The following is a 56,907-nucleotide window of genomic DNA, read 5'->3' as shown; positions in this document are numbered from 1 at the left end:
GCTGTCTGGTGACGTTCAAGGAGCCGCTGGCGGCCAGCGACCCGGCGCCCAAGGGCTTGCTCGGCAAGTGGTCGAGCACCAATGCCTGGGGCGAGCCGATGAACCTTGAGCTGACTCGCGTCGGCAATGACCGCTACCAGGCCGTCACGTACTTCAAGGCCAAACCGCGCGAACGCGAAGCCTATCCGTTCACCGTGTCGCGCCATGGCAGCCGCTGGTATCTGTCGGCGAAAGTGCCGGCGCGGTTCGGTGGTCATTTCACCATTGCCGGGTTCGAAATCACCGACAAGCGCGAGCTGGTGATCTACAACCTCGACCTCGAGCAGATCAATCAAGCGATCAAACAGCACGCTCTCGACGGTCAGGCCTTCCAGACCGACGATGGCGACGGCGTGCACGTCGACAGCAATCTCGACAAGGTCTTCGCCTACCTTGATGATCCGGCCAATTCCGATGTCTTCGTTGAAGCCGCGCGCTATCAGCGCCAGGCCAGCGCTCAATAATTTCACACGTCAGGTTTTCTACAGGAGTTTCGGGTGGACGATTACCAGCAGACGATACGCATGTTGTCCGATCGCATTGTGCTGGCGCAGACGCCGATCCGCGTGCTTGACGCGGTCAAGTGGGACGAGAACGTGCGCAAGGGTTTTCTCAAGGCCAAGGGCAAGGAAATGCCCGCCATCGATCGCGACTACTACCTCAATCGGCCACTGTCGTTCGATTCGAGCCAGGTCAAACTGGAGTTCCAGAACATCGAGCGCGACATCACCCGCCAGCTCGGCCAGTTCAACCCGGTCGGGCAGATCATGCGGCGCATGTGCAAGGAATACCGCATGGTCGTGCGTATGCTCGAAGCGCGCGGCACCGAGGATTTCGGCCTGATCTCGCAAGAACTGTACGGCGCCGCGTCCGATGCCTTCCATGCCGGTGACCCGACCCTGGCCGACCTTGGCCTGATGATGTCCGACTACCTGAACAACATCGATGGCCGCGGCGATCTGAAGGACGAACCGAAAATCCTCACCGCCAAGGACGCCGTGCACTTGCTGCAAACCCGTTTGAACAAGGTGTTCGGCGAGGCCGAGGAAACCATTCGGGTGTTCGAGTCCGACGGCATTGTCGCCGATGCGGCGGCCGGCGCCGACTACATCAAGATCCGCACCGACGCGATGTTCAACAACCGTGACGTTCGCGCACTGGAGGTTCATGAAGGGCTGGTGCATGTCGGCACGACGCTCAATGGTTTGAATCAGCCGATCTGCACGTTTCTGTCGAAAGGTCCGCCGTCGTCGACCGTGACCCAGGAAGGTCTGGCAATCCTGATGGAAATCATCACGTTCGCCTCCTACCCGAGTCGCCTGCGCAAACTGACCAATCGCACCCGTGCCATTCACATGGTCGAGGAGGGCGCGGACTTTTTGCAGGTGTTCGAGTTCTTCCGCGAGCAAGGCTTTGAAATGGCGGAAAGCTATGGCAATGCCAGTCGGGTTTTCCGCGGTTCGACGCCGACCGGTCTGCCATTCACCAAAGACTTGTCCTACCTCAAGGGCTTCATCATGGTTTACAACTACATTCAGTTGGCCGTGCGCAAAGGCAAGCTCGAGCAGATTCCGCTGTTGTTCTGCGGCAAAACCACGCTCGAAGACATGCGTACCCTGCGCCAATTGGTGGATGAGGGACTGGTGGTGCCGCCGAAGTATCTGCCGGATCAGTTCCGCGATCTGAACGCGTTGTCGGCGTGGATGTGCTTCTCCAACTTCCTCAACCATTTGAGCCTGGACCGGATCGAAGCGGATTACTCCAATATCCTCTGATCCAAACACAAACCCCTGTGGGAGCTGGCTTGCCAGCGATTGCATTCTGTCAGTCAATTTGATGTTGGCTGACCCACCGCCATCGCTGGCAAGCCAGCTCCCACAGGGTTATTTGTTTGTCTTTTAATCGATTGCTTGCCAATTTCTTGCGAGGTTTCAACGGATGAGAATCCTCGGCATCTTTTGCCTGCTTCTGACCCTGGGCGGTTGCAGTTCGCTGCTGTTCTACCCCGAACCGGGCCAAGTCTTCACCCCGGAAAAAGCCAAACTCGACTACCGCACGGTCACGCTGGTGACCGCTGATGGCCTGAAACTCAACGCCTGGTGGCTGCCGGCCAAACCCGGCGTGGAAGTCAAAGGCACGGTGCTGCATCTGCACGGCAACGGCGGCAACCTGCCGATGCATCTGGGTGGCAGTTGGTGGCTGCCGAAAAACGGCTATCAAGTGCTGCTGGTGGACTATCGCGGGTACGGCTTGTCCGAAGGCAAGCCGAGCTTGCCGGCGATCTATCAGGACATCGACGCCGCGTTCGCCTGGCTGGACAACGCCCCGGACGTCAAAGGCAAACCGTTGGTGCTGCTCGGGCAAAGCCTCGGTGGCGCGATGGCGGTGCATTGGTTGGTGCAGCATCCTGAGCGGCAAAAGCAGCTCAAAGCCCTGGTGCTCGACGGTGTGCCCGCCAGTTACCGCAGCGTCGGCCAGTATGCGCTGAGCACGTCGTGGCTGACCTGGCCGTTGCAGGTGCCACTGTCGTGGCTGGTGCCGGACGGGGACAGCGCGATCAAGTCGATGGCGCAACTCACCGGCGTGCCGAAACTGATCTTCCACAGCATCGACGATCCGCTGGTGCCGATGGTCAACGGCATTCGACTGTATCAAGCGGCGCCGCCACCGCGGGTGCTGCAACTGACGCGCGGCGGCCATGTGCAAACCTTCGGCGATCCGGTGTGGCAGCAGGTGATGCTGCGTTATCTCGACGACCCCGAGCATTTCAACGGCCTGCGCCGCCTCGGCGAAATCCCCAACTATCCAGCGCCCCCGAATTCTGAAGATGAGAACCCGCAATGACTGAAGAACGTAACGCCATCCCGCTGATCATCACCGGTATCTGCAGCATCCTCGGCACCGTCGGGGCACTGTGGTACTACGGCTACCTGCACTTCGCCAAACCCGAGGATGCGCTGCTGCTCAACGAGTTCACCATGCTCAAAACCGTGCCCGGTGAGGACTACAAATTATCGCTGACTCCGGCGCCGCAAGTGGCGCAGTGCATTGACGGCGTGTTGGTGTTGTTTGATACCGAGCAGAAAGGCCTGACCGGGGTGCTGGTCAATGCGCAGAAAAAGGCTGTGCGGTGCATGGGCGAAGAGACGCCGCAGAAGCTGCAGGAGTGATTCTGCAGGCCGCCTAGCCCTCACCCTAACCCTCTCCCAAAGGGAGAGGGGACTGACCGAGGTGTTTGTTTAAGCTACGTCGACCTGATCCATTGCGCTGAACACAAGTTTTGAAAGCGACACAAACCGGCTCCCTCTCCCTCGGGAGAGGGCTGGGCGGGCGGCGTTCCGATGAGCGGCCGCGATCTCAGCCCGCACAAAAAAGCCCCGCCTGAACCGAATCAAGCGGGGCTTTTGCGTTCCAGCGCGAACCTTAGTTCGAACTCACCGAAGAACGCGGTGCAACCGGCTGGTTGTCGTTGGAAATGGTCACTTCGACCCGACGGTTCATCGCACGGCCCGAGACGCTGCCGTTATCCGCGACCGGGTATTCCTTGCCATAACCCTGGGCGACGATACGCGATGGATCGACACCCATTTTGATCAGGGCCATTTGCACCGAAGTCGCACGGCGCTCGGACAGCGACTGGTTGTAGCTGGCGGTACCGGTGCTGTCGGTGTAACCCTCGACGATCACTTTGCGGTCCGGGTTTTCCTGAAGGAATTGCGCCAGTTTGTTGATATTCACCAGACCGCTGGATTTCAGGTCAGCCTTGTTGGTGGCGAACAGCACGTCACCGAACGTCACCAGCGTGCCGCGATCGGTCTGCTTGGCGTTAAGGCTGTCCTGCAGCTGTTTGATCTGCTGATCACGGGCATCCAGACGGGCCTGTGCACGTTGTGCGGCGGCGTTCTTCAGGTTGTTCTCAGCGGTGCGCAGAGCGATGGTTTGCTTCGCCACTTCCACGCGCTGGTTGGTCAGGTAGGCCAGTTGGTCAACCTTGGCCGCGTCTTCTTTATCCAGATAGGCCTTGTCGGCCTTGTCCAGGTAATCACTGGCGTCTTTGGTTTCCAGGGCGGCGACTTTGCTTGCCTGCGGGTTGGCCTGCAGGCCGGCGTAATTGGTGCGCGCCTGTTCCAGGTTCGGGTTAGGCGGGGTAGAGCAGGCAGCCAACGCAACGCTTGCGGCCAGAAGAGCGGGAATCATCAGTTGCTTACGCATAATTTGTCGTCCTTTCTATCGGTAAGAGTTTCAGCTTTGCAATCGGGATGCGCGCTTACTGCACGGTGCGCTGGCTTTCCTGACGCAGTTCCTGAACACCTTTCTGGGAATCCTTCACAGCCTGTTCAGCCTTGGCAGCCTGAGCCTTGCGTTCAGCGACGCGAGCGTCCCACTCAGCCTGTTCGGACAGGCGACGGGCTTCGTCATACTTCTTGTCGTGCATGGCGATTTCGGCTTGTTTGAGCTTGTCCTGCGCTTGCTTCATTTCCACCGCAGCGAACTCGGTACCACCGGCGCTCACCGCGCTGTTGACGGCCGATTGGGTCACGGCGTACTGCTCGGTCGGTGGATTACCGGCGCAACCGGCCAGAACGAAGCTGGTGCCGATGGCCAGAGCGGCCAGTTTCAGACCGCGCAGGTGGGAAAACGTGGATTGGGTTTTCATGGTCTTCAACTCCATTAGGCATCTCCTGAAAATACAACTGAATCCATCCTGGCAGAGGAGCCGAAAGCATCGCTTGTTGACGCGAATTGAAACGCTCGTTCCAGGCGTGGTTACCTGTTCCGACCGGCGGCATTTTTGAAAAGTTCAGAAAAGATGGCCTATCGCCAAAAATTAAATTGACCGTTTGGACAAGGCTCTGGGACGGGAACTTTGGCGGTTTGAAGGGGTACGCGCGGGTGATTTTTAAGGTAAATATCAGGGTTGGCAGGGCCCTGTGGGAGCTGGCTTGCCAGCGATGAGGCCATCATGCTCAGCACATCTTTGACTGAAATGACGCCATCGCGGGCAAGCCCGCTCCCACAGGTTTTTCTGTGTTGGGTCAGTGATTCTGTTTGTTCTCGGCCGAGGCCAGATCATGCAAATGCCGCCGCGACAGCGCCAGAAAACGTGGCGTCGGCCCGACGTCTTCGTACAGCGGATCACCTTCCTCATCGGTCGCGACCACCGTCGAACCTTTCACATACGGCAGGCTCGCCTCGAACTCTTCAAGCGCCGCGCCGATCAGTTCGCCGAGCAATTCTTCGGGATGGCGTTTGGGGTACATCTCGGCAATCGCCGCCAGCCTTGCGGCAGATTCCACGTCCAGATGAATCGTGTAGCCAGTATCGGTCAGGCGACCTTTGGCGTTTTCTTCCCAATGCTGGGCAAGTTCACGGATTTTCATGATGACCTCATTTCGCACCTGCTCATGGCAGGTCTGGGTGAGTGTCCGCCAGGGCCGGCGGCAAGCCGTCGTGCGGCTTACTGTTGAGACTAGCTTTGCCGCTCAAGGTTTAAAGTCCCTTCGTCGGCTGCTTGTAAGAAGCGCCGCAGAGCGGCACTCTCTCGGGCAAAGCATTCGTTTCTGCGCCGTCCCGATTACCGTTGGAGAACTGCTGATGACCGATATTGATGCACGCTTGCGCGAAGATGTTCACCTGCTCGGAGAGCTGTTGGGCAACACCATTCGAGATCAGTACGGCGAGCCGTTCCTCGCCAAGATCGAGCAGATCCGCAAGGGCGCCAAGGCTGACCGGCGCGGTTCGATGGACGCCGAACTGAGCGCCAGCCTCAATCAGCTGAGCGAAGACGAATTGCTCCCGGTGGCGCGCGCATTCAACCAGTTTCTCAACCTGGCGAACATCGCCGAGCAATATCAGTTGATTCATCGGCGCGAAGAGTCGCAGCCGGCGCCGTTCGAATCCCGCGTATTGCCTGAACTGCTGGCGCGTTTGCGCAGCGAAGGCCACAGCGCCGAATCCCTGGCCCGGCAACTGGCGCGGCTGGAAATCGAACTGGTGCTGACCGCGCACCCGACCGAAGTGGCCCGCCGCACCTTGATCCAGAAGTACGACGCGATCGCCGCGCAGCTTGCCGCACAGGACCATCGCGACCTGACCAGCGCCGAGCGCGAACAGATCCACACCACCCTGCAACGATTGATTGCCGAAGCCTGGCACACCGAAGAAATCCGCCGCACGCGGCCGACGCCAGTCGACGAAGCCAAATGGGGCTTTGCGGTGATCGAACATTCACTGTGGCAGGCGATTCCCAACCATATGCGCAAGGCCGACAAGGCGTTGCACGAAGCCACAGGTCTGCGCCTGCCGCTGGAGGCCGCGCCGATACGCTTCGCCTCGTGGATGGGCGGCGACCGTGACGGCAACCCCAACGTCACCGCAGCCGTGACGCGCGAAGTGTTATTGCTGGCGCGCTGGATGGCTGCCGACCTGTACCTTCGCGACGTCGACCACCTCGCCGCCGAACTGTCGATGCAGCAGGCCAGTGACGCGCTCAAGGCGCATGCCGGCGACAGCGCCGAACCGTATCGTGCGGTGCTCAAGCAATTGCGTGAACGTCTGCGTGCGACACGTAATTGGGCTCACGCCGCGCTGACCGCGCCGACGCCTGCGCCTGCCGAAGTGCTGCACAACAATCGCGACCTGCTCGGGCCGCTGGAGTTGTGTTTCAACTCGCTGCATGAATGCGGCATGGGCGTGATCGCCGACGGGCCGTTGCTCGATTGCCTGCGTCGTGCGGTGACTTTCGGCCTGTTCCTGGTGCGTCTGGATGTGCGTCAGGATTCTGCGCGGCACAGCTCGGCGATGACCGAAATCACCGATTACCTCGGCCTCGGGCGTTACGAGGAATGGGACGAAGAACAGCGGATCAAATTTCTCACTCAGGAATTGAGCAACCGCCGCCCGTTGCTCCCGGCGCATTTCAAACCGTCGGCCGACACCGCCGAAGTGCTGAATACCTGCAAGGAAATCGCCGCCGCCCCGGCTGCATCGCTCGGCTCTTACGTGATCTCCATGGCCGGCGCGGCTTCCGATGTGCTCGCCGTGCAACTGCTGCTCAAGGAATCCGGCGTGCTGCGGCCGATGCGCGTGGTGCCGCTGTTCGAAACCCTCGCCGACCTCGACAACGCCGGGCCGGTGATGGAGCGGCTGTTGCTGCTGCCGGGTTATCGCGCGCGCCTGCAAGGCCCGCAGGAAGTGATGATCGGTTACTCCGACTCGGCCAAGGATGCCGGCACCACCGCGGCGGCCTGGGCGCAATACCGCGCGCAGGAGCGTCTGGTGGAAATCTGCCGTGAGCAGCAAGTCGAACTGCTGTTGTTCCATGGTCGCGGCGGCACCGTCGGCCGTGGCGGCGGCCCGGCACACGCGGCGATTCTGTCGCAGCCACCGGGCTCGGTGGCGGGGCGGTTCCGCACCACCGAGCAGGGAGAAATGATTCGTTTCAAATTCGGACTGCCGGACATCGCCGAGCAGAACCTCAATCTCTATCTGGCGGCGGTGCTCGAAGCGACGTTGCTGCCACCGCCGCCGCCGACGCCCGAATGGCGGCACCTGATGGACGAACTGGCGGCGGACGGTGTCAGCGCTTACCGTCAGGTGGTGCGCGAGAATCCGCAGTTCGTCGAATACTTCCGCCAGTCGACTCCGGAGCAGGAATTGGGGCGCCTGCCGCTCGGCAGTCGTCCGGCCAAGCGCCGCGCGGGCGGTATCGAGAGCCTGCGGGCGATCCCGTGGATCTTCGGCTGGACGCAAACCCGACTGATGCTGCCGGCGTGGCTCGGCTGGGAGTCGGCGCTGAGCAAGGCGCTCGAGCGTGGTGAAGGCGAGTTGCTCGGGCAGATGCGGGAACAGTGGCCGTTCTTTCGCACGCGCATCGACATGCTGGAGATGGTGCTGGCCAAGGCAGACGCCGATATCGCGCTGTCCTACGATGAGCGTCTGGTCGAGCCGGAACTACTGCCGCTGGGCGCGCAGTTACGCGACCTATTGTCGCAGGCGTGCACCGTGGTGCTCGGCCTGACCGGTCAGTCGCAGCTGCTCGCGCACAGCCCTGACACCCTCGAATTCATCCGTCTGCGCAACACCTATCTCGACCCGCTGCATCTATTGCAGGCCGAACTGCTGGCACGCTCGCGGCAGCAGGAAGTCGAGCAGGGTAGCCCGGTAGAACAGGCGCTGCTGGTGTCTGTGGCGGGGATCGCCGCCGGTTTGCGAAATACCGGCTAACGTTTGCAACGGGGCATGCGGCATCGAGCAATCGCTGCCGCATGCCGCTGTGCGTGAGCGGGGAAAGTGCCGCCAGGCGACAGTTAACGATGGGGTTGCGACTTGGGTTACCGCGTCGCAAGGTCGCCGCGGGCGTCGGTTTCTCCGACTTTTGGCGTCTTGTGTGGGCGCAGCCTGCTGTGTATCTTGATCAGCCTTTGGCCGTTTGTGCGGCCACGACCCGTATTTTTCAGGATTCGTCCCAAGCGGCGAATCCTTTGTTTTGTAAAAGCTTTTTATAAAAAAATTGAGGAGCACATCTAATGCGCGTCATTCTGCTGGGAGCTCCCGGGGCCGGTAAAGGTACTCAGGCTAAGTTCATCACCGAGAAATTCGGCATTCCACAAATTTCCACCGGCGACATGCTGCGCGCAGCGGTCAAGGCCGGCACACCACTGGGCGTTCAAGCCAAGAGCATCATGGATGCCGGCGGCCTGGTGTCGGATGACCTGATCATCGCTCTGGTCAAGGACCGCATTGCCCAGCCTGACTGCGCCAACGGTTTCCTGTTCGACGGCTTCCCGCGCACCATCCCGCAGGCTGAAGCGCTGGTGACTGCCGGTGTCGAGCTGGACGCCGTGGTCGAAATCGCCGTTGAAGACGAAGAGATCGTCCAGCGCATCGCCGGTCGCCGTGTTCACGAGGCCAGCGGCCGCGTTTACCACATCGTCTACAACCCGCCGAAACTGGCTGGCAAAGACGACATCACCGGTGAAGAACTGGTGCAGCGCAAGGACGACACCGAAGAAACCGTGCGTCATCGCCTGTCGGTCTACCACTCGCAGACCAAGCCGCTGGTGGAGTTCTATCAGAACCTCTCCGCGAAGAATGGCGGCAAGCCGAAGTACAGCCACATTCCGGGCGTCGGTTCGGTCGATGCAATCACCGCAAAGGTCCTCGCGGCGCTGAGCTGAAAAGTCTGAACCGCTACATCATCCACGGCCCGCTTGCGGGCCGTAGTTGTTTATACTGACGCACCTTTTTCCCCACCCCTGTTCTGGAAACATCGATGAGTACCTTGCTGGCCCTGGACACCGCGACTGAAGCTTGCTCCGTTGCCTTGCTGCACGACGGCAAGGTCACGAGCCATTACGAGGTGATCCCGCGTCTGCACGCGCAAAAATTGCTGCCGATGATCCAGCAATTGCTGGCTGATGCCGGCACTACGCTGCAAGCGGTCGACGCCATTGCGTTCGGCCGTGGGCCGGGTGCATTCACCGGTGTGCGGATTGCCATCGGCGTGGTGCAGGGGCTGGCGTTTGCGCTGGATCGTCCGGTGTTGCCGGTATCCAATCTCGCGGTGCTGGCGCAACGTGCGTTGCGCGAACACGGCGTGAGCCAGGTCGCAGCGGCCATCGATGCGCGCATGGACGAAGTCTATTGGGGCTGCTACCGCGAGACGGCAGGTGAAATGCGTCTGGCCGGCGCCGAAGCCGTGCTGCCACCGGAAGTCGCAGCGCTGCCGGCCGACGCCAGTGGCGAGTGGTTCGGTGCTGGCACCGGTTGGGGCTACGGCGAGCGCATTGCGGTCAACCTGACCGGCGCCGATGCCGGCATGCTGCCCCACGCCGAAGACCTGCTGACCCTGGCGCGTTTTGCCTGGGAACGCGGCGAGTCGATCCCGGCGGACGACGCACAGCCGGTCTACCTGCGCGACAAAGTCGCCACTCCCAAAGCCCGCTAAATCACCGCTTTCCCCTGTAGGAGCGAGCCTGCTCGCGAAGCGGTGACTCAGATAAGGAAATTTGTCTGATGCGGCGCACTCGCGAGCAAAGTGAAATAAGTCACACGCAAATATCGCCAATCGTCAGTTTTTTCCCCTCGTTTAAAACCTTTTGCGCTTTATGTGTTCTAGTTATCACTCGGCAGTTTGCTAAGTCGGTCAGGTGCCGCTAAATTGCCATCATTGATACCGAGCATGAAATTATGCGTATAGACGGCGTTTCCTCTCAGTCCTATCCCATCAAGCGCAAGCCTCGCAAAGGCCCTGTGACGTTGGATGAATCCCTCGACGATATCGACGGCGAGCTGGAGTTTCCGACTGAAGAACAACTGGCGGCCCGTGCTGCCGCCAAAGCCACTGCGCAACGTCTGAGCAATCTGCCCGCCCGTCAGCAAGACATGATCTACCACCGCGCCATGAGCAAAAGCGTAGCGATGGCCTTGGCCAGCTACCTGAGCACCGCCGGTTTTGTCGATTGGGATGCCGACGTGCTGGGCCTCGATCTGTATATCTGATGGATCTGCCTTACTACCTTGGATGCCCGTCCTGGAGCGAAAACGCCTGGCGCGAGTATCTGTATCCGGTAGACGCAAAAACCTCCGACTTTCTCGGCCTCTATTCCCAAGTGTTCAACGCCGTCGAAGGCAATACCACCTTCTACGCCAGCCCGTCGCCCGCCACCGTGCAGCGTTGGGCCGAGATCATGCCAGAACACTTTCGCTTCACCGCCAAATTCCCCGGCGACATCAGCCACAGCGGTGACTTGCGCGATCAATTGACCCCCGCCGAAACCTTCCTGCAATTACTCAAGCCGCTCGGCAAACGGGTGTCGCCGTTGTGGTTGCAACTGTCGAAAGGCTTCACCCCGCAGCGGCTGCCGGAACTGGCGGCTTTCATCGATGCGCTGGACTGTCCGTTGGCGGTCGAAGTGCGCAACGAGCAGTTTTTCGTCAAGGGCGAGAGTGAGCGCTTGCTCAACCGTCTGCTGCTGGATCGTGGTGTCGAGCGCATCTGCCTCGATCCGCGCGCGCTATTCAGTTGCCTGTCGACCAAGTCTTCGGTCATCCACGCACAATCGAAAAAGCCGCGAGTGCCGACGCGTCCGGCGGCGTTTACCCAGTTCCCGCAGGTGCGCTTCATCGGTCATCCTGAGCTAGAAGCCAACGACCCGTTTCTGCTGCCGTGGGTGAGCAAGATCGCCGAGTGGATCGAAGAAGGGCGCACGCCCTATATCTTCCTGCACACCGCTGACAATCTGCTCGCGGCGAAGCTGGCGCAACGTTTTCATACGCAATTGATGCAGCGTTTGCCTGGCCTGCCAGCGCTGCCTGAGCTATACAGAGAACCCGCCGCCGAGCAACTTGGCCTGCTCTGAGGCGTCTGTATTTTCCCGCCCGGAGCCTGCCGATGGACGCTTCAGCCCGCAACGAACAAGCCCGTAAAGCCCTTGCCTTCAAAGCCCTGCACGAACAATCGGGGATTTTCGTCATTCCCAATCCGTGGGACGCCGGCTCAGCGAAAATGCTCGCCAGCCTCGGCTATCAAGCCTTGGCGACCACCAGTGCCGGTTATGCGTTTTCGCAAGGCAAGGCCGATGGTGCGTTGAGCCTGGACGAGACCCTGGCCAATGTTCGCGCGATCGTCGCGGCAACGGATTTACCGGTGGCAGTGGACCTCGAAAACGGTTTTGCCGATGACCCGGCCGAGTGTGCCAAGAGCCTGCTGCGCGCCGCCGAAGCCGGCGCCGTGGGCGGTTCGATCGAAGATGCCACTGGCCGCGCGGACGCGCCGATCTACTGTTTCGAACACGCCGTGGCGCGCATCGAGGCCGCTGTCGCGGCGGTGCGCACGCTGGCGTTTCCCTTCGTGCTGACCGCCCGCGCGGAAAACTACTTGCACGGCAATCCTGATATCAACGACACCATCCGCCGCTTGCAGGCGTTCGCCGAGGCGGGCGCTGACGTGTTGTATGCACCGGGGCTGCGCACTGCTGAAGAAGTGCTGGCGGTGGTCCGGGCGGTGGCGCCGAAACCGCTGAATGTGTTGATGTCTGGCGGTTTGCAACTGACGGTGCAGCAATTGCAGGACATCGGCGTGCGGCGCGTCAGCACCGGTTCGGCCTTGGCGCTGGCGGCGTTTGGCGAGTTTTTCCGCGCCGCTGAGGAAATTCAGCAGTCGGGCACCTTTGGCTTCACGTCGCAGTCGATGCCGTACGCCAAGGCCAATCAATTGTTCAAAGGCTGAGCATGGGGCGCTGGATGTTCTGGTTGATCCTGTTGGCGCTGGGGGGAACTGCCGTCAGTGTCTGGCGCGGTTGGCTGGACGTGCCGGCGCAATGGAATCCGTGGGCGCCACTGGACATCAAAGCCACGCCCAATTGGCTCACCGATTACAAACTGATGCGTCTGCGCAGTGATCCTGAACTCTGCGCTCAGGCCTTGCGCAGTTCGGATCTGCGCGTGACCCAGCAATCCGACAGCCCCGGTGCCAAGTGTCCGCTGGTTGGCGCATTGCGCGTGCAGGGCGGCGAGGTTGCGCTGAGCAGCAGTTTCCTCGCCAGTTGCCCGTTGGCGGTGGCTTACGCAATGTTCGAGCATCATTCCCTGCAACCGGCCGCGCAGGCCGTTTATGGGCAGAAGGTCGCACGCCTCGATCACCTTGGCAGCTTCGCCTGCCGCAATGTCTACAACCGCGAGAGCGGGGCGCTAAGCCGTCACGCCAGCGCCGATGCGCTGGATATCGCCGGTTTTCGCCTGGCTGACGGGCGCAGCATCAGTGTGCTCAAGGACTGGCCCAGGGACAATCAGGACGCGCGCTTCCTGCGTCAGGTGCGCGACGGTGCCTGCGAGGCCTTCAGTGTGGTCTTGAGTCCGGAGTACAACGCGGCCCATCGCAATCATTTTCATGTCGATGTCGGACGCTGGAGCGTGTGTCGCTGAGGTTTACGCGGCGAGGCGCAGGTTCTGCAGAACGATCGGGCGTGCCCAGCCGTTATCGAAGTCGAGGGCTTTCTGCTGCTCGGCAATTTCTTCCGGCGGGAATGGCGGGTAAGGCTTTTGCAGCAGATCGAGGTCGAACTCGGCGATCGGCAGGTACAGCGGCTTCTTCTGTGGCGCCGGGCCAGGTTCTGGCATTGGCTGACCATTATTGATAACGATCGGGCGGACCCAGCTGCTGTCGAAATTCTGCTGTTCCTGCTGGGCTTTAAGTTCTTCCGGCGGGAACGGTGGGAACGGCTTGTCGAGCAATTCCATCTCGAACTCGGCGATCGGCAGGAACAACGGCTCCGGCGGACGCACTTGAGTTTCGACCACATCGCACTCGCGCTGGCTGATGATGTGCGCGTGCAGTTCGCTGCCGATGGTGGGTTCTTGCGGGCTGTTCAGGTCAACCGGTGGGAACGTGCCGCAGGCTGGCACCACTTCACTCGACTGTTCAGCCAGCGCCTGGGCAAAGAAATCCTGCCACAGGTGACTGACGCCGCCCAGTGCTTGAGTGTTATGACGGCTGAAATCGCCATGGGGCGAGATGTAGCCAATCGATGTGGGAAGAATGCCTGACATTTTTTTCGGTTGACGCTCAGCTCTGGCAAAATGCGCGTTGAATGGTTTATCGGCGGTTTTTGTCGATCCTTAACTTTTTTGAGCGTTTTTTCATGATCGAGTCACTCGCGGCCTGCCGCATCCATGTCCAGGCCCTCGCCGCGACGTTTCAAGCGCAAGCCGAGCAATGGGCCGAACGTCTCGGCCTGCCGCTCGCCGAGGCTGACGGCGAGTTCGCCTTGCAGGTCGGCGAGCAGGGTTTGCAGCTGCAACAACTCGGCCCGGACGCACCGGGGCCGGTGCGGGTCGACTTTGTCGAGGGCGGCGCGGCGCATCGGCGTTTGTACGGTGGCGGTAGCGGGCAGATGATCGCCAAAGCGGTCGGTATCGCCCAAGGCGTGCGCCCGCGCGTGCTGGATGCCACGGCGGGGCTGGGCAAGGATGCGTTCGTCCTCGCCAGCCTCGGCTGTGAAATGAGCCTGATCGAGCGCCAGCCGTTGATTGGCGCGCTGCTGGAAGACGGTCTGGCGCGGGCGGCGGAGGATTTCGACGTAGCGCCGATCGTGGCGCGGATGAAGCTGCTCAAGGGCAATTCCATCGAGGTCATGCGCCATTGGGAAGGCGAGCCGCCGCAGGTGATCTATCTCGACCCGATGTTTCCGCACCGAGAGAAGACCGCGTTGGTGAAAAAGGAAATGCGCCTGTTCCGGCCCCTGGTCGGCGATGACCCGGATGCACCAGCCTTGCTCGAAGCCGCGCTGGCGTTGGCCACGCACCGGGTCGTGGTCAAGCGCCCGCGCAAAGCGCCTTGCATTGACGGGCCGAAGCCTAGCCATGCGCTGGATGGCAAGTCGAGCCGGTATGACATTTACCCGAAAAAAGCACTGAAGCCTTAAAACCGAGTCGCGCCAATCGCTGGCAAGCCAGCTCCCACAGGGTTTGTTGGTGTGTACACAGTTTGTGATCACACCCAAATCCTTGTGGGAGCTGGCTTGCCAGCGATGGCGTCAGTGCCGACACCGCAGAAATCAGGGTCGATAAGCGCGCATAAACAAAGCCACTACTTCCTGAATATGGCGTTCTGAAGCCTCTTCGCTCAACGGCTCGCCACAGCCATACAACAGCCGAAAATTCCCCGCACCCTTGATCAGGCAAAAGAAATGCTCGGCGGCATTGCGCGGCAGATCGATGTTCAGCGCGCCGGTCTTGTGGATACGCGTCAACAGTCGCTCCATGCCCTGCACCATGCGCTCCGGGCCGGCTTCGAAGAAGATCAGCGACAGGTTCGGGTCCTGACTGCCCAGCGCCATGATCAGCCGGTGCAGGTTCACCGATTCCTCACTGTTGATCAGTTGATGAAAGCCTCGGGCAATGTTCAGCAACACATTTTCCACCGCAATGCCTTCCGGCAATTCGAAGAACAGCGGCGGCAATTGCTCTTCGCATTTGGCCACTACGGCGGCAGAGAACAAGGTCTCCTTGTCGTTGAAATGGCTGTAGACCGTCAGTTTTGACACGCCGGCCTCGCTGGCCACCGCGTCCATGCTGGTGTTGGCGTAACCGTGCGTAAGAAAGAGGATTTTCGCCGCGTCGAGGATGGCCTGGCGCTTGGCCAGATCCTTGGGGCGGCCTGGGCCGTTTGGAGCTGCAGGATTGTTCGACATTCTTCGCTTTTAATACTGGACTGGTGAGTTTGCTATTAATACCATACCGGCCAGTATAAATATTCCAAGCACCATTAGCGAAAGGTCCGTCACCATGTTCCGCCATGCGTTGTCCTTTGCACTGCCAGCGAGTCTGGCGTTTCTGTTGTCGGCGTGCGGTCAGGAAGAGGTGACGCAAGTCACCGTGCGACCGGCCATGGTGGTGCAGCCAGAGCCTTCGGCGCAGGCGATGGAAAGTTATCCCGGTGAAGTCCGTGCGCGTTACGAGCCGGACCTAGCGTTTCGTATTGGCGGCAAGGTCAGCCGACGACTGGTCGATGAAGGCCAGCGCGTGAAAGCTGACCAGCCCTTGGCCGAACTCGATCCGCAGGATGTACGCCTGCAACTGGAAGCCACGCGCGCTCAGGTCGCTGCCGCCGAAGCCAATCTGAATCTGGTGCGCGCCGAGCGGGATCGCTACAAAACCCTGATGGAGCGGCAGATGGTCAGCCGCTCGGCCTACGACAACGCCGAAAATCTATACCGCTCCGGCGAAGCACGCCTTAAACAAATCAAAGCCGAATTCAACGTCTCCACCAACCAGGCCAGCTACGCAGTACTGCGCGCGCCGCAGGATGGCGTGGTGGCCAAACGCTCGGTGGAAGTTGGGCAAGTGGTCGCTGCCGGGCAAACCGTGTTCACCCTCGCTACCGATGGTGAACGTGAAGTCTTGATCAGCCTGCCGGAGCAAAGCTTCGGCCGCTTCAAGGTCGGGCAGCCTGTCACCGTCGAATTGTGGACCCAGCAGAACCAGCGCTTCGCCGGGCAGATCCGCGAATTGTCGCCAGCGGCCGATCCGCGTTCGCGGACTTTCGCCGCACGAATTTCCTTTGCCAGCGGCAAAGTCCCGGCTGAGCTGGGCCAGAGCGCGCGGGTCTTCGTGCAATCCGCCGACAGCGTGTCCTTGTCAGTGCCGCTATCGGCCCTCACCGCCGAAAACGGCGCGACCTACGTGTGGGTCGTGAGCGTCAACAACACTTTGAAGAAAACCCCGGTGCGCGTCGGCCCGTTCGGTGAAAAAAACGTACCGGTGCTCGAAGGCTTGAGCGCCAGCGACTGGGTGGTGGCAGCCGGGGTCCATGTGTTGCTCGAAGGTCAGCAGGTGCGGCCGGTGGATCGCTCCAACCGCGTGGTCAATCTGGCGAACAAGGAGTAAGCCCCGATGCGCTTCAACCTCTCTGAATGGGCGCTGCGTAATCGCCAGATCGTACTGTTCCTGATGCTTTTGCTCGCCGTTGTTGGCGCGTTGTCCTACACCAAACTGGGCCAGAGCGAAGATCCGCCGTTCACCTTCAAGGCCATGGTCATTCAGACCCGCTGGCCCGGCGCGACGGCGCAGGAAGTTTCGCGTCAGGTCACCGAGCGCATAGAAAAGAAGCTGATGGAAACCGGCGAATACGAACGCATCATGTCGTTCTCCCGCCCCGGCGAATCGCAAGTCACTTTTATCGCCCGTGATTCGATGCACTCCAAGGACATTCCCGACCTCTGGTATCAGTTGCGCAAGAAAGTCGGCGATATTCGCCAAACCTTGCCGCCGGGCGTTCAAGGGCCGTTTTTCAACGACGAGTTCGGTACCACGTTCGGCAATATCTATGCGCTGACGGGCGACGGTTTCGATTACGCCGTGCTCAAGGATTACGCCGATCGCATCCAGATCCAGCTGCAACGAGTCAAGGATGTCGGCAAGGTCGAACTGCTCGGGCTGCAGGACGAGAAAATCTGGGTCGAGCTGTCCAACGTCAAACTGGCAACCTTGGGTTTGCCGCTGGCCGCGGTGCAGCAAGCGCTGGAAGAGCAGAACGCGGTCTCCACGGCGGGGTTCTTCGAAACCGGCAGCGAGCGTTTGCAGCTACGGGTCTCGGGAAATTTTCAGACAGTCGATGAGATAAAGAACTTTCCGATTCGTGTCGCTGATCGTACGTTCCGCATCGCCGATATCGCTGACGTGCGTCGCGGTTTCAGCGATCCGCCGGCGCCGCGCATGCGATTCATGGGCGACGATGCGATCGGTCTGGCTGTCGCGATGAAGGACGGTGGCGACATTCTGGTGCTCGGCAAAGCGCTGGAAACCGAGTTCTCGCGATTGCAGAAAAACCTCCCGGCCGGCATGCAACTGCGCAAGGTGTCCGACCAACCGGCAGCGGTGAAAACCGGTGTCGGCGAGTTCGTCCAGGTGTTGGTCGAAGCGTTGGCGATCGTGTTGCTGGTGAGCTTCTTCTCCCTCGGCGTACGCACCGGCATGGTCGTCGCGCTGACCATCCCGCTGGTGTTGGCGATGACCTTCGCCTGCATGTATTACCTGGGCATCGGTTTGCACAAGATTTCCCTCGGTGCGCTGGTGCTGGCGTTGGGGTTGCTGGTCGACGATGCGATCATCGCCGTGGAAATGATGGCGATCAAAATGGAGCAGGGCTTCGATCGCATCCGCGCCGCGAGTTACGCCTGGACCAGCACCGCGTTCCCGATGCTGACCGGCACCTTGATCACCGCTGCCGGGTTTCTGCCGATTGCCACGGCACAGTCCGGCACTGGCGAATACACCCGTTCGATCTTCCAGGTGGTGACTATTGCACTGCTCGCGTCGTGGGTCGCGGCGGTGATGTTCGTGCCGTATCTGGGGGAAAAACTCCTGCCGGATCTGGCGAAGATTCACGCAGCCAAGCATGGCACCGGCGACGGTCAGCCAGACCCGTACGGCACGCCGTTCTATCAGCGGGTCCGGCGCTTGGTTGAATGGTGTGTGGCGCACCGCAAAACCGTGATCGTGCTGACCGTCGGGCTGTTCATCGCCTCGGTGATGCTGTTCCGCTTTGTCCCGCAACAGTTCTTCCCGGCCTCCAATCGACTGGAGCTGATGGTTGATCTGAAACTGGCCGAGGGCGTGTCGTTGGCTAACACGACCAGCGAGGTCAAACGCCTCGAAGCGCTGCTCAAGGAGCACGCGGGTATCGACAATTACGTGGCTTACGTCGGCACCGGTTCGCCGCGCTTTTATCTGCCGCTCGATCAGCAGCTGCCGGCAGCGAGCTTCGCGCAGTTTGTGGTGTTGGCGAAAACCATCGAGGAGCGAGAGACGCTGCGTATGTGGTTGATTGACACCCTCAACGAGCAATTCCCGACGCTGCGCTCGCGGGTCACACGTCTGGAGAACGGTCCGCCGGTCGGCTATCCGGTGCAGTTCCGTGTGACTGGCGAGCATATCGAAGAGGTTCGCGCGCTTGCCCGCAAGGTAGCGGCCAAGGTTCGCGAAAATCCGCATGTGGTCAATGTGCACCTGGATTGGGAGGAGCCGAGCAAAGTCGTTTACCTGAATATCGATCAGGAGCGCGCGCGCGCGCTGGGCGTGAGCACGGCGAATCTGGCGAAATTCCTGCAGAGTTCGTTGACCGGGTCGAGCGTCAGTCAGTACCGCGAAGACAATGAGTTGATCGAAATCCTCCTGCGCGGAACGGTGCATGAACGCACCGAGTTGTCGCTGCTGCCAAGTCTGGCGGTGCCGACGGACAACGGCCGCAGTGTCGCCTTGTCACAGATTGCCACGCTTGAATATGGCTTCGAGGAAGGGATCATCTGGCACCGCAACCGCCTGCCGAACGTGACCGTGCGAGCGGATATCTACGGCAAGGAGCAACCGGCAACGCTGGTGAAGCAGATCATGCCGACGCTGGATTCGATTCGCGCCGAATTGCCGGATGGCTACCTGCTGGATGTCGGCGGCACGGTGGAGGATTCTCAGCGCGGGCAGGCGTCGGTGAATGCCGGGGTGCCGATGTTCATCGTTGTGGTGCTGACGCTGTTGATGTTGCAGTTACGCAGTTTTTCGCGCACGGCGATGGTGTTTCTCACGGCGCCACTGGGGTTGATCGGGGTGACGTTGTTTCTGATGGTGTTCCGCCAGCCATTCGGCTTTGTGGCGATGCTGGGGACAATTGCGTTGTCGGGGATGATCATGCGCAATTCGGTGATTCTGGTGGATCAGATCGAGCAGGATATCGCCTCTGGGCTCAAGCCATGGCAGGCGATTATCGAGGCGACCGTGCGGCGGTTCCGGCCGATTGTGCTGACGGCGCTGGCGGCGGTGCTGGCGATGATTCCGTTGTCGCGCAGTGTGTTCTTCGGGCCGATGGCGGTAGCGATCATGGGCGGGTTGATTGTGGCTACGGCGTTGACGCTGCTGTTTTTGCCGGCGTTGTATGCGGCCTGGTTCAGGGTTCGTCGGGAGGTTTGATTCTTGGCGGCCTTCGGGCCGACCAGGCTCTTGGGGTTTGGGTGAATATCCGGTTTTTTGGGTGTTGCGGCTGGCGGTTTCGCCCTTACGGCGAGTTACCTTTTCCAGACGCCGAAAAGGTAACCGAAAAGGCTTGCTCCTGCGTTCGGCCCTTCGCGGGCTTGGGGTTCCTTCGCTCCGGGATCGATCCGGGCGCAGCGGCTACGGTTTGCTGCGCTGCACCTCCTTCCGCTGTGTCTGGCTGCGCCAGACGGTCGCTGCGCTCCCACGCCCGGATCAATCCCTGCGCTCAGCCTTCCGACGTCGCCGGTGACGCAAGATCAAAAGCACGCGAGCTAACGCTCATTGTTGAGTGGTTAGAGGCGGGTGGCTGGCTTTTGATCTGCGGTGTATCCGCCCCTCACCCCAGCCCTCTCCCGAGGGAGAGGGGGCCGATTTTGGTTGGATTCAAAATTTGCATTCGACTCGATATCGCATGCTGGCGCGCTTACTCCAAACAACTCGGTCAGTCCCCTCTCCCTACGGGCGGTCCGACGTTTCGGGAGGGCTAGGGTGAGGGGCTTTTGATTTTTGACTGATTTCAAGCCTCAACCTTCAATGGCGGCGGCGACCAAGATCAGCAGCGAGATAAAAAGCAGGCGAGCTGGCACTCGGCCTGATGGTGGGCGCGGTTTTTGTGGGGGCTTGCCTGCAAGCGAAGGCGGCCGGGCAGCCGACGATTACTACTCTGCCATGCTCCCACCGTCCTACATCTTTTTCAGAAACCTCCGATCTTGAGCCTCTGCGCGTCGAATGTTGTACTCCGGCTCCTGTTTTCCGCGATCCTTGAGTCTGTCCCGATGAAGAAGCCACCGAAATCAAGCGGCAGAACCGACCCTGTTTTCGATCTCTTGGCTCGTTCTCCCCACAAGGAGCGCTTGGCAGATTATCTTGCGTTGCTCAAACCATTTGATGATCAGGGTCGTTACCTGCCATTCGAGGCGCTGCGCTATCGCTGGGCTGCGGGGTTGGACGCGAATCTTTGTTGGGCTTTGGTGAAGAGGGCGCGGGCGGCGCAATACATCAATCTGTTGCCGTTGGGCGAGCCGTTGCAATGGAGCAAATATGTGCAGACGCCGCTGGCGCAGAAAACCCTGTCTGTCGTGGATCGTCATACCAGTACGGCTGCGCTGGACTACATGACCAGTCAGATCGGTGAGCGGATGCACTTTTCTTATCTGCTCAATGATCTGATCGAAGATGAAGCCATCGCCAGTAGCCAGTTGGAAGGCGCGGCCACCACCACACGGGTGGCCAAGGACATGCTCAAGCATCAGCGCCAGCCGCGCACCCCCGACGAGCGCATGGTGCTGGGTAATTACCGGATGATGAATTTTGCCTGGGAACAACGTCACGAACCCTTGAGCGTAGCGTTGATCGCCGCGATCCATCAGGTCGGTGTCGAAGGGATCGATGACGAGCAATATTCCCCCGGAGTTTTCCGAGCCAATGATGAAGTCGTTGTGCAGGACGGCGCGGGCAACACCGTGCATCGGCCGCCGCCTGCTGCGGGTTTGGTTGCGCGGCTGGAGAAACTGTCGAATTGGGTCAACCTGTCCGACGGCTCAACACTAGAGAAGAATTATCTGCATCCCCTGATCAAGGCAATCACGCTGCACTTTGCCTTGGGCTATGAACATCCCTTTCGTGATGGAAACGGGCGGGTCGCCAGGGCGTTGTTTTATTGGTTGATGTTCAAAAACGAGTTCGCAGCTTTTCGCTATATCGCGATCAGTTTGCTATTGCGCAACGCACCGGTGAAATACGGACGATCTTATTTACACACCGAGGCGGATGAGCTGGACCTGACCTATTTCATCGAATTTCAGTGCTCGGTCATCCAGCGTGCGGTGCTTGGATTCACAGACGTTTACCGCAGAACTGTTGCCTATACCGAAGACTTCGAGCGCTGGCTCATCAGTTCAGGCTTTTTCGAGCAACTGACAGAGAAACAGCGTGCGGTTTATCAAGTGGCAAAAAGTGGAGTTGCAAAAGAATTCACTGCCAACAATGTGGCGGGAAACTTTGTCTGTTCGTATGCCGAGGCTGCTTCGGCATTAAAGGGACTGATTAAATTGCAGGTTTTCGAGCGAAGGAAGATGGGACGGGAATGGGTGTATTTTTTACGAAGCCCTCTACAAAAATGTAAGCACGGAGGCGCGTTGCTTCGCCCCCACGCCGTAACCGCTTAAAGCGTTCCAAACACCTTCTTCGCCAGACTCGTCGCCGCCGCTGCAGGATTCTGGCGCAACGTTTCTTCCTGTTTGCCAATCATCTCGAACAAACCATTGAGCGCCTGTTCAGTCACGTAGTTTTCGACGTTGGCGCTCTTCGCGTCGACCACACCGAATGCGGCGGCCTGGCCGGCGAACGAGTTGTATTTCTGCGCGACGCCGACCTTGTCGGTGGCTTGTTTGACGATCGGCAAGAACTTGGCGCGGATCTGTTCGCGGCTGGATTTGTCGAGGTATTGGGTGGCGGAGTCGTTGCCGCCGCTGAGGATGCCTTTGGCGTCGGCCACGCTCATTTTCTTCACGGCGTCGACTAGGATTGGCTGGGCCTGGGTCACGGCGGATTCCGCGGCTTTGTTCATCGCGGTTTCCAGTTCTTCGACCTGGGCGCCCATGCCGAAGGCTTTCATCTTGCTTGCGGCTTTACCGAGTTTGCCTGGCAATTCGATCTTCACTTCAGGGTTGTTGCTGAAGCCACCGGGCGTGCCGAGTTGTTTGACGGCGATTTGTGCGCCTTGGGTCAGGGCATCCTTGAGGCCGCCGGCGGCGTCTTGTTGCGACAGGTCGCTGAGCGACAGGGCCAGGGCGTTGGCGGAGATCATCAGGCCGGTGCAGATGGCGGCGAAGCGAAGGGTAGGGCGGCGCATGGCGGCTTCCTTGTGGTGGAGCGTGAGTTAGCGGACGGCGTCGACGCGGATTTTCAGCGGCTGCGGGCCATTGCCGTCGAGCTGCACGGCGTGGTTTTCGGTGGTGATGAACATCAGCTCACCATTGACCTCGATGCGCGCGCTGACCGAATAGCGATGGCCGGGTTTGACCTGCGCCGGATCGTAGCTCAAGTGGAACGGCAGCGGCACCTGACCTTTGACGGGGCCTTTCTGTTGGTCGAGGACCACGGCGGGTGCATCAGCCAGCGAAACATCCTGCAGGCTGACGCTCAATGTCGCGCTCGGCGGCAGGGCGATGCGTTGCAGGTAAAACACTTCGCCGTCGAGGCCGACTTTGCCGGCCGGGGTGGTGGATTGGCAGGCGCTGAGTAGCGTGGCGGCGGCAATGGTCAGCAATTTTTTCATGGGTAAATTTCCTTTCAATGTGCGAGCGAGCCTGCTCGCGAAAGCGGTGGTTCAGTCAATAATTCCAGTGACTGAACAACCGTTTTCGCGAGCAGGCTCGCTCCTGCAGGGATTTGCGTCAGGCCTGCGGCAATGCGGGGAGCTGATCAGCCGCATCTTCACTGCGATGCAGCGCAACCTGGCGGATCGACAAACGAATCTCCGCCGGCAGTACGCGTTTCGCCGCGCCTTCGGCGAGTTCGCCCAGCAGTTCGTGATAGCTGAGCTTGCCGGCTTCGTCGCGGCGCAGCACGTCGAGGTCGAGCATCGTCTGGATGAAGTGACGGAACAGGCTCTTGTCGAAGAACTCTGGCGCATTGAGTCCATGCAGGATCGACAGGCGCTGGGCCATGACCGTGCACAGGTCTTCCAGTTCTTCGGCGCTGATGCTGTTCTGGCCGCTGTTGAGCAGCAGGGACACGGTCATGTAGAAACGCTGCAAGGTCTGCGCGATGCTTTTCGACAGCAGCGTCAGCAACACGAAATGTCGCGAACTCGGTGCCGGGCGCAGGTACAGGTCCTTCTCGAAACGCAGCAGGCCTTGCTCGACAAACGCTTCCAGCCATTGATCGACCACACCGTCCAGCTCATCCAGCGTCCAGCGAATGAACAGCTCCGATTGCAAGTACGGATACAGCGCGCGGGTGTAGCGCAGAATCTGCTCGCGGCTCATGCGCGAAGTGCTCTGGAAGAAGCTCGCCAGCAGCGATGGCAGGGCGAAGATGTGCAACACGTTGTTGCGGTAGTAGGTCATCAGGACGGCATTCTGTTCGTCCAGATAAAGAATCTTGCCCAGCGCATCGTTCTGCTCGGCGAGCAGGTCCATGTCCTTCACATGCTCGATCAGCGCGCGGCCATCGCCTTCAGGCAGGGTGGTGTGCGGCGAGTACGGGACTTTGCGCAGCAGCGCCAGGTACAGATCCAGCACCCGCGCCATGGCGCGATCATCCAGCGCCAGACGCGTGGTCGAGAGCAACGCCAGCGCTACCAGATTGACCGGGTTGATCGCTGCGGCTTCGTTGAGATGCCGGGCGACTTTTTCGCCGAGGCGGTTAGTGGTTTCGTTAAGCCACGCCGGTTTGAACTGCGGACCGAGTTGCTGCTGGCGCCAGTCCGGTTGCTCGGCGTCGAGGAATTCGGCGAGTTTGATCGGCTCACCGAAGTTCACCGCGACCTGGCCGAAGCGCTGCTTGAGCGCGCCGATGACTTTGAAGATGTCGAAAATCGATTCTTTCTTCTTGCTTGCCCCGCGCAGTTCGCCGAGGTAAGTGCGACCTTCAAGCACGCGCTCATAGCCGATGTACACCGGCACAAACACGATCGGCATGCGTGACGAGCGCAGGAAGCTGCGCAGGGTGATCGCGAGCATGCCGGTTTTCGGTTGCAGCATGCGCCCGGTGCGCGAGCGGCCGCCTTCGACGAAGTATTCGACCGGGAAACCTTTGGTAAACAGCGTGTGCAAGTATTCGTTGAACACCGAGGTGTACAGCGGGTTGCCCTTGAACGTTCGGCGCATGAAAAACGCGCCGCCACGGCGCAGCAGGCTGCCGATCACCGGCATGTTGAGGTTGATCCCGGCGGCGATGTGCGGCGGGGTCAGGCCGTTGCGGAACAGCAGATACGACAGCAGCAGATAGTCGATGTGGCTGCGGTGGCACGGCACGTAGATCACTTCGTGACCCTGAGCGACCTCTTGCACGCCTTCGATGTGGTTGACCTTGATGCCGTCGTAAATCTTGTTCCAGAACCAGCTCAGTACCACTTCCAGGAAGCGGATCGCCGTGTAGGTGTAGTCCGAAGCGATCTCGTTGCCGTAGCGCAGGGCCTGAGCCTTGGCTTTTTCCGCGGAGATGTTTTCGCGCTCGGCTTCGTCGAGGATCGCTTGCTTGACCAGCGGCTGATTGAGCAAGCCTTTGACCAGATTGCGCCGGTGGGAAATGTCCGGGCCGATCACCGCCGCTTTCAGGTTGCGGAAGTGCACACGCAGAATCCGCTGGGCCATGCGCACGGTGCGTTCATGGCCCTTGTTGTGATCGATCAGCTCACGCAGGTGGATCGGTGCGGAGAATTGCACGCGGGTTTTGCGGCCCAGGACAATGATGCTCAGCAAGCGCCGCAGACGGCCCGTGACCGCCCAGCTGTCGGCGAACAACAACTTCCACGGACTGTTTTCGCTGTCCGGCGATTGGCCCCAGAACACGCTGACCGGAATGATCTGCGCATCTTCGGCGGCGTTTTGCGACAGCGCGCTGACCAGTCGGGTCAAGGTCGGCGGCGCGCCGCGTTTGTCTTGACGACCGAGCCAGTCCGGGTCCGGGGTCAGGTAGAAAAACGCTGCCGGCTCGATCAGCGCACCCACCGACACGGCCAGCACCGGACGCGGCAGGCCGGCCTTGGTGCACTCGGTGTCGACCACGGCCAGATCGGTCAGCGAAGGGTTTTGCAGGACGTAGAACACCGGACGACTGCGGTCGAGGTTGAGGGTGAACGACGACTGATTGATCGTCTCCGAGCGAACCCAGAGGTACAACAGTCGGCGCAGGGTGCCAAACACAAGACGGCGGAACGGGGAACGGGTCATACGGCTTCTGCGTGAGTGAATAAAACCGAGCGGTTGCTCAAGTGGGCGACAGTTTGCCGTATTGGGTGAAAATCGGCAAAAAAGCACCGAAGTAATCTCCTGTTGAGACTTTTTCCACCTGTCATATACTCGGCGCTCTGTTGCCGGTGCCCTTTGATGGACGTCGGACGCAGGCTGACGTTCCGCTGAGGCTTTCCTGCGAAAAGCCCGTTCAATAATAAAAAAGGAGTACGAACAGATGGCAACACGCGAAACCGGCAATGTGAAGTGGTTCAACGACGCCAAGGGCTACGGCTTCATTCAGCGCGAAGACGGGGCGGACGTGTTTGTACACTACCGCGCGATTCGCGGCGAAGGGCACCGGTCGCTGACTGAAGGCCAGCAGGTTGAATACGCCGTGATCAGCGGCGAGAAGGGCTTGCAGGCTGAAGACGTCATAGGCCTTTAAAAGCAGCTTCGAGCGGTAAGCTACAAGCTGCAAGTCAAAACAGTTCGGCTTGAACTTGCAGCTTGCAGCTCGTAACTTGCAGCTGTTTTTAAGCCGTTTTCCAGGTGATTTCTTCTTCACCATCAGCGCTGATGCGAATCCAGCGATCGGCCGTCTCTTCACCTTCCTCTTCAACCCACGTTCCCGGTGCGCAGCGCACTTCGACGTTCAGCGCGGCAAAGGCTGCGCGGGCGCAGGCGATGTCGTCGTCCCATGGGGTCTGATCACTTTCCAGGTACAGGCTGTTCCACTTGCCTACGGCTTTCGGCAGCCAGGTCACCGGGATGGTGCCGGCCTTGCACTTGTACGTCTGACCTTTCTGCACCCAGTCGCTGCACGGGCCCAGCGCGGCGCCGAGCCAGGCGGAAATGGCCTTGTGGTCGACGTCGGCGTCTTTCAGGTAAATCTCGATATCCGGTTGGCGCATGGATGTCCTCACTGCGGGTCTGAAAAATCCATTCGCGGATTTAGCCGGCCCCGGGCACTCGCCCGGAACCAAAAGTTATTGAACAACGAAATAATCGTAGCGCATCGACACGGTGGTCTCGAACGGCTCGGCCTGTTCGATCACCGCCGCGCGACGCTCGGCACTGGCGCGCCAGCCGTGAGGTGTCATCGCCAACAGGTTGGCGCGATCCTCGGGCTTGTCCAGCGTCAGTTTGAATTCCAGCGTTTCACTGTGCGCCAGCGCCATGCCTTCGGGCACCAGGGCCAAATGCTTGTCATCGGTGTATTCGCGCACTTCGTCATACAGGCGTTCGCGCAGCTCCATCAGATGGCCGCGGGTCGGGCCGACTTTCATCAGGCCTCCGCCCACGCTCAGCAGACGCTTGGCCTCATCCCAGTCCAGCGGACTGAAGACGCTGGCGAGAAACTGGCAACTGCCCGACGCCAACGGCACGCGCGCCATGCTGGCGATCAACCAGCTGATTGCCGGATTACGCTTGCAGGCGCGTTTGACGGCTTCGCGGGAGATATCCAGCGCGTAGCCGTCAGCGTTCGGCAGGGCCTCGGCGATTTGCGCGGTGTAGTAACCCTCGCCACAGCCGATGTCGACCCAGCGATCCGGCGCATAACCCGCCGCCAGTTCAGCCAGACGCCTGGCCACCGGTGCGTAATGCCCGGCGTTCAAAAAGTCGCGGCGCGCCTCGACCATCGCCTGGTTGTCGCCTGGATCACGGCTGTTCTTGTGCTGCACCGGCAGCAGGTTCAGGTAACCCTGGCGCGCGCGGTCGAAGCGGTGGCCGGCGGGGCAGGCAACGCCGTTATCCACCGCGTTGAGCGGTTCACTGCAGAGGGGGCAAGCGAGCATCAGGCGAGCAACTTGATCAGGGTCTGGTAGTAGATCTCGGTCAGCACATCGAGGTCCGCCGCCAGAACGCGCTCGTTGACCTGATGAATGGTCGCGTTGACCGGGCCCAGTTCAACCACCTGCGTGCCCATGGTCGCGATGAAACGACCATCGGAAGTGCCGCCGCTGGTGGACGCCTTGGTCTCGCGTCCGGTGATGGTCTTGATGCTCGCCGACACCGCATCGAGCAGTGCGCCAGGTTCAGTGAGGAACGGCAAACCGGACAGCGCCCAGTCGATATGCCAGTCCAGATCGTGCTTGTCGAGGATATCGGCGACGCGTTTCTGCAGGCCTTCAACAGTCGATTCGGTAGAGAAGCGGAAGTTGAACACCGCCACCAGATCGCCCGGAATCACATTAGTCGCGCCGGTGCCGGAATTGACGTTGGAAATCTGGAAACTGGTCGGCGGGAAGAAATCGTTGCCGTGATCCCAATGCTCGGCGGCCAGTTCGGCCAGTGCCGGGGCGGCGAGGTGGATCGGGTTTTTCGCCAGATGCGGATAGGCGACGTGCCCCTGAATACCCTTGACCGTGAGCTTGGCGCCGAGCGAGCCGCGACGGCCATTCTTGACCACGTCACCGACCAGGGTGGTGCTCGACGGCTCGCCGACGATGCACCAGTCCAGACGCTCGTTGCGCGCGGCCAGACGCTCGACCACCGCTTTGGTGCCGTGATGCGCCGGGCCTTCTTCGTCGCTGGTGATCAGGAACGCGACCTTGCCCTTGTGGTTCGGGTAATCGGCGACGAAGCGCTCGGCGGCGACGGTCATCGACGCCAGGCTGCCTTTCATGTCTGCCGCGCCACGGCCGCAGAGCATGCCGTGTTCGTCGATCACCGCGTTGAACGGGTCGATCTGCCACGCGCTGACCGGGCCGGTCGGTACCACGTCGGTGTGGCCGGCGAAGCACAGCACCGGGCCTTCACTGTTGCCGTGGGTAGCCCAGAAGTTATCCACATCTTCGATGCGCATCGGCTCCAGGTTAAAACCGGCATCGCCCAGGCGCTGCATCATCTGCTTCTGGCAATCGGCGTCGACCGGCGTCACGGACGGGCGGCGGATCAGGTCGATGGCGAGCTGGAGGGTCGGCGAAAGGTCGGCGTGGGCCGTCATGGAAAACTCCGGAATCATGAATGTGGGCACGGACTAAATGTGGGAGCCAGCCTGCTGGCGATGACGGTGTGTCAGTCAAATCAACGGTGATGTTTCCACCGCTATCGCCAGCAGGCTGGCTCCCACAGGAATCAGGATAGCCCCGCAAAATGGCGGTTATCTTAAAGCAAAACGGCGACCATTGGCCGCCGTTTAGTGCATCGATGTCGATTTAGACGACCGGTGCCGGTTCCTGCGCTGCGGCAGGTTTGGGCAGCGACGACAGGAACGCCATGATCAGCGCCGCCAGATACGGCAGCGATTGCACCAGCAGCATCACCACCCAGAAGCGCATGTCATTGCTCGGCATGCCGTTGACCAGAAAGATCCCCAGCGCCGCGCCCCACAACAGCAGCATGATGAACACTTCTTCGCGCGCCTCGGAAATCGCCACCCAGAAACCATGGTTGTCGGCGTTTTTCGGCGTGCGGAAGAACGGAATGCTGGTGGTGAAGAAGCCGTACAGCACCGCTTTGGCGATGGTGTGCGACAACGCCAGCCCGGCCAGCGCCGCGCAGAACGCATCCTTGAGGTTGACGCCGACGGCGCGACGATAAAGGAAGATGATCTTGCCGACCTTGAACACGAACAGCGCCAGCGGCGGGATCGCGAAGATCAGCAGCGGCGGATCGACCCGTTGCGGCACGATGATCATCGCCGCCGACCACAGCAGCGCACCGACGGTAAAGAAGATGTTCATGCCGTCGGCGACCCACGGCAGCCAGCCGGCGAGGAAGTGGTAGCGCTGGCCGCGGGTCAGCTCGGTGTCCTTGCCGCGCAGCAGGCTGGCGGTGTGGCGCTTGATGATCTGGATCGCGCCATAGGCCCAGCGGAAACGCTGTTTCTTGAAGTCGATGAACGTATCCGGCATCAGGCCTTTGCCGTAACTGTCGTGGTAATACGCCGCCGACAAGCCTTTTTCGAACACGCGCAGACCCAGTTCGGCGTCTTCACAAATGCACCAGTCGGCCCAGCCCAATTCTTCCAGGACCGAACGGCGGGTCATGGTCATGGTGCCGTGCTGAATGATCGCGTCGCGGTCGTTGCGGGTGACCATGCCGATATGGAAGAAGCCTTTGTATTCGGCGTAACAGAGCTTCTTGAAAGTGCTTTCGTTCTGGTCGCGATAATCCTGCGGCGACTGCACCACAGCAATTTTCGGATCAGCGAAGTGCGGCACCATGTGCTTGAGCCAGTTCGGGTGCACGCAATAATCGGAGTCGATTACCGCGATCACTTCGGCGTCCCTGGCGGTGTGCGGAATCAGGTAGTTCAGCGCGCCACCCTTGAACCCGGCCAGCGGTGCAACGTGGAAAAACTTGAAGCGCGGGCCGAGGGTCGCGCAGTAGTCGCGCACCGGCTCCCAGACCGCCGGGTCCTTGGTGTTGTTGTCGATGATCAGCACTTCATAGTCGGGATAGTCGAGCGCGGCGAGGGCGTCGAGGGTCTGTTTGACCATCTCCGGCGGCTCGTTGTAGCACGGTACATGGATCGAGACTTTCGGACGATAGCTGGAGTCGCCGACCACCGGCAGGAATTCACGCCGACGCTTGTGAATCCACACTGCTTCGGCCAGTTCATGGGCCTCGGTCAGTAATACGATGAATACCCCGAGGGCACCCAGCGCCAGGAGGAAACCCACTGTCAGGCTGAACCACGTGCTGTATTGCTGGCTGTAGTCGTAGCCGATGTACACCAGCACCGAACCGCAAAGGAACGCGATAAAGGTCAGGAACGTGCGACCGCGCTGGCGCAGGGCCGAGCCGTCGATCATCAGCAGGGTCAGCGACAACAGGGCCAGCACCACCGAGCCGATGGCCAGCACCCGCCACTGCGGGATCGCGACGACCGGGCCTTCGAAATTGAATTTCTGCTGACGCGCTGCGTTGAACACGCCCCAGTAGGCCCCGACCGAGCCTTCGTCGCTGGCCTTCCACGGCTGATCAAACGCCTCGATCACGAAGTAGTTGAAGCCCTGACGGTTAAGCTTGTTGACCAGCGTACGCAGGTAGATGGCCTGATCGGCCGGCGACGCATCGGCACCACCGCGCATGCGACCGTTGCTCGGCCAGCCAACTTCGGAGAGCAGCAGTGGCTTTTTCGGGAACAGCTTCTTCAGGTCGCGCGCGCGGTCGAAGACGAACTGGTCAGCCTTGTCGACCGGAATGAATTCCCAGTACGGCAGAACGTGGGCGGCGATCAGGTCAACGTGTTTGGCCAATTGTGGGTATTTCTCCCAGATGTGCCATTGCTCGGACGTCGTTACCGGCACTTTGACCGCAGCACGCACCCGATCCAGCAGAACGATCAGCGCTTCGGGAGTGATTTCTTCACGGAACAGCGCCTCGTTGCCGACCACCACGCGCACCACGCTGCGCGAAGTGTTGGCCAGTTCGATGGCTTTGGCGATTTCTCGTTCGTTGCGCTCCTGATCGGGGCTGATCCAGATACCGAGGGTCACTCGCAAACCAAACTCTTCTGCCAGTTTGGGGATGTCACCCAACGAGCCGTCGACCGAGTAGATGCGGATGTTGTCCGTCAGCTTGCTCATGATTTCCAGATCGCGGCGCATTTCGTCGTCAGTCGGGTACTGATCTTTCTGTGGGAATTGTCCCTGCTGGAATGGCGAATAAGAGAAACCAGAGATCTGCTCCGGCCAGTTCGGCGCTGACACCGGGCGGTTGATCAACGCCCAGAAACCGCTGAAAAGCGCAGCGATGGCCAGCACGACCACCAGGTTGAGTCCAAATTTACGCGATGACATAGCTATTTCGGGTTCCAAAGGCTGTGGAACGAAGGATCGGTCGGATAGACGCCCGAGGGGCGCGCATCCTACACCGGCGCTTCACCAGTCGTACAACTGACGGAAAATGCCTGACATTGGGCAGTCGTCTCTGACTTAAGTTCTTACACTTGTCGCTTGCAGCTTAAAACTTGTCGCTGCGTAGCCCTATAATGCGCGCCGGTTTTTGGGGTAATGGTCATGAGTACAGAAGATCCGCGGTTTGCAGGCATCGCCCGTTTGTATGGCATCGAAGGCCTGGAACGCTTGCGCGCCGCCCATGTGGCGATCGTCGGTGTCGGCGGTGTCGGTTCCTGGGCGGCGGAAGCCATGGCCCGTTGCGGTGTCGGCGAGATTTCGCTGTTTGACCTCGATGACGTCTGCGTCAGTAACGCCAACCGGCAATTGCACGCGCTGGACAGCACCGTCGGCAAGCCCAAGGTCGAGGTAATGGCCGAGCGTCTGCGCGGGATCAACCCGGACTGCACCGTGCATGCGGTCGCGGATTTCGTCACCCGTGACACCATGGCCGAATACATCACGCCGGACATCGACTGCGTGATCGACTGCATCGACGCAGTCAACGCCAAAGCGGCGCTGATCGCCTGGTGCAAGCGGCGCAAGATCCAGATCATCACCACGGGCGGCGCGGGCGGGCAGATCGACCCGACACTGATTCAGGTGTGCGATCTCAACCGGACCTTCAACGATCCACTGGCCTCGAAGGTGCGTTCGACGTTGCGCCGCGATTACGGCTTCTCGCGCACCGTGACCCGGCATTACAGCGTGCCGTGCGTGTTTTCCACGGAACAGCTGCGCTATCCGAAGCCGGACGGCAGCATCTGTTTGCAGAAGAGTTTTGTCGGTGACGGCGTGAAACTGGACTGCGCGGGTGGGTTTGGCGCGGTGATGATGGTGACGGCAACGTTCGGCATGGTGGCCGCGACCAAGGCTGTGGACAAGATTGTGGCGGGGGTGCGGCGGCCTTCGGATCGTATCAAGCCTGACGCTTGATGCTGCCGGTGAGGGCCCTATCGCGAGCAGGCTCACTCCTACAGGGGAACGCATTTCAAAATGTAGGAGTGAGCTTGCTCGCGATGGCTGCGAAGCAGCCGCTTTTATCGAGCCAGGTCATTCATCCGCTGGAGCACGGCATTGAGGCCATTGCTGCGCGACGGCGATAGCTGGCGCGACAGGCCGAGCTGATTAAACCAATCAGGCAAATCAACCTGCTGCAACTCAGCGGCCGACAACCCGTTGACCCGCAACAGCAACAGCGCCACCAACCCGCGAATCATCCGCGCATCGCTGCTCGCCTTGAACTGCCAGTGACCGTCGCGCAACTCGCCGACCAGCCACACCTGACTTTCACAGCCATGCACGCGGTTGGCCTCGCATTTGTCTGCGTCATCCATCGACGACAGGCGATCACCAAACTGCATCAGCAACCGCGCCCGCTGCTCCCAGCCCGACGCGTTCTGAAACGTCTGCAGCGCTTCGCTCGCTTCCATCGGCAGGCTCATCGCAACATCTCCAGCGCCTGATCCAGCGCCTCGAAAAAGCGCTCCAGATCTTCCGAATCGTTGTACAGCGCCAGCGATACGCGAATCGCTCCCGCCAGCTCAAAGCCTTTCATCAGCGGCATCGCGCAGTGATGCCCGGCGCGCACGGCGATGCCCTGCTCGGTGAGCAGATGCGCCAGATCGGCGTTATGCACCCCCTCGACGACGAAACTGGCCAGTGCCAGTTGCGGCTTGCCGAGCAGGCGGATGCCGTTGCGCGCGGCGAGACCGCGCAGCAAATAATCATGCAGCGCCGCCTCATGGGCGGACACCGCCTCCTGATCCAGACCGGCCAGATAATCGAGGGTCGCGCCGAGGCCGATCACGCTGGCAATCGGCGGGGTGCCTGCCTCGAAACCCAGCGGCGCCGGGCGGAAGCGCGAGTCGTGATAGTTGGCTTCCAGCACCATTTCGCCGCCAAACTGCCAAGGCTTCAACCGCTCCAGCGCAGCGTTGCGCCCGAACAGCACGCCGAGACCATCGGGGCCATACAGCTTGTGGCTGGAAAACACATAGAAGTCGCAACCCAGCGCTTGCACGTCATGCCGACCGTGAACCACGCCTTGTGCGCCATCGACCACCGTCAGCGCGTTTTGCGCCTTGGCCATGCCGAGCAAAGCGGTCAGTGGCTGCCAAGCACCGAGCACGTTTGACAGCTGACTCACCGCGAGCAAACGCGTACGTGGGCCGATCAGGTGCACAGCAGCAGCGAGGTCGATCAGACCGTCAGCGTCCAGCGGCAGGATCACCAGTTTCAACTGTCGCCGCTGGGCCAATTGCTGCCACGGCAGCAGATTGGCGTGGTGCTCCAGGGCGCTGATGACAATTTCATCGCCCGGTTGGAATAAATGCTCCAGCCCATAAGCCAGAAGATTCAGCGCGCTGGTGGCGCCGTGGGTAAAAATGATTTGCCCGCGGTCACCGGCATTCAGCCACTGCGCAACCTTGTGCCGACTGTCTTCGAACGCTTGCGTGGCATGCGCGCCCGGCAGGTGCTGCGCGCGGTGCACATTGGCTGCGCCGTTGGCGTAGTAATGCGACAGCGCATCGAGCAAGGCTTGCGGTTTTTGTGTGGTGGCGGCGTTGTCCAGATAGGTCTGGTCCTGCCGTTGCAGAGCGGCGATGGCCGGAAAGTCGGCGCGCCAGGGGGAGGGAATCATCATGTGTTCAGCCCTGTGAAATTGGGCGGGCTATACGCTGCCCCTGTAGGAGTGAGCCTGCTCGCGATGGCGGTGTGTCAGTCAACCTTACAGCTACTGATCCAACGCCATCGCGAGCAGGCTCACTCCTACAATGAGTCGACTGCGTGCTTAGTTGTGAGCGTGCAGCGCTTCGTTCAGTTCGATCGCCGATTTGTGGGTTTTGCACTCCACGGCACCGGTTTCCGAGTTGCGACGGAACAGCAGGTCGGTCTGGCCTGCCAGCTCACGTGCCTTCACCACTTTAACCAGGTTGTTGTGCTCGTCCAGCAGCGCGACCTTGGTGCCGGCTGTCACGTACAAACCCGATTCAACGGTGTTGCGGTCGCCCAGCGGAATGCCGATACCGGCGTTGGCGCCGATCAGGCAGCCTTCGCCAACCTTGATCACGATGTTGCCGCCGCCCGACAGGGTGCCCATGGTCGAGCAACCGCCGCCCAGGTCCGAACCCTTGCCGACGAAGACGCCAGCGGACACGCGGCCTTCGATCATGCCCGGGCCTTCGGTGCCGGCGTTGAAGTTGATGAAGCCTTCGTGCATCACGGTGGTGCCTTCACCGACGTAGGCGCCCAGACGCAGACGCGCGGCGTCAGCGATACGCACACCGGCCGGGACCACGTAGTCGGTCATTTTCGGGAACTTGTCCACCGAGAAAACTTCCAGCAGCTCGCCGCGCAGGCGGGCTTCCAATTGCATTTCCGCCAGTTCGCTCAGGTCAATGGCGCCCTGGCTGGTCCAGGCTACGTTCGGCAGCAACGGGAAAATGCCGGCCAGGCTAACGCCGTGTGGCTTGACCAGACGGTGCGACAGCAGGTGCAGCTTCAGATAGGCCTCAGGCGTCGAGGTCAGCTGTGCGTCTTCAGCCAGCAGGGTCGCCACCAGCGGCTTGTGGCTCTCGGCCAGACGGGTCAGCAGCTTGCCTTGCACGGCGTCGATGCCTTTTACCGCTTCAGCCAGTTGCGCAGCCTGGGCGGTGGTGAAGGTGATGGCCTGGTTGCCTTCGGTGTAACCGAGGATCGGCGCAACGGCAGCGACCAGTTCGGCCGAAGGATTGAGCAATGGCTGAGCGTAGAACACTTCCAGCCACGCGCCTTGACGGTTCTGGGTGCCGATACCGAAAGCGATGCTGAACAGAGAATGGGACATGGGAATACCTCTACAAAGAGTGACGGGCTGCTTACTTCAGAGCGGCCGCGTAGATATCTGGCTTGAAGCCAATCAGGGTTCGGTCACCGAGATCGAGCACCGGGCGCTTGATCATCGAGGGTTGCGCGAGCATCAGTTCGATGGCTTTCGACTGGTCGAGATCGGCTTTGCGTTCGTCGTCGAGTTTGCGAAAGGTCGTGCCTGCGCGGTTCAGCACAGTCTGCCAGCCGTGTTCGTCACACCATTGGGTCAGGTGTTCACGGTCGATACCGGCGGTCTTGTAATCGTGGAAATCGTAGCTGACAGCGTGTTCATCGAGCCAGGTGCGCGCCTTTTTCATGGTGTCGCAGGCTTTGATTCCGAAAAGGTGCAATGTTTTGCTTGAAACGGCCAAGGAATCGCCCCCTTTGCAGGTGCTGGAAAAAAATGGTGTCGGATTATGCCATGACCAAACGGTTTCGCGGCGCCTGGCTTTATCTGGCAATGCAAAACCTGTGGGAGCCAGCCTGCTGGCGATAGCGTCGGGCCAGTCGATATCCATCTCATTGTGCGGCCGCCATCGCCAGCAGGCTGGCTCCCACCGGGGATCGGCGCTCAACCGTGCGACATAGGTGCAACGGTCAGACGCATCCTGAGCGGTTAATATGGCAATTGAACGCTGTCGATGGTCCGGAATCTACGTTTTATGCAAACTGCTTACACTGTCCTGATCCTGCTCATGCTGGTCGGCGTCTCGCGTCTGATCGGCCGGATCGTTCCGCTGCCACTGCCGCTGGTGCAAATCGCCGCCGGCGCCTTGCTTGCCTGGCCGACCCTCGGCCTGCATGTGGCGCTCGATCCCGAGTTGTTCCTGTTTCTGTTCCTGCCACCGTTACTGTTTTCCGATGGCTGGCGCATGCCCAAGCGCGCGTTCTGGCAGTTGCGCGGGCCGATTCTGACGCTGGCGGTGGGGCTGGTGCTGTTTACCGTAGTCGGCGCCGGGTATTTCATTCACTGGTTATTGCCGACAATTCCACTGCCGGTGGCGTTTGCCCTGGCCGCGGTGTTGTCACCGACCGACGCCGTGGCGGTCTCGGCCATCGCGCAGAATCGTTTGCCGACTCCGTTGATGCATATCTTGCAGGGCGAGGCGCTGATGAACGATGCCTCGGGTCTGGTGACGTTCAAGTTCGCCCTCGCTGCTGCCATCACCGGGGTGTTCTCGCTGACCAACGCCGGTTTGAGTTTCGTCGTGGTAGCGCTCGGCGGATTGGCCGTCGGCGTGGCCTTGAGCTGGCTGGTCGGGCGTTTGCGCGCATGGATGATCGCCCGCGGCTGGGACGATCCGGCCACGCATGTGGTGTTCATGTTGCTGCTGCCGTTCGCCGCCTATGTGCTGGCCGAACGTCTCGGCGTGTCGGGCATTCTTTCGGCGGTAGCGGCAGGGATGATGCAGAGTTGGCTCGATCTGCTGCCACGGCAGACCAGCACCCGACTGCTCAATCGCAGTGTCTGGTCATTGCTGGAGTTTGCCTTCAACGGTTTGATTTTCCTGCTGCTCGGCCTGCAATTGCCGGACATCATCAAGGCCGTGGTCAGCCACGAACCGACCTTGTGGCCAACGCTTTTTTATCGTTGCCTCGATGTGCTGGCGATCTTTCTCGCGCTGGTGTTGCTGCGCTTTGTCTGGGTGCAGAGCATCTGGCGGTTGTCGGTGCTGCTGCGCCGTTTGCGTGGCAAGGGCGAGCTGACGCAAGTGCCGACCGCGCGTTCCTGCTGGTTGCTGACGGTCGGCGGCGTGCGCGGGGCGGTGACGCTGGCGGGGGTGATGTCGGTGCCGATGTTGATCGGCGCGCAGGCGTTTCCCGAGCGTGATCTGCTGATATTCATCGCTGCCGGGGTAATCCTGCTGTCGCTGATCTCGGCGTGCATTGCCTTGCCGTTGCTGCTGCGAGGTATTGAAAAGAGTCCCGACGACAAGCGTCGTCAGGAAGTGCGCGACGCCTGGCGCAAAACCGCCGAGGCGGCGATTCATGCCCTCGAGACCGAAGAGGCCGTCCCGCAGGACGCCGCGCAAGCGGCACTGGCGGCCGAACTGAAGGCGCGGATCATGTCCGAATATCGCCATCAGCTCGACGTGTTCAATGATTCTGCGGAAGCTCAGGCGTTGGCGTTCCAGATGGATCTGCTCGAACGTCGCTTGCGTTTGAAGGCGCTGCGGGCGCAGCGTCTGGAGTTGTACAGCCTGAGCCGTCATCACCAGATCGGTGATGACGTCCTCAGAGAAGTACTTGGCGAACTGGACATGAGCGAGGCCAATCTGGGGCAGGTGAAGTAGCCCGCCGCAGTGCCCGCATCAGACCTTCTGCTGCGGGCAACGGTTTATTTGTGGCGGGTGACGAACGCGCGAATACGCTCCGCCGCTTCGACACATTCGGCCAACGGCGCAACCAGCGCCATGCGTACCCGACCGGCGCCCGGATTGACGCCGTCGACATCGCGGGACAGGTACGAACCCGGTACAACGGTTACGTGTTCCTGCTCAAACAGGTCGCGGCAGAATGCTGCGTCGTCGCCTTGCACGTTTGGCCACAGGTAGAAGCTGCCATCCGGGCGCTGCACGTCCATCACCGGGCTGAGGATTGCCAGCACGGCATCGAACTTTTCACGGTACAGCGCGCGGTTGGCGCGTACGTGAACTTCGTCGTTCCACGCGGCCACGCTGGCCAGCTGGGTTTGCACCGGCATCGCGCAGCCGTGGTAGGTGCGATACAGCAGGAAGCCTTTGAGGATATCGGCGTCACCGGCGACGAAACCGGAGCGTAGGCCCGGCAGGTTGGAGCGCTTGGACAGGCTGTGGAACACCACGCAACGCTTGAAGTGTTGGCGGCCCAGTTCAACGCAAGCAGTGAGCAAGCCTGGCGGCGGGGTTTGTTCGTCGAAATACAGTTCGCTGTAGCACTCGTCGGCAGCAATCACGAAATCGTACTGGTCGGCCAGGGCGATCAGCTTTTTCAGGGTTTCGACCGGGATCAACGCGCCGGTCGGGTTGCCCGGCGAGCACAGAAACAAAATCTGGCAGCGCTTCCAGATGTCCGGGGAAACGGCATCGAAGTCCGGGTTGAAGCCGTTCTCGTCGAGGCACGGCAGGTAGTGCGGCTTGGCCCCGGCAAGAAACGCCGCGCCTTCGTAGATCTGATAGAACGGATTAGGGCTGACCACTAAAGCATCGTCGCCACGGTTGACCACGGTCTGGGTGAAGGCGAACAGCGCTTCGCGGGTGCCGTTGACCGGCAGCACGTTGCGCGCCGGGTCGATCCAGCCGTTCGGCACGCCGAAACGCCGCTCGCACCAGCCGGCAATGGCTTCACGCAGAGCCGGAATGCCGAGAGTGGTCGGGTACACCGCCATCTGGTCGAGATTGTTCGCCAGTGCTTCGGCGACAAAGCTTGGCGAACGGTGTTTCGGCTCGCCGATCGACAGGGCGATCGGGCGCTTGTCCGGGTTCGGCGTCACGGTGCCGAGCAGGGCGCGCAGCTTTTCGAACGGGTACGGCTGGAGCTGGTTCAGGGCGTTGTTCATGGGGGCCTCGGTCAATGTGGGGCAAGACTCCAGACCTGAGCCGTTCACCGAACCTGTAGGAGTGAGCCTGCTCGCGATGAGGGCCGCACATTCAATATTTATGCAAGCTGGTGCATCGCCATCGCGAGCAGGCTCACTCCTGCAAGGGTTTTGGTTAACAGGCTGAAGTCGGAGTGTTCCTTCCCACCGGGGTAATGGATGGGTTCAGATACTGATTCGGGACAGCTTGATATCCGGTTCCTGGTTGACGCTCAACTGCTCGACGATCGCATCCTGCAGGCGGCTGCACAGCAAGGGATCGGACAGCGGTTGATTGTGCGCGTCGGTGATGAAGAACACGTCTTCCACGCGCTCGCCCAGGGTCGCAATCTTGGCGTTCTGCAGCGACAGGTCGAATTCGAGGAAAATCCCGCCGATCCGCGCCAGCAGTCCCGGACGATCGGGTGCGGTCAGTTCCAGCACCGTCACCGGGCGCTGCGCATCGTTGTGAATCGTCACCTGCGGCGCAAAGGCGAAATGCTTGAGCTGGCGCGGCACGCGACGCTGGATGATCGTCGGGTAGTCGTCCGGGTCACGCAGGGCTTCGGTCAAGCCTTCGCGAATCTGCTTGACCCGCGTAGGGTTGTCGCCGATCGACTCACCTTCGTTGTCGAGCACAATGTAGGTGTCGAGGGTGAACTGGCTGCTGGACGTAATGACGCGGGCGTCGTGAATGTTCAGGTTCAACTGGTCCATCGCCGCCACGGTCACCGCGAAGAAGTCATGCTGGTCGGGCGCATAAATGAAGATCTGCGTACCACCTTCGAACTCACGCTGGGTGGTTTCCTTGATCAGCACCAGCGGCCCGCCGTCGACCGGCTGCTGCAGGATCGCATCGCTGTGCCAGGCGACGTCGCCAGCAGTATGACGCAGGAAATAATCATCACCCAATTGCGCCCACAATTGCTCGACATCGTCCGGGTCGGTGCCACCTCGCACGAGAATATCCAGCGCGGCGCTTTGCGTCTGGCGGATCTGTTCTTCGCGATCCACCGGATTTTCCAGGCCACGGCGCAGGGCGCGTTTGGTCTCGGTGTAGAGCTGGCGCAGCAGGCTGGCGCGCCATGAATTCCATAGGGTCGGGTTGGTCGCGTTGATATCCGCCACCGTCAGCACGTAGAGATAGTCGAGACGGGTTTCATCGCCGACCGCCAAGGCAAAGTCGTGGATCACCTGTGGGTCGGACAGATCCTTGCGCTGGGCGGTGGTCGACATCACCAGGTGGTTTTGCACCAGCCAGACGATCAGGCGGCTGTCCCACATTGGCAATTGGTGACGCTGGCAGAATGCTTCGGCATCGACCGCGCCGATTTCCGAGTGGTCGCCATGCCGGCCCTTGCCGATGTCGTGGTACAGGCCCGCCATGTAGATCAGTTCGGGCTTGGGCAGCTTGGCCATCAACTTGGCGGCCAGCGGGAATTTCTCCGACACCTGGGTGTACTGCAATTTACGCAGGTGCTTGATCAGATTCAGCGTGTGCGCATCGACCGTATAGATGTGAAACAGGTCGTGCTGCATCTGCCCTACGATAAAGCCGAACTCCGGCAGGTAACGGCCAAGGATGCCGTAACGGTTCATCCGGCGCAGGTTGCGGTGGATGCCGATCTTGCACTTGAACAGTTCGATGAACAGGCTGGTGTTGCGAATATCGTTGCGGAAGTTGTCGTCGATCAGGTGGCGGTTTTCGCGCAGCAGACGAATGGTGTCGGCGCGCACGCCCTTGATCTCCGGCTGCTGGGCCATCAGCACGAATATCTCGAGCATGGCAAACGGCGTGCGGCGGAACACGTTGTCGTTGCGCGCCTCGATATAGCCGTCGTGCAGCTGGAAGCGCGAGTTGATCGGCTGCGGCGGCGCTTCGTCTTCCGGGGCGAGGATGACTTCTTCGAAGTGCTGGATGATCAAATCGCTGAGCTGGGCGATGCTCATGACCGTGCGGAAATACTGCTGCATGAAGTTCTCGACCGCCTGCTTGGCGTCGTCGCCTTCAAATCCGAGCAGACCGGCGATGGTCCGCTGATGATCGAACAGCAAACGGTCTTCGGAGCGGCCGGCGAGCATGTGCAGGGCGTAGCGCACTTTCCACAGGAATTCCTGGGAGGAGGCGAGCAGGGCGTTTTCGCTTTCGACCAGAAAACCCTCGCCGGCGAGGGCGCGCAGGTTCAGGGTGCCGTACTGACGCCGGGCTACCCAGAGAATCGTCTGGATATCGCGCAGGCCGCCGGGCGAGCCTTTGACGTTGGGTTCGAGGTTGTATTCGGTGTCGTTGTACTTGTGGTGGCGGGCCTTTTGTTCGGCGCGCTTGGCCAGGAAAAACTCCTTGGCCGGCCACATGTGGGCGGTGCTGGTGACGTCGAGCATGCGCTGGCGCAGACGCTCGGGGCCGCAGATCGTGCGGCTCTCCATCAGATTGGTGACCACGGTCAGGTCGGCGCGGGCCTCTTCGGCGCATTCATCGACCGAGCGCACGCTCTGCCCGACTTCCAGACCGATGTCCCATAGCAAGGTGAGAAAGCGCTCGATGGAATCACGGAAAACTTCGTGGTCGGCGCTGTCCAGCAGGATCAGCAAATCGATGTCGGAGTACGGATGCAGTTCACCGCGACCGTAGCCGCCGACCGCGACCAGCGCGATGTCGGCGTCTTCGCTCCAGTCAAATTGCTCCCAGGCCTTTTGCAGGATGTTATCGACGAACCAGGCACGGTCTTCGATCAGGCGGCGAATGTCGCGACCGTTACGAAAACGCGTGTCGAGGACTTCGCGGGCCTGGCGGATCGCCTTCTTGAACGCCGCGACAGGACTCGCTTTGAGGGCCAGTTCAGCCTGGAACTGGCCGCGGTCGAAGAGTTCGGGATCCACCTGCGGCATCGATTGGCTTTCCTTTATATGAGGCTGGGCGTGTTTACTTGATCAGGCCGAGATGCGCGGGATGGTGTCATCGCTGCGCAACGTGAAAATTTCATAGCCGGTGTCGGTCACCAACAGCGTGTGTTCCCACTGTGCCGAGAGCTTGCGGTCTTTGGTGATCGCGGTCCAGCCGTCGCCCAATACTTTGGTATCGGCCTTGCCCTGGTTGATCATTGGCTCGATGGTGAAGGTCATGCCAGCCTTCAGTTCCATGCCGGTGCCAGCGCGACCGTAGTGGAGGATCTGTGGTTCTTCGTGAAAGACTTTGCCGATACCGTGACCGCAGAATTCGCGAACCACCGAGAAGCCGTTCTTTTCGGCGTGCTTCTGGATCACTTCGCCGATGTCGCCGAGGCGGCAGCCGGGCTTGACGATCTCGATCGCCTTGTACATGCATTCCTGGGTGATCTGCGACAGGCGCTCGGCCCATACCGGCACTTCACCGACGTGGAACATGCGGCTGGTGTCGCCGTGGTAGCCGTCCTTGATCACGGTGACGTCGATGTTCAGGGTGTCGCCGTTTTTCAGCGGCTTGTCGTTCGGGATGCCGTGGCACACCACATGATTGATCGAGGTGCAGATCGACTTCGGGTAGCCCTTGTAATTGAGCGGGGCGGGGATCGCTTGCTGCACGTTGACGATGTAGTCGTGGCAGATCTGGTTCAACTGATCGGTGGTCACGCCCGGTTTGACATGTTCGGCAATCATTTCCAGCACATCGGCGGCCAGTTTGCCGGCGACGCGCATGCCAGCGATGTCCTCGGGGGTTTTGAGGTTGACGGTCATACAGGCTCTCTCTGCGCTCGGCGGCGCTTGCGGATACAAACAGGGTGGCCGGTGTGGAATGGGCGACCCGAAAAACGCGATTCTAACAGACGTATGGCGCAATTCAGCGCCGGCGTGCATCGCTTCTCTCTATACAATGGTGCGCCTTGGGCCGATTCCAAGGGGGCGGCGCCCATGTCCCTGGTGCGAATACAGATTTCGGGTTCCGTTTCTGCGCACCCTGTGGTATAAAATGCGCCGCTTTCCGGGGATGCCCCGAAAGGCTTAAATCCACACACGTGTCGACACGATGACCTGGGTGCCCTTGGCTTGACGCCATTGGTTGGTCATTGGGATACGTGGAGGCCAAACCCGACTTATCAAGGAACTATCATGTCCCAAGTCAACATGCGCGATATGCTGAAGGCCGGTGTGCACTTCGGTCACCAAACCCGTTACTGGAATCCGAAAATGGGCAAGTACATTTTCGGCGCGCGTAACAAGATTCACATCATCAACCTTGAAAAAACCCTGCCAATGTTCAACGAAGCTCTGACTTTCGTAGAGCGTCTGGCCCAGGGCAAAAACAAGATTCTGTTCGTCGGCACCAAGCGTTCCGCTGGCAAGATCGTTGCTGAAGAAGCAGCACGTTGCGGTTCGCCGTACGTTGATCACCGCTGGTTGGGCGGCATGCTGACCAACTTCAAGACCATCCGTGCTTCCATCAAGCGTCTGCGTGACCTTGAAGTTCAAGCCGAAGACGGTACTTTCGCCAAGCTGACCAAGAAAGAAGCGCTGATGCGCTCCCGTGACCTGGAAAAGCTGGATCGTTCGCTGGGCGGCATCAAGGACATGGGCGGTCTGCCAGACGCACTGTTCGTGATCGACGTTGACCACGAGCGCATCGCGATCACCGAAGCCAACAAGCTGGGCATCCCGGTCATCGGCGTTGTCGATACCAACAGCAGCCCGGAAGGCGTTGACTACATCATCCCAGGCAACGATGACGCAATCCGCGCTATCCAGCTGTACATGGGTTCGATGGCTGACGCAGTGATCCGCGGTCGCAACAACGTTGCTGGCGGTACTGTAGAATTCGCAGCTGAAGAAACTCAGGCTGCAGCTGAGTAATTGACGCCCTGGCGTTGACTCAGTAAGCAAAAAGGGGGCTTGGCCCCCTTTTTGCCACCTCGAAAACCATTTGTCGGCGCCCACGGCACTGTTTGTAATGTGCGGCAGCTAACAAGGGTGGCTCGGGAAGAATTGAACGCCCGTTCGATCGGGTGGAATGGTTGAAAACCTATCCAAGAGGAATTTGAAAATGGCAGCAATTACTGCAGCGTTGGTCAAAGAACTGCGCGAGCGTACCGGCGAAGGCATGATGGACTGCAAGAAAGCCCTGGAAAAGGCTGACGGCGACATCGAAAAAGCCATTGATGACATGCGTGCTTCGGGCGCGATCAAGGCTGCGAAAAAAGCCGGCAACGTTGCCGCTGAAGGCGCAATCGCCATCAAATCGAATGACAAGGCAGCCGTGCTGCTGGAAGTCAACTCGCAGACCGACTTCCTGGCCCTGCAAGACGACTTCAAAAACTTCGTTGCTGCCAGCGTAGAAAAAGCTTTCGACGAAAAACTGACCGACGCAGCTCCGCTGATCGCCGCTCAGGAATCGGCTCGTGAGGCTCTGGTCGCCAAAGTCGGCGAGAACGTCAACATCCGTCGTCTGGTTCGCGTAGAGGGTGACGTTGTCGGCACTTACCTGCACGGTAACAAGATCGGTGTTGCTGTTGTCCTGAAAGGCGGTGACGTCGAGCTGGCCAAAGACATCGCAATGCACGTAGCTGCAAGCAACCCGGAATTCCTGCTGCCTTCGCAAGTCTCCGACGAAGCGATCGAGCGTGAGAAAGCTGTGTTCCTGCAGCTGAACGAAGAGAAGATCAAAGGCAAGCCAGAAAACATTGTTGAGAACATGGTCAAGGGCCGTATCAGCAAGTTCCTGGCAGAAGCGAGCCTGGTCGAGCAGGCGTTCGTCAAGAACCCTGAAGTCAAGGTTGGCGAACTGGCCAAGAAAGCCGGTGCTGAAATCGTTTCCTTCACTTACTTCAAAGTAGGCGAAGGCATCGAGAAGCCGGTCGACAACTTCGCTGAAGAAGTTGCTGCCCAGCTGGCTGCCGCCAAGCAATAAGACGGTTTTCCAACTGTCGCCGAAAGAGGCTGCCCGCTCACGCGCGCAGCCTCTTTTCAGATCGGGTACCAGTTTTTTATTGGTTTCCGCTTGGAACTGACTTACAAAGCCATGTTCCGATGGCGCTGACGCAGCGCCAAGCTAGAGTGAACGGCAGCTGTAAACAGCTCGCACAGAATTTTAAATACGCCGCAGGAGAGATTCGCAATGGCTCAGCAGGGCAGTGGTTATCAGGCTCGCTATAAACGCATTCTACTCAAGCTTAGCGGCGAGGCCCTGATGGGCTCGGAAGAGTTCGGGATCGATCCAAAAGTGCTGGATCGGATGGCGCTGGAAGTCGGCCAGTTGGTCGGCATCGGCGTTCAGGTCGGTCTGGTGATCGGCGGTGGCAACCTGTTCCGCGGCGAAGCCTTGAGCAAAGCCGGCATGGATCGGGTCACGGGCGACCACATGGGCATGCTGGCCACTGTGATGAACGCTCTGGCCATGCGTGATGCGCTGGAACGTGCCAATATCTCGGCCATCGTGATGTCGGCCATTTCCATGGTCGGCGTGACCGATCACTACGATCGCCGCAAAGCCATGCGCCACCTGAACTCCAAGGACGTGGTGATCTTCGCTGCCGGTACCGGCAACCCGTTCTTCACCACGGATTCGGCAGCCTGCCTGCGCGCAATCGAAATCGACGCTGATGTCGTGCTCAAGGCGACCAAGGTTGATGGCGTTTACACCGCAGATCCATTCAAAGACCCGCATGCCGAGAAGTTCGATCATCTGACTTATGATGAAGTACTGGATCGCAAGCTGGGTGTCATGGACCTGACCGCTATCTGCCTGTGCCGCGATCACAAGATGCCGTTGCGCGTCTTCAACATGAACAAACCGGGCGCCCTGCTGAACATCGTTCATGGCGGCGCTGAAGGTACCCTGATCGAGGAAGGTCAACAATGATCAACGAAATCCAAAAAAACGCTAAAGAGCGCATGCAAAAATCGCTGGAGTCTCTGGCTCACGCGTTCGGCCAGATTCGTACCGGCAAGGCTCACCCGAGCATCCTGGGCAGCGTCATGGTGCCTTACTACGGTACTGACACCCCGCTGAGCAGCGTCGCCAACGTCACCGTCAAGGACTCGCGCACCCTGCAGGTCGTGGCCTTCGAGCGCAACATGCTCGCGGCCGTCGACAAGGCGATCCAGAGCGCCGGTCTGAACCTCAACCCGACCAACCTTGGCGAATTGCTGTTGATCCCGATGCCGGCCCTCACCGAGGAAACGCGCAAAGGCTTCACCAAGCAGGCCCGTAGCGCAGCGGAAGACGCGCGTGTTGCCGTGCGTAACATCCGTCGTGACGCGTTGGGTGATCTGAAGAAGCTGGTCAAGGACAAGGAAATCAGCGAAGACGAAGAGCGTCGTGCCATCGCTGATATCGACAAGCTGACCAAAGAGTCCGAGGCCCAGATCACCAAGGCCACGGACGAGAAAGAAAAAGACCTGATGGCCGTATAAGGGTCGAGCTTTAAATGGACAAGACCAAGCAGTCTGCGCCGTCCGCGGTGCCGCGCCATGTCGCGATCATCATGGATGGCAACAATCGCTGGGCGAAAAAGCGCTTTATGCCGGGTGTCGCCGGGCATAAAGCGGGCGTGGATGCTGTGCGTGCGGTGATCGAGGTGTGCGCCGAAGCCAAAGTCGAGGTGCTCACCCTGTTCGCGTTTTCCAGTGAGAACTGGCAGCGTCCAGCCGACGAAGTCAGTGCCTTGATGGACCTGTTCTTCAAAGCATTGCGTCGCGAGGCCAAGCGCCTCAACGACAACAACATCAGCCTGCGCATCATTGGCGACCGCTCGCGTTTTCATCCGGAGCTTCAGGCAGCCATGCGTGAAGCTGAAGCGATGACGGCGGGCGCCAACCGCTTCATCCTGCAGATCGCCGCCAACTACGGCGGTCAGTGGGATATCGCACAGGCAGCGCAGCGCCTGGCCCGTGAAGTCCAGGCCGGGCATTTGCGCCCCGAGGACATCACTCCGGATCTGCTGCAGACCTGTCTGGCAACCGGCGATCTGCCGTTGCCGGACCTGTGCATCCGCACGGGCGGCGAGCACCGCATCAGCAATTTCCTGCTGTGGCAGCTGGCCTACGCCGAGTTGTATTTCTCCGACCTGTTCTGGCCGGACTTCAAACACGATGCCATGCGCGGTGCGCTGGCTGATTTCGCTTCGCGCCAGCGTCGCTTCGGTAAAACGAGTGAGCAGGTCGAAGCTGGAGCCCGGGTTTAATGCTTAAACAACGAATCATCACTGCACTGATCCTGTTGCCGATTGCCTTGTGCGGGTTCTTCCTGCTTAAAGGCACTGGTTTTGCCCTGTTCATCGGGCTGGTCGTGTGCCTCGGTGCCTGGGAATGGGCGCGCCTGGCCGGCTTCGCTGCGCAATCGTACCGCGTCGGTTTTGCTGCGGTCGTTGCGCTGTTGCTATTCATCATGCATGTGCTGCCCGGCCTCGCGCCTTGGGTGCTGGGCGCTTCGGTGCTCTGGTGGGTCGTGGCAACGTACCTGGTATTGACCTATCCGCGTTCCAGTGCGCATTGGTCCAGTGCCGCCACCAAGCTGGTGATCGGTCTGTTGATTCTGCTGCCGGCCTGGCAGGGCCTGGTGCAGATCAAGCAGTACCCGCTGGGTAACTGGCTGATCATGGCGGTGATGGTGCTGGTCTGGGGGGCCGATATCGGCGCTTATTTCTCGGGTCGCAAATTCGGCAAGCGCAAGCTGGCGCCGCACGTCAGTCCGGGCAAAAGCTGGGAAGGCGTATACGGTGGTCTGGCGCTGAGCCTGGTGATTACCGCGATTGTCGGGCTGGTGCGTGACTGGACCGTGGCCGAACTGCTCAAGGGCTTGATTGGCGCGGCCGTGATCGTTTTCATTTCGGTGGTCGGCGACCTGACCGAAAGCATGTTCAAGCGCCAGTCCGGCATCAAGGACAGCAGTAACCTGTTGCCCGGTCATGGTGGTGTGCTCGATCGCATCGACAGCCTCACGGCAGCGATTCCGGTATTTGCCGTGCTGCTGTGGATGGCTGCGCCGTGAGTCGCCCTCAGCAGATTACCGTTTTGGGTGCGACAGGCTCGATCGGCCTGAGCACGCTGGACGTCATTGCTCGTCATCCCGAGCGCTATCAGGTTTTCGCGCTGAGCGGCTTCAGTCGTCTGAGCGAGCTGCTTGCCTTGTGCGTGCGTCATGCGCCGCAATTTGCCGTGGTGCCACAAGCGGCCGCCGCGCGCAGTTTGCAGGACGATTTGCGTGCGGCCGGTTTGTCGACTCAAGTGCTGGTAGGCGAGGAGGGCTTGTGTCAGATCGCGTCCGCGCCGGAAGTCGATGCGGTGATGGCGGCAATCGTCGGTGCGGCGGGATTGCGTCCGACTCTGGCGGCCGTTGAGGCGGGCAAGAAAATCCTGCTGGCCAACAAGGAAGCGCTGGTGATGTCCGGCGCCTTGTTCATGCAGGCCGTGCGCAAGAGCGGTTCGGTGTTGCTGCCGATCGACAGCGAGCACAACGCGATTTTCCAGTGCATGCCACAGGATTTTGCCCGTGGGTTGGGCGCGGTCGGTGTCCGCCGGATCTTGCTCACAGCCTCTGGCGGTCCGTTCCGGCGGACGCCGATGAGCGAACTGGCGCATGTATCACCCGATCAGGCCTGTGCGCATCCGAACTGGTCGATGGGGCGCAAGATCTCAGTCGATTCGGCGAGCATGATGAACAAAGGTCTCGAGTTGATCGAAGCCTGCTGGTTGTTCGACGCCAAGCCTGCGCAGGTGGAGGTGGTGATCCATCCGCAAAGCGTGATTCACTCGCTGGTTGATTACGTCGATGGCTCGGTGCTGGCGCAGTTGGGCAATCCCGACATGCGTACGCCGATCGCCAGTGCACTGGCATGGCCTGAGCGCATTGATTCCGGGGTAGCGCCGCTGGATCTGTTCGCCATTGCACGGCTGGACTTCGAAGCACCGGATGAAGGGCGCTTCCCTTGTCTGCGTCTGGCGCGGCAAGCTGCCGAGGCGGGCGACAGCGCTCCGGCAATGCTCAATGCGGCCAACGAAGTGGCGGTACAGGCGTTTCTCGACGGGCGGGTCCGGTACCTGGAAATCGCGAGTATCATCGAAGAGGTTCTGAGCCTCGAACCGGTGGTGGCCCTGGCTGATCTCGAGGCGGTATTTACTGCCGATGCCAAGGCCCGTGATCTGGCGCGGCAATGGCTCAAGCGTCACGATCGATAGAATTTGCAATACATTGGCTACACGCGGCACTGAACAGGATTGCGGAGAAAGTAGATGAGCGCGCTCTATATGATTGCCGGCACCCTGATTGCTCTGGGTGTGCTGGTCACTTTTCACGAATTCGGCCACTTCTGGGTCGCGCGGCGCTGTGGCGTCAAGGTTCTGCGCTTTTCCGTAGGCTTTGGCATGCCGTTGCTGCGCTGGCATGACAAGCAGGGCACCGAATTCGTGATCGCCGCGATTCCGCTGGGCGGCTACGTCAAAATGCTCGACGAGCGTGAAGGCGAAGTTCCGGTCGATCAGCTCGATCAGTCGTTCAACCGTAAAACCGTTCGTCAGCGTATCGCTATTGTTGCCGCCGGCCCCGTGGCCAACTTCCTTTTGGCGCTGGTGTTCTTCTGGGTGCTGGCCATGCTCGGCAGCGAGCAGGTGCGTCCGGTCATCGGTGCGGTCGAGTCCGGCAGCATTGCCGCCAGGGCGGGTTTGAATGCAGGCGAGGAAATCGTCGCCATCGATGGCGAGCCGACCTCCGGATGGGCGGCGGTCAATCTGCAACTGGTACGGCGTCTCGGCGAGAGCGGTTCTCTGCAATTGCTGGTGCGCGAACAGGGTTCTAGCGCGGATTCGCCGCGTGAACTGAAACTGGACAACTGGCTCAAGGGCGCCGATGAGCCGGATCCGATCCGTTCTCTGGGTATTCGCCCGTGGCGCCCGGCGTTGCCGCCGGTACTCGCCGAACTCGATCCGAAAGGCCCGGCGCAGGCTGCTGGCCTGAAAACCGGCGATCGCTTGCTGGCGCTCGATGGCCAGCCGTTGAACGACTGGCAGCAAGTGGTCGATACCGTTCGTACGCGTCCTGATACCAAAATCATGCTGCGCATCGAGCGCGACAGTGCTCAAATCGACGTCCCGGTGACCTTGGCGGCGCGCGGTGAAAGCAAGGCGCCGAGCGGTTATCTGGGCGCGGGTGTCAAGGCAATCGACTGGCCACCGGAGATGATTCGCGAGGTCAGTTACGGCCCGTTGGCGGCAATTGGCGAGGGCGCCCGTCGCACTTGGACCATGAGCATTCTGACCCTCGATTCACTGAAGAAAATGCTGTTCGGCGAGCTCTCGGTAAAAAACTTGAGTGGACCGATAACCATTGCTAAAGTGGCGGGCGCTTCTGCCCAGTCGGGCGTCGCTGATTTCCTGAATTTCCTTGCTTATCTGAGTATTAGCCTGGGGGTTCTGAATTTGCTGCCTATTCCTGTACTGGATGGGGGGCATTTGTTGTTTTATCTGATCGAGTGGGCGCGTGGTCGTCCCTTGTCGGATCGGGTGCAAGGTTGGGGGATACAGATCGGTATCAGTTTGGTGGTCGGGGTGATGTTGCTTGCTCTGGTCAACGATCTGGGTCGACTGTAACGCTTCGCTGAATTGCGAATCTGCCGCATTTTGCGGCAGTTTGTTTATTGCCAGTTGGAATAAGAAAGGACTTCATGAAACGTCTGCTGCTAACTGCGGTTCTCACCGTATTGATGATCGCCGAAGTTCACGCCGAGTCCTTCACTATCTCTGATATTCGCGTCAATGGCCTCCAGCGGGTCTCCGCGGGTAGTGTCTTTGGTGCCTTGCCGTTGAACGTCGGCGAGCAGGCGGATGATCGTCGCCTGGTGGAATCCACTCGTGCGCTGTTCAAAACCGGTTTCTTTCAAGATATCCAGCTGGGCCGCGAAGGCAACGTTCTGGTGATTACGGTCGTCGAACGTCCGTCGGTTGCCAGTATCGAGATCGAAGGCAACAAGGCGATCTCGACCGAAGACCTGATGAAAGGCCTCAAGCAGTCGGGTCTGGCCGAAGGCGAGATCTTCCAGCGCGCCACCCTCGAAGGTGTGCGTAACGAACTGCAGCGTCAGTACGTAGCGCAGGGTCGTTACTCGGCTACCGTCGATACCGAAGTGGTCTCGCAACCGCGCAACCGTGTTGGTCTGAAAGTGAAGATCAACGAAGGTACCGTTGCCGCGATTCAGCACATCAACGTGGTCGGCAACACGGTGTTCCCCGAGGAAGACCTGACCGACCTGTTCGAACTGAAAACCACCAACTGGCTGTCGTTCTTCAAGAACGATGACAAATATGCCCGTGAAAAACTGTCCGGTGACCTGGAGCGTCTGCGTTCCTACTACCTGGACCGTGGCTATATCAACATGGACATCGCTTCGACCCAGGTGTCGATCACCCCGGACAAGAAGCACGTCTATATCACCGTCAACGTCACCGAAGGCGAGAAGTACACCGTTCGCGACGTCAAGCTCAGCGGTGATCTGAAAGTCCCTGAAGACCAGATCAAGTCCCTGCTGCTGGTGCAGAAGGGCCAGGTGTTCTCGCGCAAGCTGATGACCACCACTTCCGAACTGATCACCCGCCGTCTGGGTAACGAGGGTTACACCTTCGCCAACGTCAACGGCGTGCCTCAGCCGCATGATGACGACCACACCGTCGATATCCTGTTCGCGGTCGATCCGGGCAAGCGTGCCTACGTCAATCGCATCAACTTCCGTGGCAACACCAAGTCCGAGGACGAAGTGCTGCGTCGCGAAATGCGTCAGATGGAAGGTGGCTGGGCTTCGACCTACCTGATCGACCAGTCCAAGACCCGTCTTGAGCGTCTGGGCTTCTTCAAGGAAGTCAACGTCGAGACCCCGGCTGTTCCGGGCGTAGATGACCAGGTCGACGTGAACTACGCCGTAGAAGAACAGGCGTCCGGTTCGATTACCGCCAGCGTTGGTTTCGCCCAGAGTGCCGGTCTGATCCTCGGTGGTTCGATCACCCAGAACAACTTCCTCGGTACCGGTAACCGCGTCAGCATCGGTCTGACCCGCAGCGAATACCAGAGCCGCTACAACTTCGGCTACGTTGACCCCTACTGGACCGCCGATGGCGTGAGCCTGGGCTACAACGCGTTCTATCGCACCACCGACTACGATGAACTCGATGCCGATATCTCGAGCTACGCCGTAGACAGCCTGGGTGCCGGTGTGAACATTGGCTATCCGATCAGCGAGACTTCGCGTCTGACGTTCGGTCTGTCCGCCCAGCAGGACACGATCAACACCGGTCGTTACACCGTTGACGAGATTTTCGACTTCGTCGAGAAGGAAGGCGACAGCTACCTGAACTTCAAGGCTTCGGCCGGCTGGTCCGAGTCGACCCTGAACAAGGGCGTACTGCCGACCCGTGGTCGTTCCCAGAGCCTGACCCTGGAAAGCACCATTCCGGGCAGCGACCTGTCGTTCTTCAAGCTCGACTACCGTGGTCAGTTGTTCCAGCCGATCACTGAAAACTACACCCTGCGCCTGCATACCGAACTGGGTTATGGCGACGGTTATGGTTCGACCGATGGCTTGCCGTTCTATGAGAACTACTATGCGGGTGGTTTCAACTCGGTGCGCGGCTTCAAGGACAGCACCCTCGGTCCGCGCAGTACGCCGAGCCGTGGTACCAACCCGGGCACTATCGCGGACCCGGACCAGGATCCACTGCCGTTCGGTGGTAACGTCCTGATCCAGGGTGGCGTGGAAGTCCTGTTCCCGCTGCCGTTCGTGAAAGATCAGCGCTCCCTGCGTACCTCGGTATTCTGGGATGTCGGTAACGTATTTGACTCGCAGTGCAAGGACACTACGAACGCTAACGGTTCGTCGTCCAACACCAAGTGCAACGACATCAGTCTGAGCAACATGGCCAGTTCCGTGGGTGTGGGTGTGACCTGGGTCACCGCACTGGGTCCTCTGAGCTTCGCGTTGGCCATGCCGATCAAGAAACCGGATGACGCTGAAACTCAAGTGTTCCAATTCTCCCTCGGCCAGACGTTCTAAGCGTCTGACCCAAGATAACGACAATGGATTTTGTAGGAGTGCATCGTGCGTAAGTTGACTCAATTGGTTCTCCTGGCCTCCGTACTGGTGGCAGGCCCGGCATTTGCCGACATGAAAATTGCCGTTCTGAACTATCAAATGGCTCTGCTGGAATCCGACGCGGCGAAGAAATACGCCGTGGATGCCGAGAAGAAATTCGGTCCGCAACTGACCAAGCTGAAGACTCTGGAAAGCAGCGCCAAGGGCATTCAGGATCGTCTGATGGCCGGTGGCGACAAGATGCAGCAAGGTGAGCGTGAGCGTCTGGAGCTGGAATTCAAGCAAAAGGCCCGTGACTTCCAGTTCCAGTCCAAAGAGCTGAACGAAGCCAAAGCTGTTGCCGACCGCGAAATGCTCAAGCAACTGAAGCCGAAACTGGACAGCGCTGTGGAAGAAGTCATCAAGAAAGGTGGTTTTGACCTGGTGTTCGAGCGTGGCGCAGTGATCGATGTCAAACCGCAGTACGACATCACGCGCCAGGTTATCGAGCGCATGAATCAGCTGAAGTAACCCATGACTGTGACCATCAAGCTCGGCCAGTTGGCCGAGTTCCTCGGCGCCACCCTGCGTGGCGACCCCGAGAAGCAAATTACTGGGCTAGCCACTTTGCAAGAGGCTGGCCCAGCTCAGTTGAGCTTTCTGGCAAACCCTCAATACCGCAAATACCTGGCGGGCTCGCAGGCGGCAGCATTGCTGCTCAAGGAAGCCGACGCCGAAGGTTATGCCGGTAATGCGCTGGTGGTACCGGATCCTTATCTGGCCTATGCGCGCCTCTCGCATTTGTTCGATCCCAAGCCGAAAGCGCCCGCGGGTATCCACCCTTCAGCGGTGATCGCTGCGGACGCGGTGGTTGATCCAACCGCCAGCATCGGGCCGTTTGTGGTGATCGAGGCTGGCGCGCGGATCGGCGCACAAGTGACCCTTGGCGCGCATTGCGTTATCGGTGCGCGCAGCGAAATCGGCGAGGGCGGCTGGCTCGCTCCGCGCGTGACGCTGTATCACGACGTGCACATTGGCAAGCGTGTGGTTATTCAGTCCGGCGCGGTGCTCGGTGGCGAGGGCTTCGGCTTCGCCAATGAGAAGGGCATCTGGCAGAAGATCGCACAGATCGGTGGCGTGACCATCGGCGACGATGTCGAGATTGGCGTGAACACCGCCATCGACCGCGGCGCCCTGGCTGATACCGTGATCGGCAATGGTGTGAAGCTCGACAACCAGATTCAGATCGCGCACAACGTTCAGGTCGGTGATCACACCGCCATGGCCGCGTGCGTGGGGATCTCCGGCAGCACCAAAATCGGCAAGCACTGCATGCTCGCCGGCGGTGTCGGTCTGGTTGGCCACATTGATATTTGCGACAACGTTTTCCTGACCGGAATGACGATGGTGACCCACTCGATTACCGAGCCGGGTGCCTATTCTTCCGGCACAGCCATGCAACCGGCGGCCGAATGGCGCAAAAGCGCGGCCCGTATCCGTCAGCTCGATGACATCGCGCGACGGCTCAAACAGCTGGAAAAGCGCGTAGGGGAAGTGACCCCTGACGGCAATGCTTCATCTGATGGCTGATACCATTTCCATATCAAGTGTGTGCAGCCTCTGGACTGCCTCGTTGATTTGCTAGAGGAGTGCACGTCAGTCGCGCTCCCAATCTTTACATAGGCTTCCCCCTGAAATGATGGACATCATCGAGATTCGCGAATACCTGCCTCACCGTTACCCGTTCCTGCTGGTGGACCGGGTGGTGGAACTGGACACTGAAGGCAAGCGAATTCGCGCCTACAAGAATGTCAGCATCAATGAACCGTTCTTCAATGGTCACTTCCCTGCGCATCCGATCATGCCGGGCGTGCTGATCATCGAAGCGATGGCTCAGGCTGCCGGGATCCTCGGTTTCAAGATGCTCAACGTCAAACCGGCCGACGGCACCCTGTATTACTTCGTCGGTTCCGACAAGCTGCGTTTCCGCCAGCCAGTCAAGCCGGGCGACCAGTTGATCCTTGAGGCGACCTTCATCAGTTGCAAGCGCAAGATCTGGAAATTCGAATGCCAGGCGTCGGTCGATGGCAAACCGGTGTGCTCGGCCGAGATCATCTGCGCGGAACAAAAAGTATGAGTTTGATTGACCCTCGCGCAATCATCGATCCGTCCGCCATCCTGGCTGACGGCGTCGAGGTCGGCCCGTGGTCGATCATCGGCGCAGGTGTGGAAATCGGCGAGGGTACCGTGATCGGGCCGCATGTGGTCCTCAAGGGGCCGACCCGCATTGGCAAGCACAATCGCATCTACCAGTTTTCCTCGGTAGGCGAAGACACCCCCGATCTGAAGTACAAGGGCGAAGAAACCCGCCTGGTGATCGGTGACCACAACGTCATCCGAGAAGGCGTGACCATTCACCGTGGCACCGTGCAGGACCGTTCGGAAACCACGCTGGGCGATCACAACCTGATCATGGCCTACGCGCACATCGGTCACGACAGCGTCATCGGCAACCACTGCATTCTGGTCAACAACACGGCGCTGGCCGGCCATGTGCACGTGGATGACTGGGCGATTCTTTCCGGGTTCACCCTGGTGCACCAGTATTGCCATATCGGCGCCCACAGTTTTTCCGGCATGGGCACCGCGATCGGCAAGGATGTTCCGGCGTTCGTCACCGTGTTCGGCAACCCGGCCGAAGCGCGCAGCATGAACTTCGAAGGCATGCGTCGTCGTGGTTTCAGTGAGGACGCGATTCACACCTTGCGTCGCGCCTACAAAACCGTTTATCGCCAGGGACTGACCGTCGAGCAGGCACTGGCCGAACTCGCCGAGCCGGCTGCGCAGTACCCGGAAGTCGCGGTGTTCCGTGATTCCATCCTGTCGTCGACTCGCGGCATCACCCGCTGACCATGGCCAGTCTGCGTATTGCGCTGGTAGCCGGTGAAGCTTCCGGCGACATTCTCGGTGCAGGTCTCATGCGTGCGATCAAGGCACAGCACCCGACAGTCGAGTTCATCGGTGTCGGCGGGCCGTTGATGCAAGCTGAAGGCCTGACGTCCTACTTCCCCATGGAGCGCTTGTCGGTCATGGGGCTGGTGGAAGTTCTCGGCCGGCTGCGCGAACTGTTAAAGCGCCGCAAGGAACTGATCGCCACGCTGATCGCCGAAAAGCCGGACGTGTTCATCGGCATCGACGCGCCAGACTTCAACCTCAATATCGAACTCAAGCTGCGTCAGGCCGGGATCAAGACCGTGCATTACGTCAGCCCGTCGGTGTGGGCGTGGCGCCAGAAGCGCGTGCTGAAGATCCGCGAAGGCTGCGACCTGATGTTGACGCTGCTGCCGTTCGAAGCCAAATTCTACGAAGAGAAGGGCGTACCGGTGCGGTTCGTCGGCCACACCCTGGCCGACACCATTCCGCTTGAAGCCGATCGTGCCGCGGCGCGGGCCGAACTGGGTTTACCCGACGGCCCGCTGGTGGCGTTGATGCCGGGCAGTCGCGGCGGCGAAGTGTCGCGTCTCGGCGCGCTGTTTCTCGACACCGCCGAGCGTTTGCGCGCCATGCGCCCGGGTTTGCGTTTCGTTATTCCGTGCGCCAATCCCGAGCGTCGTGCGCAGCTTGAAGAATTGCTCGCTGGCCGTGATTTGCCGGTGACCTTGCTGGACGGTCAATCGCATCTGGCGCTGGCAGCGTGCAACGCGGTGTTGATCGCCTCCGGCACCGCCACCCTCGAAGCGTTGTTGTACAAGCGACCGATGGTGGTGGCGTACCGTTTGGCGCCGCTGACGTTCTGGATTCTCAAACGCATGGTCAAGAGCCCGTACGTGTCGTTGCCGAACCTGCTGGCTCAGCGCTTGCTGGTGCCCGAGCTGTTGCAGGATGATGCGACAGTCGAGGCGCTGGCGTTGACGCTTTCCCCGTTGATCGACGGTGGCGAAGAGCAGACCCGCGGTTTCGACGAGATCCATCGCACGTTGCGCCTGGATGCCTCCAATCAGGCGGCGGATGCCGTCCTCAACCTGATCGGTCAAACACGATGAGCAAGACAAGCATGCAGATGGGCCTGGATTTCACCCTCGTCGCCGAAGTCGAGCAACTGGTGGCCGGGGTTGACGAAGTCGGTCGCGGCCCGTTGTGCGGTGCGGTGGTGACGGCGGCGG

52 protein-coding genes (2 of these 52 cut by a window edge) are annotated in these 56,907 nt (G+C 60.1%); 33 read left to right on the top strand and 19 right to left on the bottom strand.

Features of this window, described 5'->3' with window-relative positions:
- The 4 genes from BLU24_RS23205 to BLU24_RS23190 all read left to right on the top strand — a co-directional run.
- Positions 1-503, top strand: partial view of a hypothetical protein gene (locus BLU24_RS23205; RefSeq protein ID WP_093104333.1) — the 3' portion only. 52 nt of this gene lie to the left of the window's left edge; only the last 503 of its 555 coding nucleotides appear in the window; its start codon lies beyond the left edge, outside the window; the stop codon is at positions 501-503.
- A gap of 60 nt (positions 504-563) precedes the next feature.
- Complete coding sequence (locus tag BLU24_RS23200) at positions 564-1,814, top strand: flavohemoglobin expression-modulating QEGLA motif protein (RefSeq protein ID WP_172833349.1); 1,251 nt, start codon at positions 564-566, stop codon at positions 1,812-1,814.
- Between the two features lie 163 nt (positions 1,815-1,977).
- Positions 1,978-2,883 carry an alpha/beta hydrolase gene (locus BLU24_RS23195; protein WP_093104330.1) on the top strand — a complete coding sequence of 302 codons (906 nt, stop codon included), beginning with the start codon at positions 1,978-1,980 and terminating at the stop codon, positions 2,881-2,883.
- On the top strand, positions 2,880-3,209 hold the full coding sequence (locus BLU24_RS23190; protein WP_093104328.1) for a hypothetical protein: 330 nt from the start codon (positions 2,880-2,882) through the stop codon (positions 3,207-3,209). Before BLU24_RS23195 ends, BLU24_RS23190 begins: the two co-directional genes overlap by 4 nt.
- Positions 3,210-3,462: 253 nt before the next feature.
- On the opposite strand, the gene BLU24_RS23185 is transcribed toward BLU24_RS23190, so the two are convergent.
- The 3 genes from BLU24_RS23185 to BLU24_RS23175 all read right to left on the bottom strand — a co-directional run bounded on the left by BLU24_RS23185 (position 3,463) and on the right by BLU24_RS23175 (position 5,420).
- Positions 3,463-4,251 carry an OmpA family protein gene (locus BLU24_RS23185; protein ID WP_024011746.1) on the bottom strand — a complete coding sequence of 263 codons (789 nt, stop codon included), beginning with the start codon at positions 4,249-4,251 and terminating at the stop codon, positions 3,463-3,465.
- A gap of 55 nt (positions 4,252-4,306) precedes the next feature.
- Positions 4,307-4,711 (bottom strand): DUF4398 domain-containing protein, encoded by a 405-nt coding sequence (locus tag BLU24_RS23180; RefSeq protein ID WP_090281970.1) that lies wholly within the window; start codon positions 4,709-4,711, stop codon positions 4,307-4,309.
- 364 nt (positions 4,712-5,075) lie between these two features.
- Entirely contained in the window at positions 5,076-5,420 is a 345-nt protein-coding gene (locus tag BLU24_RS23175) for a pilin assembly protein (RefSeq protein WP_090281971.1), read from the bottom strand.
- 214 nt (positions 5,421-5,634) lie between these two features.
- Here BLU24_RS23175 and ppc point away from each other — a divergent pair, with 214 nt between their 5' ends.
- From ppc to BLU24_RS23140, 7 genes are all read left to right on the top strand, one after another.
- Positions 5,635-8,265, top strand: coding sequence for a phosphoenolpyruvate carboxylase (gene ppc / locus BLU24_RS23170; protein WP_093104325.1), 2,631 nt, complete (start codon positions 5,635-5,637; stop codon positions 8,263-8,265).
- A gap of 302 nt (positions 8,266-8,567) precedes the next feature.
- Positions 8,568-9,218, top strand: a complete 651-nt coding sequence (gene adk, locus BLU24_RS23165; RefSeq protein WP_039762420.1) for an adenylate kinase — start codon at positions 8,568-8,570, stop codon at positions 9,216-9,218.
- Positions 9,219-9,313: 95 nt separating this feature from the next.
- Positions 9,314-9,988: a tRNA (adenosine(37)-N6)-threonylcarbamoyltransferase complex dimerization subunit type 1 TsaB gene (tsaB, locus tag BLU24_RS23160; RefSeq protein WP_090281973.1), complete on the top strand. Its 675-nt coding sequence runs from the start codon at positions 9,314-9,316 to the stop codon at positions 9,986-9,988.
- A gap of 242 nt (positions 9,989-10,230) precedes the next feature.
- Positions 10,231-10,542, top strand: a complete 312-nt coding sequence (locus BLU24_RS23155) for a hypothetical protein (RefSeq protein ID WP_093104322.1) — start codon at positions 10,231-10,233, stop codon at positions 10,540-10,542.
- Positions 10,542-11,402, top strand: coding sequence for a DUF72 domain-containing protein (locus BLU24_RS23150; RefSeq protein ID WP_093104319.1), 861 nt, complete (start codon positions 10,542-10,544; stop codon positions 11,400-11,402). Before BLU24_RS23155 ends, BLU24_RS23150 begins: the two co-directional genes overlap by 1 nt.
- A gap of 32 nt (positions 11,403-11,434) precedes the next feature.
- Positions 11,435-12,271, top strand: a complete 837-nt coding sequence (locus tag BLU24_RS23145) for an isocitrate lyase/PEP mutase family protein (protein WP_093104317.1) — start codon at positions 11,435-11,437, stop codon at positions 12,269-12,271.
- A 14-nt stretch (positions 12,272-12,285) separates the two neighbouring features.
- A complete protein-coding gene (locus tag BLU24_RS23140; protein ID WP_442965757.1) occupies positions 12,286-12,966 on the top strand; it encodes an extensin-like domain-containing protein in 681 nt (226 codons plus the stop codon).
- 3 nt (positions 12,967-12,969) lie between these two features.
- Here the strand turns inward: BLU24_RS23140 and BLU24_RS23135 are convergent, their stop codons facing one another.
- Entirely contained in the window at positions 12,970-13,590 is a 621-nt protein-coding gene (locus BLU24_RS23135) for an energy transducer TonB (protein WP_093104311.1), read from the bottom strand.
- 92 nt (positions 13,591-13,682) lie between these two features.
- Here BLU24_RS23135 and BLU24_RS23130 point away from each other — a divergent pair, with 92 nt between their 5' ends.
- Positions 13,683-14,465: a class I SAM-dependent methyltransferase gene (locus BLU24_RS23130; protein ID WP_093106907.1), complete on the top strand. Its 783-nt coding sequence runs from the start codon at positions 13,683-13,685 to the stop codon at positions 14,463-14,465.
- A gap of 132 nt (positions 14,466-14,597) precedes the next feature.
- Here the strand turns inward: BLU24_RS23130 and BLU24_RS23125 are convergent, their stop codons facing one another.
- On the bottom strand, positions 14,598-15,233 hold the full coding sequence (locus BLU24_RS23125; protein WP_093104308.1) for a TetR/AcrR family transcriptional regulator: 636 nt from the start codon (positions 15,231-15,233) through the stop codon (positions 14,598-14,600).
- A 94-nt stretch (positions 15,234-15,327) separates the two neighbouring features.
- Between BLU24_RS23125 and BLU24_RS23120 the strand changes: the two genes are divergently transcribed.
- The 3 genes from BLU24_RS23120 (at position 15,328) to BLU24_RS23110 (ending at position 21,734) form a co-directional block, all read left to right on the top strand.
- Positions 15,328-16,428, top strand: a complete 1,101-nt coding sequence (locus BLU24_RS23120) for an efflux RND transporter periplasmic adaptor subunit (protein WP_093104306.1) — start codon at positions 15,328-15,330, stop codon at positions 16,426-16,428.
- A 6-nt stretch (positions 16,429-16,434) separates the two neighbouring features.
- The gene (locus BLU24_RS23115; protein WP_093104303.1) at positions 16,435-19,503 is read left to right on the top strand and encodes an efflux RND transporter permease subunit; all 3,069 of its coding nucleotides are present in this window, start codon (positions 16,435-16,437) and stop codon (positions 19,501-19,503) included.
- A gap of 839 nt (positions 19,504-20,342) precedes the next feature.
- Positions 20,343-21,734: a Fic family protein gene (locus tag BLU24_RS23110; RefSeq protein ID WP_093104300.1), complete on the top strand. Its 1,392-nt coding sequence runs from the start codon at positions 20,343-20,345 to the stop codon at positions 21,732-21,734.
- Here BLU24_RS23110 and BLU24_RS23105 read toward each other — a convergent pair.
- From BLU24_RS23105 to plsB, 3 genes are all read right to left on the bottom strand, one after another.
- The gene (locus tag BLU24_RS23105) at positions 21,731-22,420 is read right to left on the bottom strand and encodes a DUF4197 domain-containing protein (protein ID WP_093104297.1); all 690 of its coding nucleotides are present in this window, start codon (positions 22,418-22,420) and stop codon (positions 21,731-21,733) included. The two genes, BLU24_RS23110 and BLU24_RS23105, sit on opposite strands and share 4 nt — an antisense overlap.
- A 27-nt stretch (positions 22,421-22,447) precedes the next feature.
- Positions 22,448-22,846 carry a YbaY family lipoprotein gene (locus BLU24_RS23100; RefSeq protein ID WP_093104294.1) on the bottom strand — a complete coding sequence of 133 codons (399 nt, stop codon included), beginning with the start codon at positions 22,844-22,846 and terminating at the stop codon, positions 22,448-22,450.
- Between the two features lie 118 nt (positions 22,847-22,964).
- Positions 22,965-25,466: a glycerol-3-phosphate 1-O-acyltransferase PlsB gene (plsB, locus tag BLU24_RS23095; protein ID WP_093104291.1), complete on the bottom strand. Its 2,502-nt coding sequence runs from the start codon at positions 25,464-25,466 to the stop codon at positions 22,965-22,967.
- 238 nt (positions 25,467-25,704) lie between these two features.
- Between plsB and BLU24_RS23090 the strand changes: the two genes are divergently transcribed.
- Positions 25,705-25,914: a cold shock domain-containing protein gene (locus tag BLU24_RS23090; protein ID WP_090281986.1), complete on the top strand. Its 210-nt coding sequence runs from the start codon at positions 25,705-25,707 to the stop codon at positions 25,912-25,914.
- Positions 25,915-26,002: 88 nt separating this feature from the next.
- Here BLU24_RS23090 and BLU24_RS23085 read toward each other — a convergent pair whose 3' ends face one another.
- The 4 genes from BLU24_RS23085 to BLU24_RS23070 all read right to left on the bottom strand — a co-directional run bounded on the left by BLU24_RS23085 (position 26,003) and on the right by BLU24_RS23070 (position 31,219).
- Positions 26,003-26,380, bottom strand: coding sequence for a hypothetical protein (locus BLU24_RS23085; RefSeq protein WP_093104288.1), 378 nt, complete (start codon positions 26,378-26,380; stop codon positions 26,003-26,005).
- 75 nt (positions 26,381-26,455) lie between these two features.
- Positions 26,456-27,265 carry a putative RNA methyltransferase gene (locus tag BLU24_RS23080; protein ID WP_093104285.1) on the bottom strand — a complete coding sequence of 270 codons (810 nt, stop codon included), beginning with the start codon at positions 27,263-27,265 and terminating at the stop codon, positions 26,456-26,458.
- Positions 27,265-28,416, bottom strand: a complete 1,152-nt coding sequence (dapE, locus tag BLU24_RS23075; RefSeq protein ID WP_093104282.1) for a succinyl-diaminopimelate desuccinylase — start codon at positions 28,414-28,416, stop codon at positions 27,265-27,267. Before dapE ends, BLU24_RS23080 begins: the two co-directional genes overlap by 1 nt.
- A gap of 211 nt (positions 28,417-28,627) precedes the next feature.
- Entirely contained in the window at positions 28,628-31,219 is a 2,592-nt protein-coding gene (locus BLU24_RS23070) for a glycosyltransferase (RefSeq protein WP_093104279.1), read from the bottom strand.
- A 213-nt stretch (positions 31,220-31,432) separates the two neighbouring features.
- Between BLU24_RS23070 and tcdA the strand changes: the two genes are divergently transcribed.
- Positions 31,433-32,251: a tRNA cyclic N6-threonylcarbamoyladenosine(37) synthase TcdA gene (gene tcdA / locus BLU24_RS23065; RefSeq protein ID WP_090281991.1), complete on the top strand. Its 819-nt coding sequence runs from the start codon at positions 31,433-31,435 to the stop codon at positions 32,249-32,251.
- Positions 32,252-32,355: 104 nt separating this feature from the next.
- On the opposite strand, the gene BLU24_RS23060 is transcribed toward tcdA, so the two are convergent.
- The 4 genes from BLU24_RS23060 to BLU24_RS23045 form a co-directional block, all read right to left on the bottom strand.
- Positions 32,356-32,760: a SufE family protein gene (locus tag BLU24_RS23060; RefSeq protein WP_093104276.1), complete on the bottom strand. Its 405-nt coding sequence runs from the start codon at positions 32,758-32,760 to the stop codon at positions 32,356-32,358.
- Positions 32,757-33,962: an aminotransferase class V-fold PLP-dependent enzyme gene (locus tag BLU24_RS23055; RefSeq protein ID WP_093104273.1), complete on the bottom strand. Its 1,206-nt coding sequence runs from the start codon at positions 33,960-33,962 to the stop codon at positions 32,757-32,759. The genes BLU24_RS23060 and BLU24_RS23055 overlap by 4 nt, the downstream gene beginning before the upstream one ends.
- Before the next feature lie 147 nt (positions 33,963-34,109).
- Entirely contained in the window at positions 34,110-35,144 is a 1,035-nt protein-coding gene (dapD, locus tag BLU24_RS23050; protein WP_090281994.1) for a 2,3,4,5-tetrahydropyridine-2,6-dicarboxylate N-succinyltransferase, read from the bottom strand.
- A gap of 31 nt (positions 35,145-35,175) precedes the next feature.
- Positions 35,176-35,484: an arsenate reductase gene (locus tag BLU24_RS23045; RefSeq protein WP_042607053.1), complete on the bottom strand. Its 309-nt coding sequence runs from the start codon at positions 35,482-35,484 to the stop codon at positions 35,176-35,178.
- A 345-nt stretch (positions 35,485-35,829) separates the two neighbouring features.
- Between BLU24_RS23045 and BLU24_RS23040 the strand changes: the two genes are divergently transcribed.
- Positions 35,830-37,461 (top strand): Na+/H+ antiporter, encoded by a 1,632-nt coding sequence (locus BLU24_RS23040; protein ID WP_093104267.1) that lies wholly within the window; start codon positions 35,830-35,832, stop codon positions 37,459-37,461.
- 44 nt (positions 37,462-37,505) lie between these two features.
- Here BLU24_RS23040 and dapC read toward each other — a convergent pair whose 3' ends face one another.
- From dapC to map, 3 genes are all read right to left on the bottom strand, one after another.
- On the bottom strand, positions 37,506-38,705 hold the full coding sequence (dapC, locus tag BLU24_RS23035; protein ID WP_093104265.1) for a succinyldiaminopimelate transaminase: 1,200 nt from the start codon (positions 38,703-38,705) through the stop codon (positions 37,506-37,508).
- Between the two features lie 204 nt (positions 38,706-38,909).
- Entirely contained in the window at positions 38,910-41,612 is a 2,703-nt protein-coding gene (locus BLU24_RS23030) for a [protein-PII] uridylyltransferase (protein ID WP_093104263.1), read from the bottom strand.
- Positions 41,613-41,654: 42 nt separating this feature from the next.
- Positions 41,655-42,437, bottom strand: coding sequence for a type I methionyl aminopeptidase (gene map / locus BLU24_RS23025; RefSeq protein WP_093104260.1), 783 nt, complete (start codon positions 42,435-42,437; stop codon positions 41,655-41,657).
- Between the two features lie 372 nt (positions 42,438-42,809).
- Between map and rpsB the strand changes: the two genes are divergently transcribed.
- From rpsB to rnhB, 15 genes are all read left to right on the top strand, one after another.
- On the top strand, positions 42,810-43,547 hold the full coding sequence (gene rpsB / locus BLU24_RS23020) for a 30S ribosomal protein S2 (protein ID WP_003222119.1): 738 nt from the start codon (positions 42,810-42,812) through the stop codon (positions 43,545-43,547).
- Positions 43,548-43,737: 190 nt separating this feature from the next.
- Complete coding sequence (tsf, locus tag BLU24_RS23015) at positions 43,738-44,601, top strand: translation elongation factor Ts (RefSeq protein ID WP_016771476.1); 864 nt, start codon at positions 43,738-43,740, stop codon at positions 44,599-44,601.
- A gap of 207 nt (positions 44,602-44,808) precedes the next feature.
- Entirely contained in the window at positions 44,809-45,552 is a 744-nt protein-coding gene (pyrH, locus tag BLU24_RS23010) for a UMP kinase (protein ID WP_003222124.1), read from the top strand.
- Positions 45,549-46,106, top strand: coding sequence for a ribosome recycling factor (gene frr / locus BLU24_RS23005; RefSeq protein WP_090282000.1), 558 nt, complete (start codon positions 45,549-45,551; stop codon positions 46,104-46,106). The genes pyrH and frr overlap by 4 nt, the downstream gene beginning before the upstream one ends.
- 14 nt (positions 46,107-46,120) lie before the next feature.
- Positions 46,121-46,876 (top strand): polyprenyl diphosphate synthase, encoded by a 756-nt coding sequence (gene uppS / locus BLU24_RS23000; protein WP_090282001.1) that lies wholly within the window; start codon positions 46,121-46,123, stop codon positions 46,874-46,876.
- Positions 46,876-47,682 (top strand): phosphatidate cytidylyltransferase, encoded by an 807-nt coding sequence (locus tag BLU24_RS22995; protein ID WP_093104258.1) that lies wholly within the window; start codon positions 46,876-46,878, stop codon positions 47,680-47,682. Before uppS ends, BLU24_RS22995 begins: the two co-directional genes overlap by 1 nt.
- Positions 47,679-48,869: a 1-deoxy-D-xylulose-5-phosphate reductoisomerase gene (gene ispC, locus BLU24_RS22990; protein WP_090282003.1), complete on the top strand. Its 1,191-nt coding sequence runs from the start codon at positions 47,679-47,681 to the stop codon at positions 48,867-48,869. The genes BLU24_RS22995 and ispC overlap by 4 nt, the downstream gene beginning before the upstream one ends.
- Positions 48,870-48,923: 54 nt before the next feature.
- Positions 48,924-50,276: a sigma E protease regulator RseP gene (gene rseP / locus BLU24_RS22985; protein ID WP_093104256.1), complete on the top strand. Its 1,353-nt coding sequence runs from the start codon at positions 48,924-48,926 to the stop codon at positions 50,274-50,276.
- A gap of 74 nt (positions 50,277-50,350) precedes the next feature.
- Positions 50,351-52,726 carry an outer membrane protein assembly factor BamA gene (gene bamA, locus BLU24_RS22980; RefSeq protein WP_090282005.1) on the top strand — a complete coding sequence of 792 codons (2,376 nt, stop codon included), beginning with the start codon at positions 50,351-50,353 and terminating at the stop codon, positions 52,724-52,726.
- Between the two features lie 45 nt (positions 52,727-52,771).
- Entirely contained in the window at positions 52,772-53,275 is a 504-nt protein-coding gene (locus tag BLU24_RS22975; protein ID WP_003222140.1) for an OmpH family outer membrane protein, read from the top strand.
- A 3-nt stretch (positions 53,276-53,278) separates the two neighbouring features.
- Positions 53,279-54,334 (top strand): UDP-3-O-(3-hydroxymyristoyl)glucosamine N-acyltransferase, encoded by a 1,056-nt coding sequence (gene lpxD, locus BLU24_RS22970; protein ID WP_093104253.1) that lies wholly within the window; start codon positions 53,279-53,281, stop codon positions 54,332-54,334.
- A gap of 106 nt (positions 54,335-54,440) precedes the next feature.
- A complete protein-coding gene (fabZ, locus tag BLU24_RS22965; protein WP_090282007.1) occupies positions 54,441-54,881 on the top strand; it encodes a 3-hydroxyacyl-ACP dehydratase FabZ in 441 nt (146 codons plus the stop codon).
- Positions 54,878-55,654, top strand: a complete 777-nt coding sequence (gene lpxA, locus BLU24_RS22960) for an acyl-ACP--UDP-N-acetylglucosamine O-acyltransferase (protein ID WP_093104250.1) — start codon at positions 54,878-54,880, stop codon at positions 55,652-55,654. Before fabZ ends, lpxA begins: the two co-directional genes overlap by 4 nt.
- Positions 55,655-55,656: 2 nt before the next feature.
- Positions 55,657-56,787 carry a lipid-A-disaccharide synthase gene (lpxB, locus tag BLU24_RS22955; RefSeq protein ID WP_093104247.1) on the top strand — a complete coding sequence of 377 codons (1,131 nt, stop codon included), beginning with the start codon at positions 55,657-55,659 and terminating at the stop codon, positions 56,785-56,787.
- Between the two features lie 11 nt (positions 56,788-56,798).
- Positions 56,799-56,907 carry the 5' end (the start) of a ribonuclease HII gene (gene rnhB, locus BLU24_RS22950; RefSeq protein WP_090282010.1) on the top strand. Its footprint extends 518 nt past the window's final position, so 109 of the gene's 627 nt are visible here — the first part of the coding sequence; it begins with the start codon at positions 56,799-56,801; its stop codon lies beyond the right edge, outside the window.

The organism is Pseudomonas sp. Z003-0.4C(8344-21) (genome assembly GCF_900104975.1).
In the GTDB taxonomy this organism is placed as follows: Bacteria; Pseudomonadota; Gammaproteobacteria; order Pseudomonadales; family Pseudomonadaceae; genus Aquipseudomonas; species Aquipseudomonas granadensis.
Note: the sequence above shows the minus strand (reverse complement) of the source record. Positions and strands in the feature narration are given on the sequence as shown.

Bases quoted from the DNA above. Each gene is read 5' to 3' on its own strand.
- BLU24_RS23200 (WP_172833349.1), top strand. From the start codon at position 564: ATGTTGTCCGATCGCATTGTGCTGGCGCAGACGCCGATCCGCGTGCTT.
- BLU24_RS23195 (WP_093104330.1), top strand. From the start codon at position 1,978: ATGAGAATCCTCGGCATCTTTTGCCTGCTTCTGACCCTGGGCGGTTGC.
- BLU24_RS23190 (WP_093104328.1), top strand. From the start codon at position 2,880: ATGACTGAAGAACGTAACGCCATCCCGCTGATCATCACCGGTATCTGC.
- BLU24_RS23185 (WP_024011746.1), bottom strand. From the start codon at position 4,251: ATGCGTAAGCAACTGATGATTCCCGCTCTTCTGGCCGCAAGCGTTGCG.
- BLU24_RS23180 (WP_090281970.1), bottom strand. From the start codon at position 4,711: ATGGAGTTGAAGACCATGAAAACCCAATCCACGTTTTCCCACCTGCGC.
- BLU24_RS23175 (WP_090281971.1), bottom strand. From the start codon at position 5,420: ATGAAAATCCGTGAACTTGCCCAGCATTGGGAAGAAAACGCCAAAGGT.
- ppc (WP_093104325.1), top strand. From the start codon at position 5,635: ATGACCGATATTGATGCACGCTTGCGCGAAGATGTTCACCTGCTCGGA.
- adk (WP_039762420.1), top strand. From the start codon at position 8,568: ATGCGCGTCATTCTGCTGGGAGCTCCCGGGGCCGGTAAAGGTACTCAG.
- tsaB (WP_090281973.1), top strand. From the start codon at position 9,314: ATGAGTACCTTGCTGGCCCTGGACACCGCGACTGAAGCTTGCTCCGTT.
- BLU24_RS23155 (WP_093104322.1), top strand. From the start codon at position 10,231: ATGCGTATAGACGGCGTTTCCTCTCAGTCCTATCCCATCAAGCGCAAG.
- BLU24_RS23150 (WP_093104319.1), top strand. From the start codon at position 10,542: ATGGATCTGCCTTACTACCTTGGATGCCCGTCCTGGAGCGAAAACGCC.
- BLU24_RS23145 (WP_093104317.1), top strand. From the start codon at position 11,435: ATGGACGCTTCAGCCCGCAACGAACAAGCCCGTAAAGCCCTTGCCTTC.
- BLU24_RS23140 (WP_442965757.1), top strand. From the start codon at position 12,286: ATGTTCTGGTTGATCCTGTTGGCGCTGGGGGGAACTGCCGTCAGTGTC.
- BLU24_RS23135 (WP_093104311.1), bottom strand. From the start codon at position 13,590: ATGTCAGGCATTCTTCCCACATCGATTGGCTACATCTCGCCCCATGGC.
- BLU24_RS23130 (WP_093106907.1), top strand. From the start codon at position 13,683: ATGATCGAGTCACTCGCGGCCTGCCGCATCCATGTCCAGGCCCTCGCC.
- BLU24_RS23125 (WP_093104308.1), bottom strand. From the start codon at position 15,233: ATGTCGAACAATCCTGCAGCTCCAAACGGCCCAGGCCGCCCCAAGGAT.
- BLU24_RS23120 (WP_093104306.1), top strand. From the start codon at position 15,328: ATGTTCCGCCATGCGTTGTCCTTTGCACTGCCAGCGAGTCTGGCGTTT.
- BLU24_RS23115 (WP_093104303.1), top strand. From the start codon at position 16,435: ATGCGCTTCAACCTCTCTGAATGGGCGCTGCGTAATCGCCAGATCGTA.
- BLU24_RS23110 (WP_093104300.1), top strand. From the start codon at position 20,343: ATGAAGAAGCCACCGAAATCAAGCGGCAGAACCGACCCTGTTTTCGAT.
- BLU24_RS23105 (WP_093104297.1), bottom strand. From the start codon at position 22,420: ATGCGCCGCCCTACCCTTCGCTTCGCCGCCATCTGCACCGGCCTGATG.
- BLU24_RS23100 (WP_093104294.1), bottom strand. From the start codon at position 22,846: ATGAAAAAATTGCTGACCATTGCCGCCGCCACGCTACTCAGCGCCTGC.
- plsB (WP_093104291.1), bottom strand. From the start codon at position 25,466: ATGACCCGTTCCCCGTTCCGCCGTCTTGTGTTTGGCACCCTGCGCCGA.
- BLU24_RS23090 (WP_090281986.1), top strand. From the start codon at position 25,705: ATGGCAACACGCGAAACCGGCAATGTGAAGTGGTTCAACGACGCCAAG.
- BLU24_RS23085 (WP_093104288.1), bottom strand. From the start codon at position 26,380: ATGCGCCAACCGGATATCGAGATTTACCTGAAAGACGCCGACGTCGAC.
- BLU24_RS23080 (WP_093104285.1), bottom strand. From the start codon at position 27,265: ATGCTCGCTTGCCCCCTCTGCAGTGAACCGCTCAACGCGGTGGATAAC.
- dapE (WP_093104282.1), bottom strand. From the start codon at position 28,416: ATGACGGCCCACGCCGACCTTTCGCCGACCCTCCAGCTCGCCATCGAC.
- BLU24_RS23070 (WP_093104279.1), bottom strand. From the start codon at position 31,219: ATGTCATCGCGTAAATTTGGACTCAACCTGGTGGTCGTGCTGGCCATC.
- tcdA (WP_090281991.1), top strand. From the start codon at position 31,433: ATGGTCATGAGTACAGAAGATCCGCGGTTTGCAGGCATCGCCCGTTTG.
- BLU24_RS23060 (WP_093104276.1), bottom strand. From the start codon at position 32,760: ATGAGCCTGCCGATGGAAGCGAGCGAAGCGCTGCAGACGTTTCAGAAC.
- BLU24_RS23055 (WP_093104273.1), bottom strand. From the start codon at position 33,962: ATGATGATTCCCTCCCCCTGGCGCGCCGACTTTCCGGCCATCGCCGCT.
- dapD (WP_090281994.1), bottom strand. From the start codon at position 35,144: ATGTCCCATTCTCTGTTCAGCATCGCTTTCGGTATCGGCACCCAGAAC.
- BLU24_RS23045 (WP_042607053.1), bottom strand. From the start codon at position 35,484: ATGAAAAAGGCGCGCACCTGGCTCGATGAACACGCTGTCAGCTACGAT.
- BLU24_RS23040 (WP_093104267.1), top strand. From the start codon at position 35,830: ATGCAAACTGCTTACACTGTCCTGATCCTGCTCATGCTGGTCGGCGTC.
- dapC (WP_093104265.1), bottom strand. From the start codon at position 38,705: ATGAACAACGCCCTGAACCAGCTCCAGCCGTACCCGTTCGAAAAGCTG.
- BLU24_RS23030 (WP_093104263.1), bottom strand. From the start codon at position 41,612: ATGCCGCAGGTGGATCCCGAACTCTTCGACCGCGGCCAGTTCCAGGCT.
- map (WP_093104260.1), bottom strand. From the start codon at position 42,437: ATGACCGTCAACCTCAAAACCCCCGAGGACATCGCTGGCATGCGCGTC.
- rpsB (WP_003222119.1), top strand. From the start codon at position 42,810: ATGTCCCAAGTCAACATGCGCGATATGCTGAAGGCCGGTGTGCACTTC.
- tsf (WP_016771476.1), top strand. From the start codon at position 43,738: ATGGCAGCAATTACTGCAGCGTTGGTCAAAGAACTGCGCGAGCGTACC.
- pyrH (WP_003222124.1), top strand. From the start codon at position 44,809: ATGGCTCAGCAGGGCAGTGGTTATCAGGCTCGCTATAAACGCATTCTA.
- frr (WP_090282000.1), top strand. From the start codon at position 45,549: ATGATCAACGAAATCCAAAAAAACGCTAAAGAGCGCATGCAAAAATCG.
- uppS (WP_090282001.1), top strand. From the start codon at position 46,121: ATGGACAAGACCAAGCAGTCTGCGCCGTCCGCGGTGCCGCGCCATGTC.
- BLU24_RS22995 (WP_093104258.1), top strand. From the start codon at position 46,876: ATGCTTAAACAACGAATCATCACTGCACTGATCCTGTTGCCGATTGCC.
- rseP (WP_093104256.1), top strand. From the start codon at position 48,924: ATGAGCGCGCTCTATATGATTGCCGGCACCCTGATTGCTCTGGGTGTG.
- bamA (WP_090282005.1), top strand. From the start codon at position 50,351: ATGAAACGTCTGCTGCTAACTGCGGTTCTCACCGTATTGATGATCGCC.
- lpxD (WP_093104253.1), top strand. From the start codon at position 53,279: ATGACTGTGACCATCAAGCTCGGCCAGTTGGCCGAGTTCCTCGGCGCC.
- fabZ (WP_090282007.1), top strand. From the start codon at position 54,441: ATGATGGACATCATCGAGATTCGCGAATACCTGCCTCACCGTTACCCG.
- lpxA (WP_093104250.1), top strand. From the start codon at position 54,878: ATGAGTTTGATTGACCCTCGCGCAATCATCGATCCGTCCGCCATCCTG.
- lpxB (WP_093104247.1), top strand. From the start codon at position 55,657: ATGGCCAGTCTGCGTATTGCGCTGGTAGCCGGTGAAGCTTCCGGCGAC.